This window comes from Pedobacter sp. HDW13, assembly GCF_011303555.1.
Classification (GTDB): Bacteria; Bacteroidota; Bacteroidia; order Sphingobacteriales; family Sphingobacteriaceae; genus Pedobacter.
The window spans coordinates 4,381,745-4,439,415 of record NZ_CP049868.1; the positions used below are offsets into that span (position 1 = coordinate 4,381,745).

At 40.3% G+C, this 57,671-nt stretch carries 34 protein-coding genes and 2 pseudogenes (2 of these 36 running past the window's edge); 27 read left to right on the forward strand and 9 right to left on the reverse strand.

All coding sequences use genetic code 11. The annotated features are described in order from the left end of the window. The 4 genes from G7074_RS18690 to G7074_RS18705 all read left to right on the forward strand — a co-directional run. Positions 1 to 2,288, forward strand: the 3' portion of a protein-coding gene (locus tag G7074_RS18690; RefSeq protein ID WP_166210510.1) for a glycoside hydrolase family 2 TIM barrel-domain containing protein. It extends 877 nt beyond the left edge of the window; the window shows 2,288 of its 3,165 coding nt (coding positions 878-3,165); the start codon falls outside the window, past its left edge; the stop codon is at positions 2,286 to 2,288. 125 nt (positions 2,289 to 2,413) lie between these two features. Then, positions 2,414 to 3,616 carry a glycoside hydrolase family 27 protein gene (locus G7074_RS18695; RefSeq protein WP_205944092.1) on the forward strand — a complete coding sequence of 401 codons (1,203 nt, stop codon included), beginning with the start codon at positions 2,414 to 2,416 and terminating at the stop codon, positions 3,614 to 3,616. Between the two features lie 38 nt (positions 3,617 to 3,654). After that, positions 3,655 to 5,178 carry a M60 family metallopeptidase gene (locus G7074_RS18700; RefSeq protein WP_124562618.1) on the forward strand — a complete coding sequence of 508 codons (1,524 nt, stop codon included), beginning with the start codon at positions 3,655 to 3,657 and terminating at the stop codon, positions 5,176 to 5,178. Between the two features lie 37 nt (positions 5,179 to 5,215). After that, complete coding sequence (locus tag G7074_RS18705; protein WP_124562617.1) at positions 5,216 to 5,518, forward strand: hypothetical protein; 303 nt, start codon at positions 5,216 to 5,218, stop codon at positions 5,516 to 5,518. 434 nt (positions 5,519 to 5,952) lie between these two features. Here G7074_RS18705 and G7074_RS18710 read toward each other — a convergent pair whose 3' ends face one another. The 5 genes from G7074_RS18710 to G7074_RS18730 all read right to left on the reverse strand — a co-directional run bounded on the left by G7074_RS18710 (position 5,953) and on the right by G7074_RS18730 (position 14,113). Next, positions 5,953 to 6,579 carry a M23 family metallopeptidase gene (locus tag G7074_RS18710; protein ID WP_166210513.1) on the reverse strand — a complete coding sequence of 209 codons (627 nt, stop codon included), beginning with the start codon at positions 6,577 to 6,579 and terminating at the stop codon, positions 5,953 to 5,955. Positions 6,580 to 6,917: 338 nt separating this feature from the next. After that, positions 6,918 to 8,729: an IucA/IucC family siderophore biosynthesis protein gene (locus G7074_RS18715; RefSeq protein WP_166210516.1), complete on the reverse strand. Its 1,812-nt coding sequence runs from the start codon at positions 8,727 to 8,729 to the stop codon at positions 6,918 to 6,920. Positions 8,730 to 8,818: 89 nt separating this feature from the next. Continuing rightward, positions 8,819 to 10,168, reverse strand: a complete 1,350-nt coding sequence (locus G7074_RS18720; protein ID WP_124562614.1) for a lysine N(6)-hydroxylase/L-ornithine N(5)-oxygenase family protein — start codon at positions 10,166 to 10,168, stop codon at positions 8,819 to 8,821. Next, a complete protein-coding gene (locus G7074_RS18725) occupies positions 10,168 to 12,627 on the reverse strand; it encodes a GNAT family N-acetyltransferase (RefSeq protein ID WP_166210518.1) in 2,460 nt (819 codons plus the stop codon). Before G7074_RS18725 ends, G7074_RS18720 begins: the two co-directional genes overlap by 1 nt. Continuing rightward, positions 12,572 to 14,113 carry an aspartate aminotransferase family protein gene (locus G7074_RS18730; protein WP_166210521.1) on the reverse strand — a complete coding sequence of 514 codons (1,542 nt, stop codon included), beginning with the start codon at positions 14,111 to 14,113 and terminating at the stop codon, positions 12,572 to 12,574. The genes G7074_RS18725 and G7074_RS18730 overlap by 56 nt, the downstream gene beginning before the upstream one ends. A 318-nt stretch (positions 14,114 to 14,431) precedes the next feature. Between G7074_RS18730 and G7074_RS18735 the strand changes: the two genes are divergently transcribed. Next, the gene (locus tag G7074_RS18735) at positions 14,432 to 16,858 is read left to right on the forward strand and encodes a TonB-dependent receptor (protein WP_166210524.1); all 2,427 of its coding nucleotides are present in this window, start codon (positions 14,432 to 14,434) and stop codon (positions 16,856 to 16,858) included. Between the two features lie 143 nt (positions 16,859 to 17,001). On the opposite strand, the gene G7074_RS18740 is transcribed toward G7074_RS18735, so the two are convergent. Next, positions 17,002 to 18,228: a metallophosphoesterase gene (locus tag G7074_RS18740; RefSeq protein WP_166210527.1), complete on the reverse strand. Its 1,227-nt coding sequence runs from the start codon at positions 18,226 to 18,228 to the stop codon at positions 17,002 to 17,004. A gap of 214 nt (positions 18,229 to 18,442) precedes the next feature. On the opposite strand from G7074_RS18740, the gene G7074_RS18745 reads away from it, so the two are divergent. The 13 genes and pseudogenes from G7074_RS18745 (at position 18,443) to G7074_RS18805 (ending at position 35,289) form a co-directional block, all read left to right on the forward strand. Beyond that, positions 18,443 to 18,889 carry an Rrf2 family transcriptional regulator gene (locus tag G7074_RS18745; protein ID WP_124562610.1) on the forward strand — a complete coding sequence of 149 codons (447 nt, stop codon included), beginning with the start codon at positions 18,443 to 18,445 and terminating at the stop codon, positions 18,887 to 18,889. Between the two features lie 489 nt (positions 18,890 to 19,378). Continuing rightward, positions 19,379 to 21,469 (forward strand): HEPN domain-containing protein, encoded by a 2,091-nt coding sequence (locus G7074_RS18750; RefSeq protein ID WP_124562609.1) that lies wholly within the window; start codon positions 19,379 to 19,381, stop codon positions 21,467 to 21,469. Positions 21,470 to 21,573: 104 nt separating this feature from the next. Then, positions 21,574 to 22,344, forward strand: a complete 771-nt coding sequence (gene cobA, locus G7074_RS18755) for a uroporphyrinogen-III C-methyltransferase (RefSeq protein WP_124562608.1) — start codon at positions 21,574 to 21,576, stop codon at positions 22,342 to 22,344. Then, a pseudogene (locus G7074_RS18760) lies at positions 22,328 to 23,838 on the forward strand (TSUP family transporter). Before cobA (G7074_RS18755) ends, G7074_RS18760 begins: the two are co-directional and overlap by 17 nt. A gap of 2 nt (positions 23,839 to 23,840) precedes the next feature. Beyond that, on the forward strand, positions 23,841 to 24,542 hold the full coding sequence (locus G7074_RS18765) for a phosphoadenylyl-sulfate reductase (protein ID WP_124562606.1): 702 nt from the start codon (positions 23,841 to 23,843) through the stop codon (positions 24,540 to 24,542). 244 nt (positions 24,543 to 24,786) lie between these two features. Continuing rightward, positions 24,787 to 25,691: pseudogene (cysD, locus tag G7074_RS18770) on the forward strand (sulfate adenylyltransferase subunit CysD). Positions 25,692 to 25,834: 143 nt separating this feature from the next. Then, positions 25,835 to 27,085 (forward strand): sulfate adenylyltransferase subunit 1, encoded by a 1,251-nt coding sequence (locus G7074_RS18775; RefSeq protein WP_124562604.1) that lies wholly within the window; start codon positions 25,835 to 25,837, stop codon positions 27,083 to 27,085. A gap of 239 nt (positions 27,086 to 27,324) precedes the next feature. Further along, a complete protein-coding gene (locus tag G7074_RS18780) occupies positions 27,325 to 28,335 on the forward strand; it encodes a bestrophin family protein (protein WP_124562603.1) in 1,011 nt (336 codons plus the stop codon). Between the two features lie 84 nt (positions 28,336 to 28,419). Then, positions 28,420 to 28,887: a hypothetical protein gene (locus G7074_RS18785; protein ID WP_124562602.1), complete on the forward strand. Its 468-nt coding sequence runs from the start codon at positions 28,420 to 28,422 to the stop codon at positions 28,885 to 28,887. Positions 28,888 to 29,256: 369 nt separating this feature from the next. Next, positions 29,257 to 30,051 (forward strand): uroporphyrinogen-III C-methyltransferase, encoded by a 795-nt coding sequence (gene cobA / locus G7074_RS18790; protein WP_124562601.1) that lies wholly within the window; start codon positions 29,257 to 29,259, stop codon positions 30,049 to 30,051. A 540-nt stretch (positions 30,052 to 30,591) separates the two neighbouring features. Then, positions 30,592 to 32,004 carry a glycogen synthase gene (locus G7074_RS18795; RefSeq protein ID WP_124562600.1) on the forward strand — a complete coding sequence of 471 codons (1,413 nt, stop codon included), beginning with the start codon at positions 30,592 to 30,594 and terminating at the stop codon, positions 32,002 to 32,004. 8 nt (positions 32,005 to 32,012) lie between these two features. Continuing rightward, a complete protein-coding gene (locus tag G7074_RS18800; RefSeq protein ID WP_124562599.1) occupies positions 32,013 to 33,281 on the forward strand; it encodes a glucose-1-phosphate adenylyltransferase in 1,269 nt (422 codons plus the stop codon). 223 nt (positions 33,282 to 33,504) lie between these two features. Further along, positions 33,505 to 35,289, forward strand: a complete 1,785-nt coding sequence (locus G7074_RS18805; RefSeq protein ID WP_124562598.1) for a glycoside hydrolase family 15 protein — start codon at positions 33,505 to 33,507, stop codon at positions 35,287 to 35,289. 744 nt (positions 35,290 to 36,033) lie between these two features. On the opposite strand, the gene G7074_RS18810 is transcribed toward G7074_RS18805, so the two are convergent. The 3 genes from G7074_RS18810 to G7074_RS18820 all read right to left on the reverse strand — a co-directional run bounded on the left by G7074_RS18810 (position 36,034) and on the right by G7074_RS18820 (position 41,191). Further along, a complete protein-coding gene (locus G7074_RS18810; RefSeq protein WP_166210530.1) occupies positions 36,034 to 38,223 on the reverse strand; it encodes a bifunctional alpha,alpha-trehalose-phosphate synthase (UDP-forming)/trehalose-phosphatase in 2,190 nt (729 codons plus the stop codon). A gap of 159 nt (positions 38,224 to 38,382) precedes the next feature. Beyond that, positions 38,383 to 39,543, reverse strand: a complete 1,161-nt coding sequence (locus G7074_RS18815) for a PAS domain-containing sensor histidine kinase (RefSeq protein ID WP_240916352.1) — start codon at positions 39,541 to 39,543, stop codon at positions 38,383 to 38,385. 277 nt (positions 39,544 to 39,820) lie between these two features. After that, positions 39,821 to 41,191 carry a sigma-54 dependent transcriptional regulator gene (locus G7074_RS18820; protein ID WP_166210533.1) on the reverse strand — a complete coding sequence of 457 codons (1,371 nt, stop codon included), beginning with the start codon at positions 41,189 to 41,191 and terminating at the stop codon, positions 39,821 to 39,823. 229 nt (positions 41,192 to 41,420) lie between these two features. Between G7074_RS18820 and G7074_RS18825 the strand changes: the two genes are divergently transcribed. The 9 genes from G7074_RS18825 to G7074_RS18865 form a co-directional block, all read left to right on the forward strand. Beyond that, positions 41,421 to 42,665 (forward strand): efflux RND transporter periplasmic adaptor subunit, encoded by a 1,245-nt coding sequence (locus G7074_RS18825; protein ID WP_124559585.1) that lies wholly within the window; start codon positions 41,421 to 41,423, stop codon positions 42,663 to 42,665. Positions 42,666 to 42,836: 171 nt separating this feature from the next. Next, positions 42,837 to 43,535, forward strand: a complete 699-nt coding sequence (locus G7074_RS18830) for an ABC transporter ATP-binding protein (RefSeq protein WP_124559586.1) — start codon at positions 42,837 to 42,839, stop codon at positions 43,533 to 43,535. Positions 43,536 to 43,812: 277 nt separating this feature from the next. Continuing rightward, positions 43,813 to 46,182, forward strand: a complete 2,370-nt coding sequence (locus G7074_RS18835) for an ABC transporter permease (RefSeq protein WP_124559587.1) — start codon at positions 43,813 to 43,815, stop codon at positions 46,180 to 46,182. Between the two features lie 87 nt (positions 46,183 to 46,269). Beyond that, complete coding sequence (locus tag G7074_RS18840) at positions 46,270 to 48,630, forward strand: ABC transporter permease (protein ID WP_166210536.1); 2,361 nt, start codon at positions 46,270 to 46,272, stop codon at positions 48,628 to 48,630. Between the two features lie 86 nt (positions 48,631 to 48,716). Next, positions 48,717 to 51,092 (forward strand): ABC transporter permease, encoded by a 2,376-nt coding sequence (locus G7074_RS18845; protein WP_124559589.1) that lies wholly within the window; start codon positions 48,717 to 48,719, stop codon positions 51,090 to 51,092. Positions 51,093 to 51,162: 70 nt separating this feature from the next. Continuing rightward, a complete protein-coding gene (locus G7074_RS18850) occupies positions 51,163 to 51,888 on the forward strand; it encodes an ABC transporter permease (RefSeq protein WP_166210539.1) in 726 nt (241 codons plus the stop codon). Continuing rightward, positions 51,804 to 53,534, forward strand: a complete 1,731-nt coding sequence (locus G7074_RS18855; protein WP_166210542.1) for an ABC transporter permease — start codon at positions 51,804 to 51,806, stop codon at positions 53,532 to 53,534. The genes G7074_RS18850 and G7074_RS18855 overlap by 85 nt, the downstream gene beginning before the upstream one ends. 69 nt (positions 53,535 to 53,603) lie before the next feature. Continuing rightward, complete coding sequence (locus tag G7074_RS18860; RefSeq protein WP_166210545.1) at positions 53,604 to 55,985, forward strand: ABC transporter permease; 2,382 nt, start codon at positions 53,604 to 53,606, stop codon at positions 55,983 to 55,985. A 190-nt stretch (positions 55,986 to 56,175) separates the two neighbouring features. Beyond that, positions 56,176 to 57,671: the 5' portion of an ABC transporter permease gene (locus G7074_RS18865; RefSeq protein WP_124559592.1), read on the forward strand. 895 nt of this gene lie beyond the right edge of the window; the window shows 1,496 of its 2,391 coding nt (coding positions 1-1,496); its start codon is at positions 56,176 to 56,178; the stop codon falls past the right edge of the window.

Below are 57,671 nucleotides of genomic sequence, written 5' to 3' on the forward strand. Positions count from 1 at the left end.
TGGTAGATGCCAAAGGAAATAACGTGTGGAAAGAAGCGGCCAAACTGCAAAAAGTATTGGGTAACTATAAAACCGATCTTAATTTCAAGGCACAGATTAACAATGTTAAAAACTGGTCGGCAGAAGTACCTTATCTATATACCTTATACATCACTTTAAAAGATAAAAACGATAAAGTAATCGAAGTAATTCCACAGCGTGTGGGCTTCCGTTCGGTAGAAATTAAGGGCAGCGATTTACTGGTTAATGGTAAGCGTGTATTTTTAAAAGGCGTAAACAGGCACGAGCACAATGCCACTCAGGGCCATACTTTAACCCATGCCGATATGGAAAAGGATATGGAAATGATGAAAAAGCTGAATGTAAATGCCGTGCGTCATTCACATTACCCGCCCGATCCCTATTGGATGGAACTTTGCGATGAATATGGTTTGTACGTAATTGATGAAGCCAATATCGAATCGCATGGCCGTTATTACAGTCTGGAAACAACTTTTGCCAACGATAAACAATGGCGCGTTCCACACCTGGAGCGCATTACCCGCATGTACGAGCGCGATAAAAACCATGCTTCGGTTATTACCTGGTCGTTAGGTAACGAAGCGGGTAATGGCGTTAACTTTTACGAAGCTTATGAGTGGTTAAAAGCCAAAGACTTCCGTCCGGTGCAGTACGAAAGGGCCGAAAATGATTTCAATACCGATATGATTGTACCGCAATATCCTTCGCCAAATTACCTGCCCCGTTATTCGAAACAGGAAAAAGAAACCCGTCCGTTTATCATGAGCGAATACGCACATATCATGGGCAACAGTTTGGGTAATTTTAAAGAGTATTGGGATGCCATCGAAAACAATCCAAAATTACAGGGTGGTTTTGTATGGGAATGGATCGATCAGGCCATCGATACCGTAAAAAACGGTAAGCGTATTATGGCTTACGGTGGCGATTTTCCTTTGAGTGGCCCGGTTGATGAAAACTTTAGCGATAACGATTTTTGTGTTAAAGGCGTGGTTACGGCTTATCGCGGAATGACTCCAATGGCTGTTGAACTTAAAAAAGTACATCAGTACATTAAGACAACTTTTAATGGTACCAATCAGATAAATGTAAATAACAGTTATTTCTTTAAAGATATTAGCAATGTGCAGCTAAACTGGGAGTTGGTAGAAGATGGCAAAGTAGTGCAAACCGGTGTGGTAAATAACCTGAATGTTGGTCCGCGCCAAAGCCAAACACTAACCATTCCATTTAATACGAAGTATGCAAGCGGTAAAGAATATTTCTTAAATGTGCGTTACCGCTTAAAAACAGCCGAGCCATTTTTAGAAAAGGGTTATGAAATTGCTTACGAGCAGATTGCTTTGGCAGGAACACCGAAGGCTAATACCTACGCTGCTGGTAAAAAAGCTTTAAAGGTTGAGCAAACTGCCGATCGCGCAATTGTTAAAGGCGGTGATTTTACCATTACTTTCGATCTTAAAAAAGGAACTTTAATCAGTTACCTCTCTAAAGGTCGTGAGTTGTTGGCCGCTGGCCCACAGCCGGGCTTTTACCGTGCGCCAACCGATAATGATATTGGTGCAGGTTTAAATACCAGGTTAAGGATGTGGCGCAATGTGTATCAGGATAATGATGCCGCCAATATCAAATCTACTGTAAATTCAACTGCCGATGGCTTTACACTAACCGTTAATTCATCGCTGTTAAAAGGCGATGCCGAAACCACTCAGCAATTTACTGTTCTGGCTGATGGTACCGTTAAAGTTGATAACCAATTTAAAGCAGTAACAGGCAATTACAAAAGTTTAATGCGTATCGGTAACGATTTGCAGTTGAAAAACGAATACAGCAATATTCAATGGTATGGCCGTGGTCCGAGCGAAAATTATGTTGATAGAAAAACGGCTTCCTTAATCGGAACCTATAAATCAACCGTTGCCGATCAGTATTTCCCCTATGCCCGTCCGCAGGAGAGTGGTAATAAAACTGAAGTGCGCTGGGTAAATTTCACCGATAAAGCCGGTAAAGGTTTACGCTTCGAATTTGCCGATCAGTTATTGAGCTTTAATGCACTGCCTTACGCAGTTGAAGATTTAGATCCTGAGGCAGAGAAAAAACAATACCACTCAGGCGAACTGGTAAAGCGTAATCAGATTTATGTACACATGGATTTACAGCAACTGGGTGTACAGGGAATTGATAGCTGGGGCTCTATGCCATTAATCCAGTATCAGATTCCTTTCAAAGATTACAATTACAGCTATTACATTAAACCTATTAAGTGACATAGATGGTCGTCATTCCCAATTTGATTGGGAATCTTAAAACATTAGTATTAAGATTCCTACCTGTGTGAGAATGACGACTGTTCTTTTTTAATGAAATGAAGAACGCGGTATCCAAAGAAAATATGAGATTTATCAAAATCTGTTTTACCTTATTGTTATTTGTCCAAATCAGCTTTGCACAAGAAACAAAATTAGCAGCAACGCCACCTATGGGCTGGATGAGCTGGAATATCATGTCAGAAAATCCGAACGAAAAAGATATTAAAGAAATGGCCGATGCGATGGTAACCAGCGGAATGGTTAAAGCAGGTTATCAATATATCTTTTTAGATGATTGCTGGCAGGGCGGTCGCGATAATAAAAACAACATCATAGCCGATGCTAAGAAATTCCCATCAGGCATTAAAGCGCTGGCCGATTATCTGCACGATAAAGGGATGAAACTCGGCATTTATTCAGATGCCGCTCCTTTAACCTGTGGTGGTTATACTGCCAGTTTAAATTTCGAAGACCAGGATGCCAAAACCTTTGCATCGTGGGGAATCGATTACCTGAAATACGACTATTGCAACGCACCAGAGGATGTAGAAACCGCGAAGAAGCGTTATGGTAAAATCGCCCAGGCCTTACGCAAATCGGGCAGGGATATCGTATTGGGCATTTGCGAATGGGGCCCACGCGAACCCTGGAACTGGGGCGCACAAGTTGGCGGCCAAAGCTGGCGTACCACTTTCGATATCAGGGATAAATGGCTGGATACCGAAGGTAAAGGCGGTGTGGGGATTTATAACGTGGTTGATAAAATGGCAGGATTGGCCAGCTTTTCAGGTCCGGGTAAGTGGAACGATGGCGATATGCTTGTAGCTGGTTTGCATGGCACCAAAGGGCCTTCTTCTGCTTTTAATGGCGTGGGTTGCACAAAGGCTGAGTACCAGAGCCAGATGAGTTTATACAGCATGCTTAACTCGCCACTGTATGCCAGTTGCGATATCCGCAAAATGGACGATGAAGCGAAAGCCATTTTTACCAATGCCGAAGTTATTGCCTTAAACCAGGATGCTTTGGGCAAACAGGCCGAACGTAAAATTAAAACCGATACCTGGGATATTTTTGTACGACCTCTGGCCAATGGCGATTTCGCCATCGCTATTTTAAACAAATCAGCCTCAACACAAAATGCCAAAGTAAACTTTGCAGAACTGGGCCTGGCTAATAAATATGAGATTAAGGATTTGTGGCAACACAAAATTATTGGCAAAAATAACAAGTGGACAGGTGAAGTAACTGCTCACGAAACCAAAGTTTTCCGCTTGAAAAAAGTATAACCTACTTCAAAATACTAAACCATCCCAACTAAAACACAATGAACCAAACACCAATCAAATCAGCATTAACACTCGCGCTTATGGCAGGTGGTTTAACTGCTTTTGCCCAGGATGTAGCTAAAGATCCGGCAACTATTGTTATCTCGCCCGAGCATACACTTGCTAAAACTGATACAGAATTTAGGAAAGCCATAGCCAAATGGAGCGATGAAACATTAAAAAGCACCGATTATAAAAGCGTTAAAGCACAGCCCTCTGCTAATATTTTTCCAGGTGCCGTTAAAGAAGGCTTCCAGTTTATCAATAAAACAGTAAGCATCGAGCATAAAAAAATGGCCGATAGTCTGGTCTCAATTGTATCAACCTTGGGTTATTCGGGTTACGATAATGCCACCATGTACAGCACGGGTTTATATGCCAAAGCCGGCGAATACATTGAAATTGACGTGCCTAAAAATGCCGATGTAAGCGAACTTGAAGTGCAGATTGGCGCGCATAGCGACCGCCTGAATTATTGGGTTGCAGGCAAGGAAGATTGGCGCCGGATGCCGATTATTACCAAGAAACAAAAACTGGTAGTGGGCAAAAACAGGTTGGCTTCGCCTTTTGGCGGTTTAATTTACATTGATGTTAAACCGCAGGCTGCCAGCAGAAAAATTGATTTCAAAATTAGTCATGCGGTAGCGGCACCACTTTTTGTTTTAGGCAAAAGCACGCAAAGCGATTGGGAAAACCAGTTGAAGAACAATAAAGCGCCATGGGGAGAAATGGCTACTGAAAATGTAATTTTAACCCTGCCGGATAGTGTTTTGCAAACCATTAAAAAACCTGAAGAGGTGCTTAAACTGTGGGATCTGGTAGTATTGGGTGAGCTCGATCTGGCCAATATGCCTGCTCCGTTTTACCGCGCACAACGCATGGTTCCCGATGAGCATATTGGGGGAGGTTATATGCACAGTGGTTATCCGATCATGATTCACCATTCGCCTTCGAGGCACATGGTTTCTAACGAAATTATGGCCAACCCGGAGTTGCTGATGAAACCTAGTAAAGGTGGCGCAAACTGGGGCTTTTTTCACGAAATAGGGCATAACATGCAAAACTTAAACTGGGTTTTTGGCGGTACAACCGAAGTGAGCAACAACTTCTTTTCGCTGTACATGTTCGATAGATTAATGGGCGGAAGAGACGATTCGCACACAGGTGTATCGAGTGCAAACACACAGAAAATGATGAAAAAATATTTCGCAGAAGGAGCCAGCTACGAAAAATGGAAAAAAGATCCTTTCTTAGGTTTAATCATGTTTCGCCAGATGCAGGAAGGATTTGGCTGGGAGAGCTTTAAATCTTTCTTTAAAGAATATCAAAAAATCGGACCAGCTATAGGCGAACTTAACGATCAGCAGAAACGTGATTTATGGGTTAAAACCTATTCGAACATCGTAAAACGCAACCTTGCGTCATTTTTTAATACCTGGGGAGTTGATATTAGTGAGCAAACCCAGAAAGAACTGGCAGCTTTGCCTGCCTGGAAACCTTTCAATTTTCCGCCGGTAAACTAAGTTTAAAAGCTATTCAATCAAAAATAAATTAACGGGTATGGCTTTAAGCGCAAAAATAACATCAAAAACAAAAGAGCTGAAAATTTATGAGGTTAATCCCATCATTTTTTATTCTGGCGAAGCCGATGAACTGAATATTGAGCTGCTGGAGTTTAATCATGGCGAGCTGATTATCAAATCTTTGTCTACAGCTATTTTAAAAGTGAAATCGCTGGCAATGGCCGACGAAGACTTTACCATAAAATGGAAGCAGGACGCTAAAGGGCTGAGAATTACGCTACCTGATGGACTCATCAATGATGAAAGCAGGGAAAAATGCGTTTTGAAGATTAAGTTTTAACCCGGTTTTCCGAAATTTCACACTTCAAATCTACGAGGTTTTAATGGACACATTGCTCTTAAAACCTCATAGGTTTTTTAGGATTTGGGCTTTTATTCGAAGACCTATGAGGTTTTAATAAGCATATTGCTTAGAAACCTCATAGGTCTTTTAACCTTTGGATTTTTGTTTCTAGAACTATCAGGTTTTATTGGGCACTTTGCTCAAAAACCTCGTAGGTTTTTAATTATAATCTCTAAAACTTTCTTATTTAGAATTATTCCAAGCCGCCCATGGAGGGAAGCTTTCATCCCTTCAATGATTTGGCGCTGCTTGTAGCACGAAGGTTTCTTCGTAATTTAGATATTTGTCGCCAAAAAATAAATCAGAATCCTAAAATTAATCCTTTCTGTTAAGTATAAATGTTGCCAGACTGCTGTAATGGGATACTTTTACTATTTAACATATTCCTTAATAAATAGCTGTGGATTGTAAAACCGCTCGTTCAATTGGCTGTTGGTAAAAGTTAACCAGCTTGCACAGCCGTAATCATCAAATTTCTTCCTGATTTCTAAATGCAGGTGATGATAATCGCCTCCATATTTTTTGCTTTCCTGCGGGGTAAACAGGCGCGCCAGTTTGGTAGTCTGATCTACGTTTTGGCCGTTGCTAACATATACTTCCTTTAAATGTTTATAGGTTGTAAACATCGTTGTGCCATTGGGCAATTTATGTTTCACCACTACAGTGCGCTGGTTTTCGCCTAAATGTATCGAACAAACAGTACCATTAGCCATGGCGTAAACACTAACCAGTTTGCTTTTGGGCTGGGCAGGGTTAATGTCAATCGCAGTGTGGATATGTCCTTTAACATAACTATCGCGGTGATCGCCGAAAATGCTGATAATTTTAATATTGTTTACCTTTTTACGGTTGGCTACATCAAATGGAAGGTACCACTGGTCGGCCGTTCTAGCGGGGCTAACCTCACTGTAATAAGGTTTCCAACGCTCGCGGTCCTTTTCAATAGTTGGTGTTTCAAATAATAGTGCCGATAAAAAGATAAACAAGATACTTTTCATAAATAAGAAATTATAAGGCCAATATAAATATTTTAACGGAATAACTATTAGATTAGTTCATGAAAAATATCCATCACTATTAGCCAAATAGCCTACAGTTCTTTTATACAGGGTTAACGTCTTTTATCAGGCATAGGTAGAGCATAGTTCAAGTATAGATAAAGCATAGATAGAGTATTGCAATAGTATAACAAGCCATATTTTTTCTAGAAGCTTGTCACGTTGAGCCTGTCGAAACGTCTCGCACAGTATTCAGGCAAGTCCTTCGACAAGCTCAGGATGATAATTCTAATATTATGATACAATATCTTCGTTCCGCGTAGTGAAGATTTACCCAATTATGCTAAAACATCTTCCCTCAAAGCCTCCGCTGCCGGATTCACCAACGTACCAATCAATTCCGGTACAGGTACATCAGTACTTTCACTGTAACCATGGGTAAGTAACCTTACTCGGTTAATGCATACGCGGATAAACTCAGGCACAAACAGATCGAATTTTTCGAATTTGGAAGATAATTCAGGATTTTCCTGCTGGAAAGCTAAAATTACATCTGCCACTTGGCGCCAAAACTGCTTCTCATCCAAACCCACATAGCTGTGAAAAATATTGCCCAGATACCTGAAAACCGCATCAAAAATGCCCGAGAGGATAAACAGGGGAGCAAGTTCATCGTTAATTTCTCTTAAAACATCCACCAGGTCTTCTGGTAATTTAGCTTTCGATTCGTCGGTGAGTACAATTTCTTCCACAAAATCTTTGATGATAATCCTTTCAGGTACACCGTTCTTCATAACCAGTATGGTATTTTCGCCATGCGGACTAAAGAAGAAGGCATGTTTGTAAAATATGCGGAGTATGGGTTTTAAGTAAGCCGATAAATAAGCATTTAACCAGATCGCAGCATCCAGTCCCGATTTTTCGATCAATGCCTGCACCATGCTCTTGCCCTGATCATCTACATAAAGCAAGCTGGCCATGGTCATGATGGTTTCGTCTTCTAGTAGGTAATTTTCGGCACTTTCGCGCCAAATAGCACCTAAAAACTCCTGGTATTGGTAAGGGGATCCGGGAATTTCGCTATACTGCGGGTGTGTATAGGCTACGGTAGCCACCTCGCCCAAAAGCACAACGCGGGTTTGTTTCAGGTATTCATCGCCTTGCAACATATCTTTAGCCCATTGGGTTACCCTTGGTGCAATAGCCAGTTTTTTAGGCGATAGGCCCCTGAAAATGGAAGTGTTTAAAATAGAAATGGCCGTTTTTACATAATGTTTTTTAGGTTCGCTTACATTAAAAAAGGTACGGATACTGTTTTGGCACATATACTCATCTGCGCCCAAACCAACCGGTACAATTAACTGGAGGGCAATATCATGCGCCAGTTGAAGCACAATTTTATTGTTCCACTGCCATTCGTGCACCGGGATAAAGAAATAATCGGTAGGTTGCAACTGTTGCTCCAAAAGCACCTGATTAAAATCGTGTACCTGTTTTAAGCTTAGCTCTTCATTGTAGAAAGAAAATGCCGAAATACTTTCAATGCTTTTAAACGATGCCCTGCTATGGTGTACCGCCAGCCAGGCCAGGCGCGTTTTTTGTGCCGCTTCGGGCGCATATTTACCCTGATCGCTATGGTTAAAACCTATACGGCCTTTGTTAATGGTTGCCCATGGGTGACCATCCATTTGGTGTTCTATCGTTTGGTAATCTGCATTGGCCAGTTCATCGGCGCTTAACCTGCCTTTTTCGTGAATGTAGGCATCGGCATAAAGGGTATTTAAGGTTTCTTCTATAAAATGTGCCAGCGTAAAAGGTTTAATACCGAAGGTTTGCTGCAGCTCAGTGTAAAATGCCGGTGCATTATTTACCGCCACGCTTTCACCGTTTACAAATTTTTTAATGCTCTTTTTGTCGATATGCAGGTAATCGAGTGCACGTTCCTGACCCGAAAAGGTGTAGTAAATCGCTGCACTGTCGGTGGCTAAATGGTAATCATTCCAGCCCGGTGTACTGCTGCCTACCAACGCAGGTTCGGCCAGTTTTTCATGCATCAGTTCGACTATCGATTTAGCGATATAGTTGAGATTTACCTTATCCCAGATTTCTTTTTTTAAAGGTTTTATTTGATCAAAGTTGTTGTAATTCATGGTGTTGTTTTTTAATGGTGTTGTTAGTCCGGATTTGCGCCTAGTTAATCCGGATTTGTAATCCGGACTTTACTTATCTCCGGTCGGGATTACAAATCCCGACCAACTATAAATTGCATTTGTTCCTCTGCAAATTCATTCTCCGGTTTTTCATCTGGGATGCTAAACTGCTGGAAGGCAATGCGTTTTTCTACCTTGTAAATTTCGAATCCCAATGCGGCATTGATAATGGAAGCATTGCGATAAGCACCCATGCCCAAATCGGGAGTTACAAAACCGTGGGTATGCAGTTCGGCATTCTGAACAAAAATTTCATCTCCGTTTACATCAATGGCATAATTGCGGTGCACCTGGAACAGTCCGTCGGCATTTCGGCCTATGCGTTCTTGAATAGGACTTAAAAACGCAGGCTCGTTATACTTATAGCCGGTAGCCAGTACCACAAAATTCGTATCTACACTAAAGTTTTTCTCGCTTTCAGTATGGTAAAAATCGAGCTTGTAAGTACCGTTATCTTTGGCGTTTAAATTGTTCAGCTGGCAGTTGGGCATCAGTGCTGCATTTATTTGTTCGCCATCTACACTCAACTCATACAGTTTATCGAATATCTGGTTAATCAGATCGAAGTTAATGCCTTTAAATAGCGAATTTTGTTTACTTAGCAACTGCTTTCGTTTGGCATCGCTCAGGTTGTAAAAATGGTCTACATACTCTGGCGAAGTTAATTCCAGCGTTAGTTTCGAATATTCCATTGGGAAAAACCGGTCGGGACGCGTAAACCATTTTAGTTGCAGTCCGTTCTCTGTTTCCGGTAAAAGATCGTAGAAAATCTCTGCAGCACTTTGCCCCGAACCCACTACGGTTACGGTTTTTTGCTGTAAAATGCTTTGCTTAAACTGGAGGTACTCTGAAGAGTGTATCGCATTTTGGTGCAGGGCAGGCTTAACAAAGTCGGGTACTTTTGGCCCTGTTCCGGTTCCGAGTACAATTTTTTTGGTAAAAACGGTTTCAGTTGTTCCGGTGTTTAGGTTAATCCGCTCTACCTTGTAAATGCCATCTTGGTAATGTATTGCCGTAACTTTTTGCTCAAACTGGCAGTTAGGAAGGTGGCTGATGGCCCATTTGCAATAGGCATTATACTCTTTGCGCAACACAAAAAAATCTTCCCTGATGTAAAATTTATACAAACGATCGGTTTGTTTCAGGTAGTTTAAAAAACTGTACGCACTGGTTGGGTCGGCCAAAGTTACCAGATCAGCCATAAAAGGAACCTGCAGGGTAGCATCGCTCAGCATCATGCCCGGGTGCCAGTTAAATTCACTGGCCTGATCTAAAAACAAGGTAGATAAACCACTAATAGGCGCGCACAAGGCGGCAAGTCCCAAATTAAAGGGGCCAATGCCAATGCCTACGATATCATATATTTTCTGGTTCTGCATTAGGCTTCCTCCGTTTCAAATGGTGATAATTTGGCCTGAGCATAAGCTTTGGCTTCGGGGAATTTTTCCCAGTACCAGTCGCGGTAGCAAAAGGTAAGGTTGGCCATTTTGTATGGCATCTGGATTACTTTTTCAAGCTTAAAGCCGAGTCGGGTTACAAAAATGTGCATGGCGCGACTTTCAACAGCAGCTTCGCCGATGCATTTGCCTACCTCTTTCTGCTCAAAAATGAAATCCATTAAAGCCTGGCCGGTTTCAAAACTGTACTTTTTGTCTTTTTCGGTTGGGGCAATGAGCAGGTGCGCACCATAATCAGTAGTTAATGCCTCGTAACAAGCGCCTACGCCATCGCGCATAGGCCAGTAAGGTTCTATGGTGAAGGTGGGTTCGCCGTTTATCTCGCCAATAAAACTGTGCGAGGCATCGTTAGGCAGTAATGTGCGGTAAAAAAGCTCTAACCCTTTAATCGGGCCATCCATTTTCCAGATGGGTTTGGCATGTTCCTGGTTAAACCAGTCGTGCACCATTTCCAGATCACGGTCTATATCAAAAGGACGGATGTTAATCGTCACATCTTCTTTCGGGAAATATCGGCTGTATAGCACCTCTTTGCTTTGTGGTTTAATCAGGTTTTCAGCAAACAGATATTTTGAGAGGGGATTCGGGAATTCGCGGTAAATGGCCGGATTATCAATCGGTGCGCTGGCTTCGTCGATATTGCAGAGGTTGGTAAGCAGGTTGCCTTTAACTTCCCAGCTGCGGCGGTTAATAATATAATCTACCAAACCCGTAGTATCGCTGTTTTCAAATTGTTTAAACTCTAAATAAACCAGGTCGATTAAAGTCTTTTCGTCAGCCAGGTTATTGCTGGCCAGCGCATTTACTACGCCTAAAATATTGTTAATGAGTAAATAATAAGTCAGTTTCGGAATGATATACGCATTCGGTATAATAGAACCGCTTTCTGCTGCAATTTCGGGATATGCCTGTTGCAGGGCTTCAGCTTTGCTATCGCTAAAGAAATAGCCCTGGTTGTCTCTGAAGTACAATTTGGCCGGATAAAAATCCTTATCCAGCTCTACCATTACGTTTTGCTGGTGAAATTCGAAAGCCATTCCGTAATTGTTGTACAGGCCAACAATAGGCGTTACGCACAGGTGCAGGTATTGTTTAAACCAGTTTACTGCGGTATGAGCAAGGCTCTTGTTTTTACTGATCGATGCCTCTTCAATCACATGTACCAATCTTGGTTTTTGGCCCAGCAAGCCATCCTGACATAAGGCAGCAAGCAGGGTTACGTTTTTCTCTGCTTCTTCGCCCTTAAACGGATTGTGCCTGATACTGATATTAAAGCCATCGATGTTTTGCCCCTGATAATTTACCGTAATAAAAGCCGGATCGGTAATGAATTCAATTTCAGGGAATTCGGCTTTTGCCGCTTTGCCCAAAGTGGTTTTTAAAAGTTTACTTACATCGTAACCACGGTGCAGTTCTCTAACCAGGTTAACGCGTTGCGAATTGGTGATTTTAACATGGAGCGAAAATTTAAGCATCCAATCGCTCGCTGCATTGTACACGGTTCTAACCGATGAGGTTGGGGTATAGGCATCGCCAAATTGCCCGAGGTAAACCAGCAATTTTTCCGCTCGCATGGCTTGTACAGCAGGTTGGTCAAGCAGGTAATCCGCTTCCCAGGGATGCATGGGCACCACTTTGTGGTTAGGGTACCGATCAAGTATTGTTATTGTTTCTGTATTTGTCGTCTCTAAAAGTTCAATCCTGAACAAATCAGTAATATCGAAACCTTCGGCATTTTTTTCATTGATATTGGCTGCCGCAATTAAGAAATAACTAAGCTGGAAACTGCCTTTTGTTTCGGGCGAATATTTAAAAAGCTCGTCAGTACTGTTAAAACCCGACCGGCCCTTGGGTAGAGGATGGGCATTATGACCTAAAAACAGCGATTGTTCTGCCGATATAAAGTTCATTTTAGCAAAGTTTACCGGTTTGCCATTTTGCTGAAAGAACGAAAGAAATTGCTGAAGGTTTTCTACACTATTGGCTAAACGTTGTTTTACCAGGTCGGCAGCTGTATCCGGAAACTCAGCTGTGCTGAACTGCACCGCTAATTCCATAAAGCGATAAATATCAATGGCAGTAATTGTATTTGTTTCAATACCGCGTGCTACAACCGGGAAATTAAAAACATGCCGGCCGCTATCTGCATAAAACTTTAATGGGGCATATACCTCGTAACCAATGCTGCTAAAATCAAGCCTGATATGCAAACGGTCTGATGTAGTAGACAGGTAGTTAGCCAGTGGTGCGTCGTATTTCGGGATACCTGCATAACGGGTCCAGTTGGTAAATTCGCGGCAATAACTGTTAAGGAGCGCATTAAAGTTAGTTTCTTCTGAAATCTGCTGAAGCTTGATTAAGTCTAACGTATTCGTTTCCATGTTTTTTAATGATTTTAATGATGTTTTCAATATCGCTGATGGTAGTAAGCGGGTTTAGTAGGGTAAATTTGAGGTAGAATTGCTGGTTAATCTTAGTGCCGGCCACCAGGGCTTTACCTTGATTAAACATCGTTTTTTTTATGTATTGGTTCATGGCGCATACATCGAGTTGCACGTTTTTAGGGCGGTATCTGAATACCAATGCACTGATATCCGATTCGTTCATAAGTTCAATATCATGATCGGCCTGCAATAAGCTGGCTATTTCAGCTGCGGTTTCAATAATGGTATCAAAATAGCCGCCCAATTTATCGCGACCCATCATGCGGAGTGTGAACCACAGTTTTAAAGCGTCGAAGCGTCGGGTAGTTTGTATCGATTTATTTACCTGGTTGGGCAGGCCATCGTCATCATGATCTTTAGGGTTTAAGTAATCGGCATGGTGCGTAATCAGGTTGAAAAAGTGCTTGTCACGCACCAGAAAACCGCTGCTGCTCACAGGCTGAAAGAAAGATTTATGGTAATCAACCGTAACCGAATGCGCCAGTTCGATACCGTTTAGCAGGTTACGGTATTTATCGGTAAGCAATAAGCCACAGCCATAAGCCGCATCAATGTGGAACCAGGTATTGTATTTTTGGCTAATGGCGCCCAGTTGCTGCAGCGGATCTACATTACCAAAATCGGTGGTGCCCGCCGTACCTACAATGGCAATTGGTATATTTCCCTGTGCAAGTTCTCTTTTTATAGCGTCTTCAAGCAAAACCGTATTCATCCTGAAACTGCGATCGGTTTTAATCTTGATGACTGCTTTTTCACCCAGACCTAACAGCGAGGCATTTTTCTGAATACTGAAATGTGCTTTTTCAGAAACAAAAATCCTGAAGCGCGAAGCCTCGGCAGGCAGGCCATTTACTTTAATGTTGTGGTTCAGGGCGGTAATGGCGTAATGATCTCTGGCCAGTAAAAGCCCCATTAAATTACTCTGCGTACCGCCGCTGGTAAAAATGCCGTCGGCTTTTTTGCCATAACCAATCTGATCGCAGGTCCACTCAATTAATTTTTGCTCAATTAAAGTGCCCCCAGAGCTTTGATCCCAGGTATCGATAGAGGAGTTGATGGCCGAAATCATCACTTCTGCGGCAACAGCCGGGATAACAATGGGACAGTTTAAGTGCGCAATGTAGGTAGGGTGATGAAAAGCAATAGCGTGGTTGGTGTAAAGCTGTTCAACTTCTTTCAGTAAAGCGTCGTAATTGTCGTGCGTTTTTTCAAATTCGATGGCATCGAATAAGGGTTTCAGTTTGACTGGCGATACACCGCTAAAGGGCTGCTGGTTGTGGTTCAGGAATTTTTTTACCGCCTGGGTAACTTTGCCAACCGCATGCAGGTACTCTGCTTCGTTTTCGTGGTGAAAGATTTCCTTAGCCGGGCTCTCCGTAAGGAAATCGATGAGGTCCTGTTTTTCTAGGTCTGATGTAAACATTAGTTTTTCAATTTTTCAAAATTTAAGGTCAAAAGGCAATACAATACCAGGCAAAATGCCGATAGTTTTTTACTGATTAATTGGTTAGTTGAGTACTTAAAATAAGCGTAATGTGTAGACTATAATCTCGACTGCTAAGGTATATTTTTATTTAGATTGATTAAAAATAATATTTAAAATAGTTTTAAACTATTGTTAATGAATTGTTTATATCTATGTTTTGTTACTTTTTTTAAGGTGTTCTCGGAAATATTTGCTTCTTATTATTTGGATTTAATCCAAATAAATGATTGCTTTGCGAAAAAAATAAATCATTTAATGAAAAATCTATACTTAATTGCAATCCTTATCTGTGGGTTTATAATTACAGGTAAAGCTCAAACCATTACCGGCAAGGTAATAGGCGAAACTGCACCACTAAGTGGTGCTAATATTAAAGTGCAGGGCAAAAAATCTGCGGTTACTACTGGTGCAGATGGTAGTTTCGAACTTGCACTAAGCGAAGGTTCACATCAGCTACAGGTAAGTTATGTAGGCTATGTTACCGTATTTCAAAAAGTAAATTTAGCTAAAGGGCAAAATGTCAATTTAATCATCAACTTAAGCCCTACGGCCAACATGCAGGAGGTAGTAGTGGTATCGGCACGTAAACCAACCAAAATAAGTGAGATACCAGGTACCGTTTGGGTGGTTGATGGCGCAAAAGTGCAAGAGCAGGTTAAAGCAGGCGTGCCCTTTAAACAGGCTTTAGCCCAATTGATTCCGAGTTTAGATGCCGGACCCGAAGGCCGTACCAATTACGGTCAAAACCAGCGTGGCAGAGATGCATTGGTTATGATCGATGGTGTATCGCTCAACAGCACGCGTGGGGTAAGCCGTCAGTTCGAATCTATCGATCCGTTTAATATCGAAAGAATTGAGGTACTATCAGGCGCGAGTGCCGTTTACGGTGGCGGTGCAACCGGAGGTATTATCAACATCATTACCAAAAAAGGACAGGATAGTCAGCCAGGTTTTACTACGCAGGTTGGTGTACGCAGTGGTTTGAAAGAAAAAAGCGATCACGATGTTCGTGTTGCACAAGCTATTTCGGGTGGCAGTAAAGATTGGAATGGCCGGATTGGTATTGCTTTCCAGAAAAACAATGCAGCTTATGGAGCCAATGGGAAGCAGATTTTCACCGATATTACCCAAACTGATTTGCAGTACAACGAGTCTTTCGATTTTTTTGGAAGCACAGAATTTAAATTGACAGATTATCAAAAGTTAACGGTAAATGCGCAGTATTACAATTCGGGCTATCGTGGTGATAAAGACTTGTTTTTAGGTACTAACTACGCCGGCTTATTGTCAAATGCATCGCTTTTGGAGATGAGAAATGGTTATTCATCAGATGTTGATCCTAAAACAAGCCGCGCCAATATCAATGCTAACTATCAGGCCAGCGATATTTTGGGCGGACAAACCCTTTACGTGCAGGCTGCAGCCAGAAATGAGCAGTTTAGCTTTCACCCATTTCCGGGAACAGCGGCCTTACCAGGTGTGCTTTACAGTGGCTCATCAATCCAGAATACCAATTACAGTGCTTTAAAACTGGTGTTGAATAAAGACTGGAATAAATTAAACCTAACCTATGGTATTGATGCCGATAACGAAAATTTTAATGCACAGCAAGCGCTTTTCGATAGGGTAAAAGCGGCAACATCCGGCGGTTTAACCAATACCACGGTTGCTACTATTGCGCGTTATCCTAATTTTAGGGTAAATGGCTTATCGGGCTTTTTGCAGGCACAATTTAAGCTGGCCGATTTCTTAACCCTATCTGGTGGTGTTCGTCAGCAACGCATGTTTGTTAAGGTTGGTGATTTTGTAGGCACAGCAGCTGCTGTACCTTTGGCTTATGGTGTAGGCCGTAACGCTACTGCTATTGCGGGTGGAAGCAATCACTATGATGTTAATTTGCTTAATGGTGGTTTGGTATTTAAAATCAATGCACCTCAACAGGCCTGGTTTAACTATTCGCAAGGATTTAACCTGGCCGATCCGGCAAAATATTATGGTCAGGGAACTTATACGCTGGCAGGCACCAACTGGAATTTAGGTAACTCTATCAATGTAGGTAGTTCTCCGTTAACGGGTATTAAAACCGATCAGTACGAGGCTGGTTACCGTTACCGCACTGGTGTATTTAATGCGCAAGTGGCTGCTTTTTATGCTTTATCAGATAAAAATGTAAAAACCAACAGCACTTTCAATATCGAAGTGTATGATGAGCATGTAAGAAACCTTGGACTTGAAGGCTCGCTATCGCTTAACCTGAAAAATGGCTTCGAGGCTGGTGTAAATGGTTTGTATATCAAAACCCAAAAACAAAATGCCGATGGTACCTGGGCATTGCAGGATGTAACGGTGGCAAGTCCGTCTAAACTGGCTGGTTATATAGGTTATAACGGAAAAGTATTTGGCTTAAAAGCACAGGTTTTCCACTCATTCGATTCGAAAGGAATTTCTACTAATCTAAAAGAATACGAATTAAAAGGATATACCACGGTTGATTTATTGGGCTCAGTAAAAATATTTACCGGAAGCTTATCAATCGGTGTTCAAAACCTGTTGAACAAGAATTACCAAACAGTTTGGAGTCAGCGTTCATCAATTTTGTATGCTGCCTTGGCTAAACCCGAAACTTTTTATTATGCCGGCCGTGGCCGTACGTACAATGTAACATATACGCTTAATTATTAGGTTCAATAGATTGCTTTGTGATCCGTCATTCCCAACTTGATTGGGAATCGTAATGCCTTAGCAAGGTTTTTTTAGTTGCATTAAGATTCCCGCCTGCGCGGGAATGACGACCCTCTAAACACTAAATGCACCATGTTGGGCATTTAGTGTTTATTTCGCTTCAATTCAATCACCGTTACCTCGGGCCAGATTCCAATCCGACCAGAAAAGCCAAGGAAACCAAAGCCACGGTTTACGTTTAAATACCTACCGTTCTCGGTTTTAATGCCTGCCCAATGTTTGTAGCGGTATTTCACCGGACTCCATTTAATACCAAAAGCCTCGATGCCAAACTGCATGCCATGCGTATGACCAGCCAGCGACAATTGTATTTTTGAAGGATAATTTTTTACCTGCGCATCCCAATGCGAAGGATCGTGAGAGAGCAGAATTTTGAAATCATTGGCAGTGGTATTGGCCAAAGCTTTATTTAAATCGCCCCGTTCGCCAAAACCAATTCCCCAGTTTTCTATCCCGGCCAGGATAATTTTTTCGCCATTCTTATGCAGTTCTACGTGCTCATCCAGCAATAACTTAAAGCCGAGCTCTTTATGGTAAGCTTTTAACTGATCGAGGTTTTTGATCTTCTCCGCTTCGCTTGGCCATTTTACATAATCGCCATAATCATGATTACCCAAAACCGAAAACTGTCCGAAAGGTGCCTTTATTTGCGAGAAATGACCAATGTAAGGCACAATCTCTGAGGAAATATTGTTGACCAAATCGCCCGTAAACACAAACAAATCGCTTTTTTGTGCATTAATTAAATCAATGCCCTTTTGTACTGCTTTGGGGTTAGTAAAACTGCCGGCGTGCACATCCGAAATTTGGGTTAAGGTAAAACCATCGAAAGCTGCTGGCAGATCGTCGAAATACAAAGTATGTTTAATTACCCTGTAGGCATATTTCCCCTGGGTAATGCCGTAGGCAAATAATCCAATGGTTAAGCAAAACATTACAAAAGCAAAATCGACCCAATAATTGCTACGGGCTAAAAGGTGGAAACCGCCACCATTAAAGCTACCCGTAATTCCGAACAGGAAACGGTAAATATCGCCTAGCAGCAAGAAGATCGCAAAAACTACTTCCGCAGTAAAAATGATCAGGAAAGTATGGCTTACGATTTGAAAAAAGCGGTTTATGCCCTGAATACGCATTTGCTGGATGGCATAAAACAAAGCAAAGGTTAAGCCGACAATAAAAACCCAGAAGATAGGACTAAGCCAGGTAGATTGATTTAAAGTGCCCAAACCTGATAAAACGTATGCATTTAAGGCAAAAAACATAAATGCTACAATAAGGAGCGGGATGAGGTTGAGTTTTCTTTTCATTACAAATTGATAAGAGGCATAAAGATAAATGTAGGGCTTAAACGCAGATAAATTGCCTGCAGTTTGCAAGTTGGATTATTTTTACGCTTCTTTGATTAAAATGTATCTAAAAGGAGTGAGGCTCTGATTTAAATAATATGCTACAGCTAGAAAACATAATAGCCTGAATAGCGTATTTTAATAATTTACTTTCTTTTATTAGCTTTGTGCGAATATGCTGTCGAAAAAAACAAAATACGCCATAAAGGCACTTGTTGCTCTTGGTAAAAATTTAGATAAACCACCAATGCAGATCTCAAAAATTGCAGAGGAAGAGCATATCCCAAAAAAATTCCTGGAGCAAATTTTACTTGATTTACGTAATGCAGGCTTTTTATACAGTAAAAAGGGAGCCGGAGGCGGTTACAGCCTGAATAAAAAGCCCGAAGAAATTCTTTTGGTGCATATTATGCGGGTTACTGATGGTCCCATTGCCATGGTACCTTGTGCCAGCTTAAACTTCTATCACAAATGCGATGAATGCGAGGATGAAAAGACTTGCGGAATCAGAAGTGCATTTATTGATGTGAGAGACGCCACATTGAAGGTTTTAAGTGAAACCAGTATCGCCGATGTAATTAATCGTGAGGACACGCTAAAGCTGGCTATCGAAAAATTGTAAGAGATTATTTTAATCATAATGATCTAAAGGTTGGTGTCTTCACCAACCTTTTTTTATTGCCTGTTTCGGTCGGTGTGGACACCAACCGATAGGATAAAGGAGCCAGGTTATTTCTTAGTATCTAATGGTTGGTGTCCTCACCAACCAGCTTAGCCTCCGGCTATCTTCAAAAATAAATTACGGACAGCAACATTTTTTAGCAAACGATTGCACAGCCTATTAAAGGCGAAAAACCAACAGAAAACTGTCGTTAAGGGTTTACAGATTAACACCGTATCGTAATTTTTTTCATAAAAAATTACGACTATTCCTATATACTTTATATATTTGACGGATGAACCTAAATTTTATACCTAATAGAGCCGCTATCCGGATGATGTGCTGTTGTTGTAAAACACGGTAACAGGAGCCTATAGATAATTTAAGTATAAAATATTGGATGCTTCTCGGTAAAAGGGAAGCATTTTTTGAATAAAGCTAACAACACATATGCAAACTTTCAGAACAGAACTCGAAAACAATATTGTCGAGCAGGACATTATCGATTTAGAGAATAAGATTAAAGCCTTTCGGGATGGTACAATCCACGACGAAAAGTTTAGGAGCCTGCGTTTAGCACGCGGTGTTTACGGACAAAGACAGCCGGGAGTGCAAATGATCCGGATTAAGCTGCCTTTTGGAAAGGTTACTTTTAAGCAGTTATTGCGCATTGCCGATATTGCCGATGAGTATGGAAGTGGCAATTTACACTTAACCACCCGTCAGGATATCCAGTTGCACTATGTAAGTTTAGACCGGACACCAGAACTTTGGGCTAAATTAGAGCAAGATGATATTACCCTGCGTGAGGCTTGTGGTAACACGGTGCGTAATGTAACGGCATCGCCAAATTCGGGCATCGATAAAGATGAGCCGTTTGATGTTTCACCATACGCGCACGCTGTTTTTAAATACTTTTTGCGTAACCCAATCTGTCAGGAAATGGGTCGTAAAATTAAAATTTCATTCTCTTCGAGTGATAAGGATACTGCATTTAGCTACATTCATGATTTAGGTTTTATTCCGAAAATTAACGAAAAGGGCGAACGTGGATTTAAAGTTTTATTTGCTGGTGGTTTAGGTGCACAACCTTTCTTAGCCAGTGCCGTTCACGAATTTTTGCACGAAGATCAGATCATTCCTTTTACAGAGTCTGTGCTTCGCGTTTTCGACCGTTATGGCGAACGTACCAATAGAAATAAAGCGCGTTTAAAATACCTGGTTCAAAAATTAGGTTTAGACGAAGTTTTACGCCTGGTTGCCGAAGAGCGCATTGCCAATAAAGTAAAAAGCTTTAAAATAGATTTAAATACAATCGCCGAACCCATTTTGCCAGCAGAGCAAGATTACCCGGCGGTAGAAATTTTAAACGAAACCCACTACAAACACTGGTCGGCTACCAACGTGGTAGAGCAGAAACAGGCTGGTTTTTATTCGGTGTATGTAAAAGTACAGGTAGGTGATATTAAAACAGATAAAGCAAGGGTCTTTGTTGATGCCATCAGGCCGTATGTTGCCGATGAAATCAGGCTTACACAAAACCAGGGTTTGTTATTAAAATATGTACGCAAAGAAGCTTTACCTGCTTTATATGCGGAGTTAAATAAAATTGGTTTTACCACTGCCGGTTTCGATAGTGTTGCCGATATTACCACTTGCCCGGGAACAGATACCTGTAATTTAGGTATTGCCAACTCTATGACATTGGCCGAGGTGTTGGAAGATGTGATTTATACCGATTTCCCTGAATTGATTTATGAAAAAAACATCAAAATCAAAATCAGTGGCTGTATGAACTCTTGTGGTCAGCATGGTTTAGCCGAGATTGGTTTTCACGGCAGTTCGGTAAAAGCCGAAGGAAAAGTGGTTCCGGCGGTTCAGGTAATGCTTGGTGGTGGTACTGTAGGCGATGGCGTTGGTCGTGTGGCAGAACGTGTAATCAAAGTTCCATCAAAAAGAGCAACCAGTGTTTTGCATTTCATTTTAAATGATTTTAAAGCGAATAACCTGGCTGATGAGAATTTTCACCAGTATTACGATAGAAAAGGTAAAGACCATTTTTATCAGTTATTAAAACCACTGGCCGATTTAACTAATCTGCAAACTGAAGAATTTGTAGATTGGGGACACGTAGAGCCTTTTGTTACCGCAATCGGTGTGGGTGAATGTGCTGGTGTAGTGATTGATTTGGTTGCTACTTTATTGTTGGAAGCCGACGAAAAATTTGACTGGGCAAAGCAAAACTTAGAGAAAGGTGCTTATGCTGATGCGATTTACCATACCTACAGTACGTTTGTAAGTGCAGCAAAATCTTTGTTGCTGGATAAAGGTGTAAACAGCAGTACCCAGGTTGGCGTGATTCGCGAGTTCGATAACCATTATGTGGAAACTGGCGAATTTAATCTGGCCACTAACTTTTCTGATTTGGTTCTTCAGATTAATAAAAATGAACCAAGTGCTGAATTTGCCCAAAAATATTTTGAACAAGCCAATCAGTTTTTAAATCAGATTAAAGAAAAAAGAGGAGTATTGGTGAAATGAGATTGAAGACAATTGATATGAGATTTGAGAACTGCATACGCTAAACGCCATGCGCCAAACAACTCTTCATTCAGTTATTCAAAATTCAATAATTAAAAAGAAACATGGTTAATCAAAATAAAGAATCAAAAATAACCCTTCTAGGCGCAGGTCCGGGCGACCCTGACTTGTTAACTTTAAAAGGGGTAAAGGCTTTACAGGCTGCAGATGTAGTATTGTATGATGCATTAACCAACGAAGCTTTATTGGAACATGCACCGGCAGAAGCCATTAAAGTATATGTGGGTAAACGTTCAGGAGAGCATTCTTATCCTCAGGATACCATCAATAAATTAATGATCGATTACGCTTTAAACTATGGGCATGTAGTGCGGTTAAAAGGTGGCGATCCATTTGTGTTCGGCAGGGGTTACGAAGAGTTAGATTACGCCGCATCATACAGCATTCCGGTGAGTGTTATTCCAGGTATTTCGAGTTCAATCGGCGTACCGGGTTTGCAGCAAATTCCGGTTACACACCGTGGCCTGAGCGAAAGTTTTTGGGTAATTACAGGAACAACCACATCTGGTGAAGTATCGGCCGATATTTATCAGGCGGCAACATCAAATGCTACTGTAGTAGTTTTAATGGGACTTAAAAAACTTTCTAAAATTGTAGAGATTTTTAAAGCTGCAGGAAAACATAATTTACCAACAGCAGTAGTGCAGAATGGTTCGGCAGAAGACGAAAAATTAGTGGTTGGTGTGGTAGAAACTATAGAAAGTTTAGTGCAACACGAAAATATTAAGGCTCCGGCATTGTTAATATTTGGAGAAGTTGTATCATTACATCCGTCATTTAAAAACATCATTAAACAATATGCAAGTATTGCCTAACCAACCAAATAATGCAGAATCTTTTTCTGAACAGGAAAAAGGTAACCAGCTGTTTCCGGTTTTTGTGAAGCTGAATAAGCTGCGTACATTATTAATTGGTGCAGGTAATATTGGCCTCGAAAAATTAACGGCGATTGTTAACAACAGTCACCAAGCTAACATTACCATTGTAGCCGAAGTAATTTCTCCAGAGGTTTATACCTTAATTGCGAACTATCCTTTGGTTAAGGTTAAACAAAAGAGTTTTGATGTTTCTGATTTACAGGGTATTGATATTGTTTTTGCCGCAACAAACAATAACATTTTAAACGAAGAGATCAGAAAAGTAACCAACGAAAAAGGCTTACTGATCAATGTGGCCGATAAACCCGAGCTTTGCGATTTCTATTTAGGATCTATCGTTCAAAGGGGTGATCTAAAAATAGCGATTTCTACCAACGGAAAATCGCCAACCATAGCCAAACGCTTAAAACAAATTTTGAACGAAGGTTTACCGGCCGAGCTGGATGAAACTTTGCAGAATATGAGCGCTTTGCGCCAGACCTTAAACGGCGATTTCTCGGCAAAGGTTAAAAAGCTGAATAAGGTTACCCAAAGTTTAATTGACCCTAAAAAGAGTTTTGCCGAGCGCAATATCAAGTGGTTAATCTGGGTGGCTTCGGTATTATTAATCGGTGCCATAGGTTTTTCACTGTGGAATACCGAGCCAGAGTTTCAAACTTTCCTGATTAATATCGACCCCTTGTTTTACTGGTTTTTAGGTGCCGGATTTTTATTCGCCCTGATTGACGGTGCAATTGGCATGTCGTACGGGGTTACTACAGCCTCTTTCTCACTGGCAATGGGTTTACCTCCGGCCTCAGCTAGTATGGCGATCCACATTTCGGAAGTAATGAGTAACGGAATTGCTGGCTGGATGCATTACCGTATGGGCAATGTAAACTGGAAACTGTTTAAAATATTAATTCTCCCAGCTATAGTTGGGCAGTGCTGGGCGCCTATATCTTATCGTCGCTGGAGCACTACAGTGCTTATGTTAAGCCAATTGTGGCGGTGTACACCTTGTTTTTGGGTGGCATTATTTTAATGAAAGCTTTCAACATCAAAAGAAAGAAAGCCGATCAGAAGATTAAAAAAATTGGTCTTTTAGGTTTTGTTGGTGGTTTTATCGATGCTGCTTTCGGTGGTGGTTGGGGCTCAATTGTATTGTCGAGTTTAATTGCCGGTGGCAGACATCCATTATTTTCTTTAGGAACAGTAAAAATTAGTCGTTTTTTTATTGCCACTCTTAGTTCGCTAACCTTTTTTACCATGTTAGGTGGCAAACACTGGGAAGCCGTTTTAGGCTTGATTATCGGTAGTGCAATAGCATCGCCAATTGCTGCAAAAGTATCCAACAAAATTTCGGCGAAAACCATTATGGTTGCCGTTGGTATTATTGTGATGCTGGTAAGCTTGCGCAGTGTAATTATGTTTATTTTAAAATTAATTTAGTGATGGAACGTGTAGAAGAGATAAAAGAAGCACTAAAAGGCTTAGATACCATTGAAAAATTAAGGTTTTTAGCCGATCGCTATGCCGGTCGCATTATATTTTCAACCAGTTTTGGATGGGAAGACCAGGCAATTACACACCTTATTTTTAGCAATAATATTCCAATTAAGGTTTTTACTTTAGAAACCGGGCGGTTATTTCCTGAAACCTATTACGTTTGGAACCGTACCCTTGAAATTTACAATAAACCGATTTACGCCTACTATCCGCAAAATGAGCTCTTGCAGGATATGGTGAACAGTAAAGGCCCAAGCAGTTTTTACGAATCGGTCGAAAACAGAAAAGAGTGCTGCTATATCCGTAAAATAGAACCTTTAAAAAGAGCATTAAAAGGTAACGAAATCTGGATCACAGGTATCAGGGCCGATCAAAGTACAAACCGTGAGGATATGCACGATGTAGAATGGGATGAAGGTAACCAGCTGGTTAAATTTCATCCGATTTTCGATTGGACATTAGACGATGTGAAGGCATATATTAAAGAAAACAACATTGTTTACAACACCCTGCACGATAAAGGATTCCCGAGCATAGGTTGCGCCCCATGTACAAGAGCAGTACAACCCGGCGAAGATTTTAGGGCCGGAAGATGGTGGTGGGAAGACCAGAGTAAAAAAGAATGTGGCTTGCATGCAGCATCCTGACCCAAAAAAACATTCCTATCGGGGCGTCATTGCGAGGCAGGGAAAGAGCGAGCCGTGACAATCTTATAGAAGGATAAAATAAATTACTATTGCAGAAAGCCGAAACAGATTGCTTCGGCGGTTGAAAAACCTTCTCGCAATGACGTAAATAGAACAACAACAGCAAATATATTAGTTGAAAAAGGAGCGGCGCTGAAAAGCAACCTTCCAATATTTCAACAATCAATCATTTCAACATTTTATAATGAGTACATATAATTTTGATTACTTAGATGAACTAGAGGCAGAGGCCATTCACATTTTACGTGAGGTTGCGGGCAGTTTGAAAAGCCGGCTTTGCTGTTTTCGGGTGGAAAAGATTCGATTACCTTAGTGCGTTTAGCAGAAAAAGCTTTCCGTCCCGGTAAATTTCCTTTTCCACTGGTACACATCGATACCGGGCATAATTTTGAAGAAACCATTACCTACCGTGATGAAATGGTAGAAAGAATTGGCGAAAGGCTGATTATTGGTTCAGTTCAGGAGTCTATTGATCAAGGTAAAGTAGTAGAACAAACCGGTAAAAACGCGAGCAGAAATGCTTTGCAAACCGTAACCTTGTTAGATACCATTGCAAAACACCAGTTCGATGCCTGTATTGGCGGTGCGCGCAGAGACGAAGAAAAAGCACGCGCAAAAGAGCGTATTTTCTCTGTACGTGATGAATTTGGCCAGTGGGATCCTAAACGCCAGCGCCCCGAGCTTTGGAACATTTATAACGGTAAAATCCACAAAGGTGAAAACATCCGTGTATTCCCAATCAGCAACTGGACCGAGCTGGATGTTTGGAACTACATCCGCCGCGAAAAAATTGAATTGCCAAGCATCTACTTCTCACACGAACGCGATGTGATTACCCGCAACGGACAGTTAATGGCCGCATCTCCGTTTTTAAATATGGATGATGAAGATATCGTATTCCGCAAGCAAGTGCGTTTCCGTACAGTTGGCGATATGTCGTGTACAGCTGCAGTTGAGTCGGAAGCAACTTTGATTGATGATATTATTGAAGAAATCAGCGCTTCTAAAATTTCAGAGCGTGGTGCCCGTTTAGACGATAAAGTTTCGGAAGCAGCAATGGAAGACAGGAAAAAAGGAGGATATTTTTAAAGAGTATCAAGATTAAACAGTATCAAGTGTTCAAGATTAAAGTATCAAGACATTATAATCTATATTGATATTTGATCTTACTACTCATTACTTGATACATTGTTAACAAACTTGACAACTCTATCTTAAATACGACAATAAACATGAACATATTAAAATTCTTTACAGCAGGCAGTGTAGATGATGGTAAAAGTACCTTAATCGGCCGTTTGTTATACGATACAGATTCTATTTTAGCCGATCAATTGGAAGCCTTACAAAGCTCGAACCGTAAAAATGACGACGGAACAATTGACCTGGCTATTTTAACTGATGGATTAAGGGCAGAACGCGAACAGGGCATTACCATTGATGTGGCCTACAAATACTTTCAAACCGAAAAGCGTAAATTTATTATAGCCGATACGCCGGGTCACATCCAGTACACCCGCAATATGGTTACCGGAGCATCAACCGCAAATCTGGCCATTATTTTAATCGATGCCCGCAACAGTGTAGTTGAACAAACTATCCGTCACTCGTATATTGTTTCACTACTGGGTATTAAGCACGTTGTGGTTTGTATCAATAAAATGGATATGGTTGATTACAGCGAAACGGTTTATGCTTCCATCATCGAAAAGTATAAAGTACTTGCGCAGCAACTTAAATTAGACGATGTAACGTACATCCCGGTTAGTGCCCTAAAAGGCGATAACGTGGTGCAACGTTCAGAAAATATGCAGTGGTACGAAGGCGAAAGCTTGCTTCATTTCTTAGAGCAGGTAGATACCGATCATCTAGACCGTTCGCAACTGGCGCGTATGCCGGTACAGTGGGTTGTACGCCCGCAAACCGACGAGTTGCACGATTACCGCGGTTACGCAGGCCGTGTATTGAGCGGAACTTTTAGCCTGAACGATAAAGTAAATGTATTGCCTTCAGGTGCTGGCTCTACCATCGAGAAAATTGAATTTTTTGATGAAGCACTGGATGAAGCCCATGCAGGTCAGTCGGTGATTATCCATTTAAAAGATGATGTGGATATTAGCCGTGGCGATACCATTGTAAATGCTTCTGCCTTACCGCAAGAATCGAAACTGATTGAAGCCGATTTGTGCTGGATGGATGCACGTGCATTGGATACGTCTATCATGTATAACATTCAGCATAACAGTAAGGTTACGAAATGTAAAATCAGCGAAATTCTGCATAAGGTAGATATCAACACACTCGAAAAACATGCAGCTGATGAATTTAAACTGAACGATATAGGTCGGGTGATTATTAAAACAGCAGATGCGTTGGCTTTTGATCTTTACGATGATAACCGCGCTAATGGCTCAGCTATTTTGGTTGATAGCCGTACCAATTTAACAGTTGGAGCCTTAATGTTCAGGGCAGCAGTTGAATAAAATAAACGTAAGGGGAGATGTGAGGTGGAAGAATTTTGTAAATATCCAGCAAAACCACAACCAAATATAAGATGAAGACGCTAGGCCGAAAGGTATAGTGTGAAAGCAATTTCAGCGGGGCATCGGTTACGATAGCCCCGTTTTTCGTAGTGTGCCGGCTATTTTATCATAATTTAGTGCCTGCGTAGATAATTTTTATATCTTAGTTTAACTCACTATCTCTTATAACCGCTTAACTTATGCATGCAGGAAAAAAATATACTTTTCTGGAATTTATTATCTGGACCAGGCGCGATATTTATCGCTTAACCATTCTGGCCATTATTCCTACCGTACTTTATCATTATTGCGCTTTTACGTTTCTTTCCATTTCCTGGGTACCTGTAGCGCTTTTGGGCACCGCAGTTTCATTTATCATTAGTTTTAAAAATAATGCCAGTTATGCCCGCCTTTGGGAAGCCCGGCAAATTTATGGTGCAATAATCAATTCGAGCAGGGCATTTGGCGTAATGGTTCGTGATTATCTGGCAGTTCATGATAAAAAAACAGATGTGGAAATCATTTTTTACCGCCACTTTGCCTGGCTAACCGCATTACGTTTTCAGTTAAGGGAGCCCAGGGCATGGGAAAACTCAAACGATCCGCGCAATATCGAATATGCCCGGCTTTACCGTGTTTCAGAAAAAGCAGATCGCCTGGAAGATAGCCTTGCGCAATACCTTTCTGCTGATGAGTTAAAATATATTTTGACCAAGAAGAACAAGGCTACCCAATTAATGGCACTGCAATCGGCCCATATTAATAAACTTGTGGTCAGCGGAGTTTTAACCGAACTGCAACTGCAATCTTTACAAAATACCATTACCAGCTTTTACGATAACCAGGGTAAGGCCGAAAGGATTAAAAATTTTCCTTATCCACGCCATTTTTCATCTATAGCCACCATTATGCTAAATTTATTTGTGTTTTTAGTTCCATATGGATTGCTAAACGAGTTTAATAAGTTAGGCAACGGTACTTTAATTGAAGGATATTCCATCTGGTTAAATATTCCCTTCGCTATTTTGTTAACCTGGGTTTTTAATTCGCTTGATATTGTTGGCGAAAGCTCAACCAACCCTTTCGAAGGAAGTGCGAACGATGTGCCCATTACCAATATTTCCAGGACGATAGAAATTGACATGCGGGATATGCTCGATGAAACCGATCTGCCGCCGTCACTTACGCCAGAGCATTTTATACTGATGTAATGGTTTTTCTGTTATGGAAATGCCAGAATGTTTTCATCATATTGGTATATTAGTATAATCAATTAAAATGCTAAAACTCTTGATATGAAAAGAATCATCATTTACCTCGTTATAGCGGCTCTTCCGTTTGCCTATGCCTGTAACCAAAATAAAACCAGTACAAATTCGAAAACAACAACCGACTCTGTAATTAAACAAGATTGTTATAAAGCAGGCTTTGAAAAAGATACTGCTTATATGAATGTAGAAATACATGCATCGGGCAAAGCTACAGGGAAGTTGTTAATTAGATATAATGATAAACCCAGCAATATGGGCGCTATATCGGGTAAATTTAATGGCGACACTTTGCTCGTAGATTATCGGTTTAAAACCGGAAAGGATACGGTTAGTGTATATACAAACCCACTGGCTTTTTTAAAAAAGGATGGTAAACTGATAATGGGGGTAGGGCAGATTGAAACCACACTAGGCAGGTCTTATTTTGTAAAAGGAAAACCGATTAATTACGAAGCCGGAAAATTTATCTTTGAAGAAGCAAGTTGTAAATAAGTAATAACCTATTGCATGCCATAATTATTTTTGCCACGGATGCGCAGAAAACATGGAAACATTTTTCTTTTTTATCACCCTGTTTCTAACGTAAGGTCAGATGGTAAAATCTGACCTTATACCAATCATAGCTTCGATGGCTGTTCGATAATAATATCTGACAGCACTATTCAGGTAGCCACTTCATAGATTGTCCTCCTGAGCGGAGTCCAAGGATTTTTAATAGTATTGTTTTTCATTGCATTAGCGATGCTTTATTAAGTTTGGCATGATAAATTAAAAATATTTTAAAATAAATTACTACAATTCCTATAGACTTTATATATTTGTAATAATTAATAACTGTTAACCCGCATAAAATTTGGTGTTATGATTTTAAATAAAGTAGAAAAAGCGAACATTGAACCACGAATTACTTTAATAGGTGCAGGTCCTGGCGACCCGGATTTATTTAGTTTAAAAGGTGTAAAAGCATTAAAAACAGCCGATGTTGTTTTGTACGATGCAAATGTGAATGAAGCTTTACTATGTTATGCGCCAGATGGTATTCCGAAAGTTTATGTGGGTAAACGCAGCGATGATGAAGATTTCTCGCAAGAGGCTGTTAATAAACTGATTGTTGATTACGCTTTAAACTATGGTCATGTGGTGCGTTTAAAAAGCGGCGATCCGTTTTTCTTTGCCAAAGGTTACGAAGAAATCGATGCGGCAGAATCTTATAGCATCCCAACCGAAATTATTCCTGGTATTTCGAGTGCTACAGGTGCACCAAGTTTACAAAAGATCCCGATGATTTATAAAGATCTGAGCGAGAGCTTTTGGGCGGTAACCGGAACCAATTCGAGAGGCGAAATTTCTGAAGATTTATACATTGCTGCTAAAACCAAAGCTACCATCGTAGTTTTAAACGGAATTGAGAAGGTAAAAGAAATCGCAGCTATATTTCAGGCCGAAAATAAAAACCTTTTACCGGTGGCTGTAATCCAGAACGGATCTACCCCACAAGAGAAAATTGCAGTAGGTATAGTTGATACCATTGCCGAAATTGTTGAAGATAAAAAAATAACTGCGCCTGCCTTATTGGTTTTTGGTGATGTGGTTTCCTTGCACCCACAGTTTCAACCCATCCGCGATTTCTACGAAATTATGGCGGAAGAGTACTAAGATATTTTTGAACCAAAAATATATTTGTTTTGTTGTTAAAAACCGCGTGGGCGAGCCAGGCGGTTTTTTTGTTTATGTATGCCTTAGCGTACATCTGCACAATCAGCGGGAAACTATTTGAAAATTGTCCGGCAGATTTAAGGAGATCATCGCAGATTAAATTCATGTATCGACTCTGCTTGTTGATTTGACTAGACTCGATCTCAGCGTACATCTGCGTAATCAGTTGAAACTATTTAGAAATTGCCCCACAGATTTAAAAAGATCACCTCAGATTAAACACCTGTTTCCCAATTTTTTCAATAGCTAAATTTGCTTGCTAAGCCTGGTTTGAAAGCTTCATTTTTTCGTTAGAAAGTCTCCGTGTATAATTGCGTAATCAGCAGAAAAATACCTAAAGCATTGCCGTTCAGCGTCAAAATCAATCCCCTGATCAGAAAATACCTGACCGCTAAATATTCAACTAAAAATATAATTTCCATTATTTGCAATGCTCAAAACAATTAGTAACTTACTTAGGTTATCTACACCAAATATTTGATGGAAATTATACATATAAGCGCCGAGTGTTACCCTATTGCAAAAGTTGGTGGTTTAGCCGATGTAGTAGGGGCCTTACCCAAGTATCAAAATAAATTAGGCCACATTGCCAAGGTGGTTGTTCCTGCGTACGACACTAAATTCATCCGCGAAAGCGAATTTGAGGTAACATACGATGCCTGGTCTAACTACGGCAATCATCATTTTCAGTACCGCATCTTAAAAGAAAAAACGAATAAACTGGGTTTCGATGTTTATGTAATCCACATCAAAGGCCTTACCGACAGACCGAATGTATACGGTTATGGCGATGATACCGAGCGTTTTGTTGCTTTTCAGATTGCTACCTTAGATTGGATAGCACAATGGGAACATCGGCCAGATGTAATCCATTGCCACGATCACCATACCGGTTTAATTCCTTTTATGGCATCGAACTGCTTAAAATACGAAAGTATTAAACATGTACCTACAGTTTTAACCATTCATAACGCACAATACCAGGGACAGTTTGGTTGGGATAAATTATATTACCTGCCAGCATTCGATTTGTGGAAAGGTGGCTTGTTGGGCTGGGAAGATGCCATTAACCCTTTGGCTTCGGCCATAAAATGTGCCTGGCGGGTAACTACGGTTTCGCCAAGTTACCTCGAAGAAATGATGAACAATGCCCGTGGCCTCGAAAGTTTGTTGAGGCAGGAGCGCTGGAAATCGGTAGGGATTTTAAACGGTATTGATAGTGAGGTTTGGAACCCGGAAACAGACCCCATGCTGGGCAAAGGTTACAACATAAAAACAGTAGAAGCCGGTAAACTGGCAAACAAAACCGCCCTGTGCAATGTTTTTCAGTTAGATGCCGCTAAACCCCTCTTTACTTTTATTGGCCGACTGGTTGATGAAAAAGGAGCCGATTTACTGCCTGATATATTTTACACTGCTTTGCAGCAGCATGGCGATAACATTAATATATTGGTTTTAGGATCGGGCGACAGTTGGGTAGAAGGCCGGCTAAATCAGTTAAAAGATATTTTTCCTGGTAAGTATAATGCTTATATTGGCTATAACGAGCAGGTTTCGCACGAAATATACGCCAGTGCCGATTTTCTGATCATGCCTTCGCGCGTTGAGCCTTGTGGTTTAAACCAGTTGTATGCATTAAGATATGGCACAGTGCCCATGGTGCGCCGCATAGGCGGGTTAAAAGATACCGTAATTGATATTGGCGATGGAGGTTTCGGTATTTGTCACGACCAGACCAGCATATGGGATGTTACCCATGCCATTAACAGGGCCGTAGAGCTGTATAACGATAAAAAAGCTTTTAAAGCAGTGCGTAAAACAATGATGAAGTTAGACCATTCGTGGGATAATGCCGCATTAAATTATATAGAATTGTACCAAATATTAAATTAAGCTTAAACATGACTGACAAAGTTTTAGGCGTTATCCTTGGCGGTGGCCAGGGCTCTAGATTATCGCCACTTACACAAACACGTTCTAAACCGGCAGTTCCAATTGCAGGGAAGTATCGGTTGGTAGACATTCCGATTTCTAACTGCCTTAACTCAGGCATCCACCGTATGTTTGTGCTTACACAGTTTAATTCGGCATCGTTAAATAAGCACATTAAAAACACTTATCACTTTAGTCATTTCAGTAAGGCTTTTGTCGATATTCTGGCAGCAGAGCAAACGGTACAAAATGCAGGTTGGTTTCAGGGTACTGCCGATGCTGTACGTCAGTGTATGCACCACATTGTTTCACACGAGTTCGATTATATTTTAATCCTTTCTGGCGATCAGTTATACCAGATGGATTTTAAAGATATGATTGAGAAGCACATTGAAGCCAATGCCGAAATTACCATTGCCACCATCCCGGTTACGGCCAAAGATGCTACCGATTTTGGTATTTTGAAAACCGATGAAGAAAATATGATCACTTCTTTTATCGAAAAACCAAAAACCGGACTGGATGAATGGATTTCTGACACAGGTGAAGAGATGCAAGGCGAAGGCCGTAATTTTCTGGCCTCGATGGGGATTTATGTTTTCAACCGCGAATACCTGATCAATATCTTAAACGAAAACGAAGAAGAAAAAGATTTTGGTAAAGAAATTTTGCCGCGTGCCATTACCCAAAGCAGGGTTTTGAGTTATCAGTACGAAGGTTATTGGACTGATATTGGTAACATTTCGTCGTTTTTTGAAGCCAATTTAGGATTGACCGACGAAATTCCTAAATTTAATATGTTCGATAGTAACCATGCTATTTTTACCAGGGCACGGATGTTGCCACCTTCTAAAATTTCGGGTACCACTTTAGATAAAACCATTATTGCCGAAGGCTGTATTGTACAGGCCAGTAAAGTAGAACATGCTGTTTTGGGTATCAGATCGAGAATTGGAAAAGATACCATAATTACCAACTCCTACATTATGGGTAGCGACAGGTATCAAACTTTCGAAGAAATACAGGAGGAAACGAGCAAAGGAAATTCGTTAATTGGTATTGGCGACAGGTGTTACATTAACAATGCCATTATCGATAAAAACTGCCGCATTGGTAACGATGTAAAAATTAATGGCGGTGAACATTTAGAAGATGGCGATTTTGAACTCTATGCCGTTAAAGATGGTATAGTGGTAATTAAAAAAGGAGTGGTTTTGCCTAGCGGAACCGTAATTTAGTAATCATTAATCATTAACTATAGGCCAGCCCGGATTTATCCAGGCTGGCTTTTTTATTTTAAGAATTTATTCCTCTTTGTTTTTTAGAAGTAGATGAGTAGTATTTCTGCTTGCTGTTTCATTCCTTACTGCACGCTTGATAGCTGCTGAAACAGCTTTTTTATATTCCTGCCAACATTTTTGGTATAGGCTTGTTAATTTATAAACACATAAAAAACAGCTTATGCCCGAACAGCATTTATATCAAACCGGAATAATAGGAAATTGCGCTTTTTTAGCCCACGTAAATAAAAACACCGATATATCATGGCTTTGCTGGCCACGTTTTGATAGTTCTTTCGTTTTCGGAAGTTTATTGGATAATGAAAAAGGAGGGGAGTTCTCCATTCGGCCGCAAGGCGAATTTTCATCTAACCAGTACTATGTCGAAAATACCAATGTATTGCGTACCGAAATTACAGCCGAAGATGGTGCATACCGGGTTACCGATTTTGCCCCGCGCTTTCACCTATACGAAAGGTATTTTAAGCCTTTAATGTTGATCCGCAAAATAGAACCCTTAAGCGGAAATCCAAGGATAACAATCAAATGTAAACCAGTTTGCAATTATGGTAAAAATGCGATGACGGTGAGTCGCGGGAGCAACCACATAGATTATTCAGGTTGCGATGAAAATATCCGTTTAAGTACGAATGTTTCATTAACTTATATTCTTGATGAGAAAGCATTTGTGCTTAACGAGGCCAAATATCTGGTAATGACTTACGGACAGGACCTGGAAGCACCAATTGTAAGTACCGCAGAAAATTTCCTGCGCGAAACGGTTGCTTACTGGCGATTGTGGATTAAACACTCTTCCATAGCTGGCTTTTACCAGCCTTTCGTTATCCGTTCAGCCCTGGTGCTTAAAATCCATCAGTACGAAGATACCGGAGCAATAATTGCCGCCAGTACAACCAGTTTGCCCGAATCGCCGGGGAGCACCCGTAACTGGGATTACCGCTATTGCTGGCTGCGCGATTCGCACTATGTCCTTACCTCACTCAACCACATCGGTCACTTCGAAGAAATGGAGAAGTACTTTAATTACCTTTCCGATATTTCGCATGCAGAAGATACACGTTACCAACCACTGTATGGCATTGCCGGCGAAAGGAAAATTACCGAAAGGACATTAGATCATCTGGAAGGTTATAAAGGCGAGCAACCCATCAGAATTGGAAATCAGGCTTACGAACACATTCAGAACGATATTTATGGTCAGGTTTTAATTTCAATGCTGCCGTTGTATACCGATCACCGCTTTGTATTTTCCGAACGGAGCGACTCGGTAAAATGGATAGAAAGTGTTTTATCTAAAATTGAAAGTACCATTGATGAAAAGGACGCAGGGATTTGGGAATTCAGGAACATTGCCAATGTGCATTGCTACAGTAACCTGTTTCAATGGGCAGGGGCGCAGGCAGCCCTAAAAATGGCCAAAACCATTGGCAACAAGAATTTCGAATACCGGGCACAAATTTTAATTGATAAAGCTGCAGCACATATCGAAGCTTGCTACGATCCGGAAAGGAAGGTGTACACCAATGCCGTGGGCAGCACACATTTGGATGCCAGTACACTGCAACTGATTATGATGAATTACCTCGACCCTGCATCTGATAAAGCCAAAGATCATTTAAAAGCATTGGAAGCAGAGCTTAAAACCGAAGATGGTTTATTTTATCGTTATCTGCATGCCGATGATTTTGGAAAACCTAAAACTACTTTCTTAATCTGCGCATTTTGGTATGTAGAGGCGCTGGCCTGCGTTGGCCGAACGGACGAAGCCATTAAAGAATTTGAAAATATCATTAAATACTGTAATCATTTATTGCTTTTTAGCGAAGATGTAGATGCCAAAACTGGTAGCCAATGGGGTAATTTTCCTCAGGCTTATAGTCATGTGGGGTTAATGAACGCCGCCTACCGCATTGCAATTAAGCTGGATAGGCCGATATTTTTATAATAATGTGGATTATAAATCCACAGTTACGAGGTCGGGATTACAAATCCCGACCAACCTATGGTTTTTGGGAAACAAGATTAGCTTGTCATCCTGAGCCTGTCGAAGGACGGATTAAATCTTTTTAAAGGGGAAAACCCAGAATGGGATTATTAATCGGCCAACTTCTTGATCGTCATTCCCAGCTTGACTGGGAATCTTAATGCTGTAGCTATTCATTTATTTCGCTTTAAGATTCCCGTTTTCACGGGAATGACGGGTTTGTGTAGCCGGATCAAATCATTTTAAATCTTTTCAAAGGGGAAATCCAGGATGGGATTATTAATCGACCCACCACTTGATCGTCATTCCCAACTTGACTGGGAATCCTAATGCCTTAGCTACACATTTATTTTGCTTTAAGATTCCCGTTTTCACGGGAATGACCGGATTGCATACCGAACCAACGTTTAATTATTGTGGCAACTTTTGCGCACATAAGAAAAACCGCCACAAAGTTGTGACAATTTTTTTTGTGACAATTTTTTCGGTCACAAAAAAAAATGTCACAAAAGTTTTAAATGGTTAAAATAAAATATTAATAAGGCATTTATCCTCGGTTAGTATCTCCATCTATAGAAATAAGGGAGTATCGTTTTGCAGATAGGGCTACTGTAGGTATGTTAATCCGTGGTTGTCGGTGATGACACCGATAGCTAGTGTAAAATGATGTTCCGAACAATATGGTGTACACCGATCGGTAAAAGATTAACCCCGCTCCACAAATTCTTCCTTAACTAAACTCCACAATAATTTCCTCACCTCTTTATAATCGTTAAGGTAATATTTGGCTTCTGATATGTTATTGCCAACCTTAATCGTAAAAGCATCATCAGGTAAGGCCTTAAAAATATCTTCATCTGTATGGTCATCACCCAGCGCCAGTATAAAATCCGGATGTTTATTGTAAAGCCAGTTTAAAGCGGCTTTCCCTTTATTTACCTCCATATTTTTAAACTCAATAACCTTGTTGCCCGGCATCAGCTGCAAACCTTTATCGGCTGCTAAAATTTTTAAATGGCTCACAATTTCATTCGCCCGCAATTCGCCCAACCCTTCATCCGCTTTGCGATAATGCCAAACCAGCGAATAACTTTTTTCTTCAATAAAAGAACCGGGCGTTCTATCGATATAGGTTTCTAAAATGGCTTTCATCTCCTGCTTCCATTGGTCGGTTAAAAGGGGCAGGCAATTCCATTTATCGCCTTGTGTTTTTTGCCAGGCACCATGTTCGGCAATCATATCTACCTTTAAATGTCCGAACCATTTTTCCAGTGTTTCATTTCTTCTTCCACTTATAATTACCACTTTATTGGCTTCATCGCCGGTTAGTTTTTTAATCAGTTCATACAGTTCCTCATCTGGCGATGCATCATCTATATTTCCGGTAAAATCAACCAGGGTTCCGTCGTAATCGAGAAATAAAACACGATTGGCTGTTTGCTGGTAATGCCTGGTAATATTTTCGTTGATCAGGTTTACTGCGTGTTTGGTTAATAATGATTGTTGCGAATTTTTCACTTCGTTTAGTCTTAAAATAAAATTATTGACCCAATGTTTAACATTAAATTTTTGTACAATACCCCGCATGGCTTTCATGCGGGTTTGTTGTTCTGCTAAAGGCATTTTTAAGGCCAGAACAATGGCCTCCATAATATCGCCTATGTTATTGGGGTTTACAATTACTGCATCGGTTAATTCTTTCGAAGCACCTGCCATTTCGCTCAGAATAAGCACACCATCATTGTTTTGCCTGCTGGCCACGTATTCTTTGCTCACCAGGTTCATGCCATCGCGCATGGGGGTAACCAGGCAGATATCGGCAGATGCATATAGTGCCGAAAGTACTTCGATAGGGAAAGAGCGGTAAAAATAATTAACCGGAATCCAGTTAATAGAACGGTAACGGGCGTTCAGGTTACCTACAAACTGATCGATTTGCTCCTTTAAATCGCGATATTGCGGAACAGTATCGCGCGAGGGCACTACCACCATATACAGCTCTATTTTTCCAATGTATTCGGGATGCAATTGCAGCAAGAGATCGAGTGCTTTTAACCGTTCTAAAATCCCTTTGCTATAGTCGAGCCGGTCGATAGAAAGAATCAGTTTAACATCTTCTTTACCCTTGCGGAAATATTCGATTTCTTTTTGAACTTCATCGCGCGAGGTTAGTTCAGAAAATTTATTGAAATCAATGCCCATCGGAAAGGCCTCAACTACAATTTGCCTTTCGTTGCTGTTTAAGATGTTGGCCGATGAGTTTACCGGAAGTAACCGGGTGGCTGTGCTTAAAAAATGGCGTACATCGTCGTAGGTGTGGAAACCGATTAGATCGGAACCGAGCATACCATTTAAAAGTTCGTCCCGCCAGGGAATCAACCTGAATATTTCGTAAGAGGGGAAGGGGATATGCTGAAAAAAACCAATGGTTGATTGCGGTAAATGCTTACGCAATATGCCTGGTAAAAGTAATAATTGGTAATCCTGTATCCATATTTTATCTTTTTTAGCAAGTACTTTTAAAGCTGCAGTAGCAAATTTATGATTAACAGACTGGTAACAATCCCAATAACTTTGTTCGTAATGGGCGTAAGTAACCAGGTAATGAAAAACCGGCCATAAAACTTCGTTCGAAAAGCCTTCGTAATAAAGGTTAATTTCATCTTGTGTAAGAAATACGGGGTAGAGGTTAAGTTTGGCAAGTTTAGCTGTTACTACTTGTTGCCGTTCTTCTGGCACTTCAATTCCGGGCCAACCAATCCATATGGAATTGCCCGATTTATAAACGTCGCCAAGCCCGGTGGCCAGGCCACCCTCGCTTGGGATAAACGTGTACTCATCATTTTCTTCAATAATCTTAACGGGTAGTCTGTTCGATATTATAACTGTCTTCATGCTTATATTTAATGTATCTACATTAATAAAGCCCGTTAAACTGTTTTTGTTTGAATTTTTAGGTTAAAAAACATTCAGATGATTGAGCGAAATATGATTATTGGCGTTGCTTTTGAAAATTAACTGCTGTTGTTGCACTATAGCTACAGTTTCGGTTGTTTACACATAATTAAATACAAGCGAAAAAGTAGTCAGTTCTTTTGGTGCAGATATAACTTCTATACTACCGCGATGCATTTTCATAATGTTGCGGCTAATGGTAAGGCCAATGCCCGAACCATTTTTTCTGGTGGTATAAAAAGGCACAAATATTTTCTCGAGGTCGGCTGCTTCAATTCCTTTTCCGTTATCGCTCACATCGATATATAATTTGGTATGCTCTAAACGGTAAGCTACCGAAATGTGCGGGTTTGCTGTTTCCTCAACCGAATAAATGCTGTTGGTAATCAGATTGATCAGTACCTGTTCAATTAACTTTAAATCGAGCTGAACAGTAATTTTGGATGAAGTTTGTTCTACATCCAGCACTACATTTTTTACCCTGGCAAAAGGCTGCATTAATACTTTGATGTGCTTCAGGATTTCGCCAATGGTATGCGATTCGAGATTTGGTGTGGGCAGCTCGGCAATTAGGCGGTAATCTTTTACAAAATCAAGCAAACCGGCAGAACGTCTTTTGATCGTTTGCAAGGCTGTTTTCAGATCCTCCATTTCAGACATGTCGAGGTTTTCCTTGTCGCTCACCATGCTGTTAATGGTATCGGATAAAGAACTGATTGGGGTAATGGAATTGAGGATTTCGTGCGAAATAACACCAATTAACCGGTTCCAGGCTTCGGTTTCTTTCTGCTCAATTTCATCTTTTATATTTTGAAAACTGATTATGGTATAGTTTTTCCCATATAGGTTCAGTGGAATAACCTCAGTAGAAAGCTGAATGAGTTTATCCTGTATTTTTAATTCCAAAAACCTTTTTCCGCCCTGAACAATGTGCTCTATTTCGTTGGCAAAGGCAGGCAGGTGCTGTTTTAACCTGTGCCAGTATTTATAAGCCGGAATGCTTAATAAGTTGGAGGCTGCCTGGTTAAAAAAGGCAATTTCCTCGTTTTCTTCGGCTGTTTTGGTATTATTGATCACAATTACGCCAACAGGAACCTGCTCAAGTATGGTTTTAATCAATTGAAACATGGCTTCCTGCTCCAGCCTGATTTGTTTATGTACCAGCAGGATTTCGCCAAAAGATTCATATAGCTCCGGAAAACTACCTTTTGTTGCTTTATTCTTGAAATTTAAGGTATGATCGCGCGTTTTTACAGCCAATATAAAGCGTTTAATATCTGATCGGATTTCGTTAATGTAGTAATAAAGGGAAATAATGGCCCCAGCAATACAAATGAAACACCAATAATAGTAAACCAGAGTTGGGTATTACTAATGAGGTAAAACAAAAGATAACCCAGCAGGTTGATAACCAACAGGCGAAATATTAAACGAAAAGTAAAGCGTTTGTAGAACATATTTTAAGGTTAAAGGAAGAAGGTTTAAAGGTAGGGGCATAGCGAAAACTACCTTCTGCCATTTTACCCTCCACCTCCAATTAAATTCCAAATTTCTCAATTCTCCGGTACAATGCGGCACGGGTTAGGCCCAGCTCGGCTGCTGCCTTTGATATATTGCCCTTGTGCTTGTCAATTGCTTTTTGCACCATCATTTTCTCCATATCTTCTAAAGCCATTTCATCAGGCAAGGCAGTATTCTGCGCAAATCGCTGCGGACTTAACTGTAAATCCGCTTCAGAAATGTCGGTTCCATCACTCATAATTACCGCCCGTTCTAAAACATGCTGCAGCTCACGCACATTGCCTGGCCATTTGTAATTTAGGAGTACTTCTTGTGCCTTAGCACTTAAATTACGGATTTCTTTGTGGTATTTAGAACTAAAAACCTGCATAAAATGATTGGCCAGGAGCAAAATATCTCCGCCGCGTTTGCGTAAAGGCGGCAGCAATAACTCAACAGTATTAATCCTGAATAATAAATCCTGCCTGAAGGTATTTTTGGCCACCATCTCATCAAGGGGCATATTGGTTGCTGTAATTAACCGCACATTTACCTTACGCTCTTTACTCTCGCCTAAGCGGGTAACGGTTCTGTTTTGCAAAACACTCAATAACTTGGCCTGAAGCGGTAGGGTTAAATTGCCAATCTCATCTAAAAAAATGGTACCTCCATCTGCCAGTTCAAAGCGGCCGGGTTTATCTTCCCGTGCATCGGTAAAGGCTCCTTTGGCGTAACCAAAAAGCTCACTTTCAAATAAATTTTCATTTAACGAGCCCAGGTCAACATGCATAAATACCTGATTTTTCCGTTGCGAGTTTCCATGTATTTCGTAAGCAAAAACCTGTTTTCCGGTACCATTTTCGCCTAAAATAAGCACATTGGCATCCGTAGGAGCAACTTTTATTAAGGTGTTTTGTAAATGTTTTATTCCTTCGGCCTGACCTACAATGTTATCAAAACCACGGGTCATATCTTTTTGCAGAGAAGAATGTATTTTTTCGAGTTTCTTAACCTTCCGGGTCGATTCGCGGAGTTTAGATGCGGCTGAGATCGTGGCAAAAAGCTTTTCATTTTCCCAGGGCTTCAAGATAAAATCGGTAGCCCCGTTTTTAATTGCTTTTACGGCAAGTTCAACGTTGCCAAAAGCCGTCATTAAAATGACCACATAGTCCTTATCGATCGATAAAATATGTTCGAGCCAGTACAGCCCCTCGCGACCATCGCTTGCACCTTTTTGATAGTTCATATCTAAAAGGATAATGTCGACTTCGTTTTTGCTTAGTAAAACATTGATCTCTTTCGGCGATTTGCAGGTAATCACCTGTTTAACCTGTTGCTTTAAAAATAAACGCGCACTCAATAGAATGTCGTCATCATCATCGATAATTAAAACTGTAGCGTCTAACATAACCTCTCCCTATTAAAGTTACTATACATATATTCTTTTTTACTATCCCTCTCCTGGGGGAGTGAGACAAAATTAACTAAACTGTCCGCTCCCGCACATAAACTGTTCGATAATGAACAGGTTAAAATAGTGAAAACTTTTAAATATTTGATTATTAGTATTTTAATTGTGTTTTTGGGTTTTGGCACAAGCTTGGTTATTAGAGAAACCGAACAGTACAAGCGAACACATGGACAAGAAAATAGAGAAGAAAAGATTTAGCAGAAAAACCTTATTGATGATAGGCGGCGCCGTTGCTTTTGTGGCAATTGTAATTTATGGCTACACCTTATCGCTAAAGAAAGTATACAGTGCCGATGCCGATAAATTAACCATCAGCAAAGTAGAGTTTGGCGATTTTGAAGATGTTGTTTTGTTAAATGCCAGTGTGGTTCCACTAACCTCGGTAATTGTAAGTTCATCAGAAGGCGGAACAGTAGCCGAAATCTTTACCGAAAATGGTGCTTCGGTAGTAAAAGGTACGCCACTGTTACGGATCTCTAATTCGAATGCGATGTTAAGTTACACTTCGAGCCAAACAGCAGCTACCGAACAGATTAACCAATTGCGTAAATCACGTTTGGATTTGGAGCAAAACCAAAGGGTGCTAAACCAGGATTTACTGGATGTTGAAAATAACCTGCGTACAGCGACAAGACAGTTTCGTTTGGATAGTAACCTGTTCAGTAAAAAAGTAATTACGCTGCAGGAATTTAACAAATCGAGTCAGGATTACGAGTATTACCAGGGCAAACGTAAAATTGTAAGACAGGCTATTGCCCAGGAAAACCAAAGCAGAAAAATGCAACTCGCACAAATCGACCAATCGATGGGACAAATGAACGAGAGTTTGGAAATGATCAGGAAAAACATCGAAAATATGACGATCAAGGCACCCGTTTCAGGTAAATTGTCTTCTTACGATCCGGTAATTGGTAAATCTTACAATTCGAACGAAATGATCGGAAAGATTGATGTATTGCAAGGGTATAAATTGCAGGCAGGCGTTGATGAATATTACATTAACAGGGTAAAAGAAGGGCAAACCGCTACCTGCGAATTTAATGGTAAAACCTATAATTTAACCGTGAGTAAAGTAATACCAGAGGTTACAGCAGGGCAGTTTCAGGTAGAAATGGTGTTTAAAACTGCCGCACCTGATGGTTTACGTCGTGGCTTATCACTGCAAACCAAGTTAACCTTGTCTGATAACAGTAAATCGTTGCTTTTGTCGCAAGGGCAGTTTTTTCAAAGTACAGGCGGCTCGTGGGTGTTTGTGGTAAACAACGGCAAAGCGACCAAGAAAAATGTGAAAATTGGAAGGAAAAACTACCTCTACTACGAAATATTGGATGGTTTGCAGAAAGGCGATGAGGTAATAACTTCTTCTTACGATCAATTTAACCAGTACGATCAGGTAGAGATTAATAAATAAGATAAGCGATTGCGATAAGCCTTTGGCAGAAATTTTAAAATTAAATAAACAATATAATCAAGTCTTGCTACTAAATACCAGGTAATCGCTACTAAATACTTATTACTAGTTACTTGCTACTAAAATACTTGCTACTAGCCCTGCAACACTTGATACTCAATACTAAAAGCTATGATTAAAATAGAAAAACTGGAAAAAGTTTACAAAACAGAAGAAGTAGAAACAACAGCCCTTAACGGGATCGATCTTCATGTAAAAGAAGGCGAGTTTGTATCCATTATGGGGCCATCAGGCTGCGGAAAATCTACCCTCTTAAACGTAATGGGCTTGTTAGATAAACCAGAAAGCGGAAGCTACAAGTTTATTGATACCGAGCTTTTAACGCTTAACGATAGAGAACGTTCCAATTTCCGCAAAAGAAATATGGGCTTCGTTTTCCAGAATTTTAATCTGATTGATGAACTTACTGTTTTTGAAAATATAGAACTGCCTTTAATTTATAATAAAGTTCCGGCAACCGAGCGCAAGAAACTGGTTAACGAAATTATTGAGCGGATGAACATTGTAAACCGTAGCGGGCACTTTCCGCAACAGTTATCCGGTGGTCAGCAGCAGCGTGTGGCAGTAGCCCGGGCTTTAGTAACCAAGCCTAAATTGGTTTTGGCCGATGAGCCTACCGGGAACCTGGATAGCTCGCACGGTAACGAAGTGATGGAGTTGCTTTGTGAGTTAAACGAAACAGGAACCACTATTGTAATGGTAACACACTCGAGCCATGATGCCAGTTTTTCTAACCGGATTATTAACCTGAAAGATGGCCATGTAATTTCGGAAAAGATAAACAAGAGTAGAAACGAAGAGCTGATATAGGAAGGAAGGCAGAAGGTCAAGTTATACCAACCTTTAAGCTTCTGCCTTCAGCCATTAAAAAAGATTTTAGTTTAGTTTAATGATAGCCACCCAACAATCTTCCCGGATGGGGAGATTTGGGACAGGCAAGAGAAAGTCTATCGCTGCTCAACCCTTGATATTAACTACTTGATACTAACTACTTGATACTTTATACTAACTACCTGCTACTAACCACTTGATACTCGCTACTAAACACCTGCTACCTAAAGTACCCTAACTACCTGATACAAATAATATGTTCAAATTAAACCTGAAAATAGCCTTACGCAACCTTTGGAAAAACAAGGGATTCTCACTGATCAACATCGGTGGATTAGCCATTGGCCTGGCCAGTTGCCTGATTTTGCTTCTATATGTGGCTTACGAGTGGAGTTACGATAAGCAGTTTACAAATAACGAAAAAACGTATGTAGTTTATCAAAGTGTGGTAGCTAATGGTAAAACCTTCAGCTGGTCGTGGACACCCAATGTAATGGCCGGCGAGCTGCAGGAAAAATTACCCGGAGTAAAATATGCCTCTCATTCAACTTATCCGCAAACGAATTTAATCACTGCCGGCGAAAAAAAGATAAGCAGCAGAGTTGTATATGCTGATCCGAATTTTCTTAAAATATTAGATTATAAATTTATTAAAGGTAACTCAGCCAGGGCTTTAAAAGATATAAATACCATTATCCTTACTAAATCTTACGCCGAAAAATTATTTGGCAATGAAGATCCTGTCAATAAAACTGTAAAGTTAGAAAATGAGGATGTTTTAAAAGTAGAAGCAGTAATAGATGATGTGCCGGCCAATAGCAGTATAAATTTTGAGTGCATTATGCCCTGGGAATTATTCGAAAAAAGAGAAACCTGGGCAAAAGAGGCTAACTGGGGGAACAACATGTGCCTTACCCTGGTACAACTAAAAGATAATAATGCATTTACTGAGGCGAATGCAGATATAAAAGACATTTACAAAAGACATAATAAGGAAATTGTTTCTGTAGCACTACTTCATCCCTTAACTAAATGGCATTTGTATGCCGATTTTGAAAACGGAAAATCAGTAGGCGGTAAAATAGACCAGCTGAAGATATTTTTGTTGCTGGCCTTTTGCATATTATTAATTGCCTGTATAAATTTTATGAATTTATCAACTGCCCGATCAGAGCGCAGGGCTAAAGAAGTTGGTGTTCGGAAAGCAATCGGATCCACACGTAGATCTTTAATAAGTCAGTTTTTTTTAGAATCGCTGCTAATCACATTTATTGCTACAGTGTTTGCATTTATTTTGGTTGAAGTTAGTTTGCCCTATTTCAATAATATACTAAATATCAAACTCACAATTGATTACCACAATAGTTTATTTTGGCTAATCTTAGTGGCATTAATGATTTTTACCGGATTCGTAGCAGGTAGTTATCCGGCATTATATTTATCATCTTTCGAGCCGGTTAAAGTATTAAAGGGCTTTAGCTTGAAAACAGATTCATCCGTATCGATCAGGAAAATTTTGGTGGTAGGGCAATTTGTTTTTGCCGCCTGTTTAATTGTTTGTACGATGGTGATTTACCAGCAGTTAAATTATATTAAAAATAAGCCCATCGGATATAATCAATCCAACTTAATTCAGATAGCCGTTGATGGAAAATTGCGTGATCAGCAAAAACTCGAATTGCTTAAAACGCAATTAATAAAATCGGGTGCAGCCAGTAATGTAACTTTTTTCAGCTCAGACTTTACGGAAGGAGGGAACAATACTACAAATATTGAATGGGAAGGAAAGAATCCGAAAGAATTGATTTCATTTAACCATAGGGGCATTGGATACGATTTTGTTGAAACAATCGGCACAGAAATAATTAGTGGAAGAGAGTTTTCTGCAAAATTTCCGAACGATACAAGTAGCGTTATGCTTAACGAAGCTGCCGTTAAAATGATGAATCTAAAAAATCCCATTGGTGCCACAATTAAATTTTGGGGTACCAGGTTAACCAATGTTGGTGTGGTAAAAGATTTTGTTGTAGAAAGCGCTTATCAAAAAGTAGCACCCATGATTTTCTATTTAAATACGAAAGATAATGCATCAATGATTATTGCCCGTTTAAACCCCAATCAGAATATCAGTTCTTCATTGGAGAAAATAGATGAGTTGGTTAAAGAAATGGAACCCAATTATCCTGTTAACCGAAAATTCGTGAACGAGTCTTTTGAGGTGAAATTTCAGGACGAAAAACTTTTGGGCACGCTTTCTAACTGGTTCGGAGGTTTTGCAATATTCATTTCGTGCTTAGGATTACTTGGTCTTGCACTCTTTATGGCCGAGCAACGCAAAAAAGAAATCAGTATCCGCAAGGTATTGGGGGCCAGTACAACCAATATCCTCACTTTACTGAATAAAGATTTTATTAAACTGGTGGCTATTGCCAATATCATTGCATTTCCGCTGGCTTACATCATTATCAATAAATGGTTATCCGCTTTCGAATATCGGGTTTCGATTTCACCATTGCCCTTTATTGTTGCGATTACACTATCGGTGCTGATTGCCATTTTAACCGTAAGTATCCAGTCGGTAAAAGTAGCCAAGGCTAACCCGGTTGATGCTTTAAAATATGAATAAAGCTGAAAGCAAAAAGACCAAAGACTAAAGTGAGCCACCACGGTCTTGATACTAAATACTTTTATCCTGATACTAAGAGACTGAAAAATGTTCAAATTAAACCTAAAAATAGCCTTACGTAACCTTTGGAGAAACAAGGGCTTCACGCTGATTAATTTGGGCGGATTAGCCATTGGTTTGGCAAGTTGTATGATTTTGCTATTGTATGTAGCCTACGAATATGGCTACGATAAACAGTTTACCGATTACGACAAAACTTATGTATTGTATAATAATCAGAAAACAGCTACAGAAACCTTCAGTTTTATGGCTTTTCCCGGGAAGTTGAAAGATGAAATCAGCGAGAAAGTACCTGGTGTTGCGCAGGTTAGTCGCCTGTCTTACCCAGAAGAAACGCTCCTGTCATACAACCAGAACAACTTTAAAAAGAGTGCAGTTTTTGGCGATCCCGGTTTTCTCAGGATGTTCGATTATAAGGTTTTAAAAGGGAATAAAAATACCTTTTTACAAAGCACTGATGGTGTGATTTTATCAGAAACCCTGGCTAAAAATCTTTTTGGTAATGAAGATCCTCTAAACAAAACAGTAAAGCTTGATAATAAAGAGAATTTAAGGGTAGAAGGAGTTATAGCAGACCGCCCTAAAAATTCGACTCTAGGGATTGATTATATCATGTCGTGGAAACTGTACGATAAGCTAAATCCGTGGACCCAAACCAGTGGCTGGGGTAATAACTACTGTATGATGTTTGTTCAACTGCAGGACAATGCGACTTTTGACCGGGTTAACAATCAGCTAAAAGGCATGATTAAGGCACATGATAAGGAGGCTACAGGCGAGCCCTTTATGCACCCGCTTTCCAAATGGCATCTGTACGATAAATTTGAGAACGGCAAAAATGTTGGTGGAAGAATAGACCAGTTGCGGATATTTTTTCTTTTAGCCTTTTGCATCCTCCTTATTGCATGTGTTAATTTCATGAACCTTTCTACAGCCAAATCCGAAAAAAGAGCACGCGAAGTTGGAGTACGAAAAGCCATCGGTTCATCACGTAATAACCTAGTAGGTCAGTTCATGTTCGAATCCGTTTTGCTTACCACGCTGAGTATGATGGTCGCTTTTGTATTGATCGAAGTTAGTTTGCCTTATTTTAACAACCTGTTAGGCATCACGCTAGGGATCGATTACAGCGATTATAAATTCTGGTCAGTATTTTTAGGTTTAACATTGCTAACCGCCATCATAGCAGGAAGCTACCCTGCATTTTACCTTTCTTCTTTCGATCCGGTTAAAGTGCTCAAAGGATTTAAACTCTCGGGCGGTTCATCTTTATCCATCCGTAAATTTCTGGTGGTTTTCCAGTTTGTGTTTGCGGCCTGTATAATCGTTTGTACCGCGGTAATTTATCAGCAGTTAAACTACATTAAAAATAAGCCAATAGGATATAACCGGACAAATTTAGTGCAAATTCCTACCGAAGGTGAGTTTGCAAAGCCCGAAAAACGTAAAATACTGCGAGATGAATTAATGAAAGCAGGCGCCATAACTGCTTTTACAGAGTATAGCCAATCTCTAACTGCCGGTGGCAACAATACCTATGGCATAAGCTGGCCTGGTAAAAACGCTAAAGACAAAGTACTAGTAAATTTTAGGTTTACCAATCTCGATCTGACCAAAACCACTGGAATGGAAATTTTGCAGGGAAGGGATTTTTCAAAAGAGTTTGTCGATACTGCCAATGTCCTGGTTAATGAGGCACTGGTTAAGGTAATGGGCATGAAAGATCCGGTTGGTAAAATGATTAGCTGGGACCAGCCAATCAGGATTATCGGAGTATTGAAAGATTATGTAATGGAATCGCCTTATCAGAAAGCTGCGCCATTGCTTATTGCGCAGAATCCTGATCGCGCTACCACCATCATTATGCGTTTAAACGATAAAAATAACATTACAACATCGGTTAATCAGATTAGCGAAGCCATTAAAAAATTAAATCCATCTTATCCGGCTGAGGTTAAGTTTGTGGACGAAAATTTTAAGGCAAAATTTAGAAACGAACAGCTATTGGGCACACTTTCTAACTGGTTTGGTGGTTTTGCAATATTTATTTCTTGCTTAGGATTACTTGGTCTTGCACTATTTATGGCCGAGCAGCGCAAAAAAGAAATTAGTATACGCAAGGTATTGGGAGCCAGTACAGCCAATATCCTCACTTTACTGAATAAAGATTTTATTAAACTGGTGGCCATTGCCAATATCATTGCATTTCCGCTGGCTTATATCATTATCAATAAATGGCTTTCCGCTTATGAGTACAGAATTAATGTTTCTGCTTTGCCTTTTATTGCTGCCATTACCTTGTCGGTGCTGATTGCCATTTTAACAGTAAGTATCCAGTCGGTAAAAGTAGCCAAGGCTAACCCGGTTGATGCTTTAAAATACGAGTAAAGCTGAAAACAAAAAGACCAAAGACTAAAGTGAGCCACTGCGGTCTTGATACTAAATACTTTTATCCTGATACTAAAAACTAAAAAATGTTCAAATTAAACCTAAAAATAGCCCTGCGTAACCTTTGGAGAAACAAGGGGATTACTGCCATTAATGTTGGTGGTTTGGCCATTGCTTTAGCTGCGTTTATTTTAGTAATGCTGTATTTTACTTACGAAACCAGTTTCGATAAGTCTAATCCGAACTATAAAAATATTTATGTTGTTGGGCGGATATACCCCGATTTTAAGACCAATTATACCCCGCCACCATTAGCAAAGGCAATTAAACAACACTTCCCCGAAGTTGAAAAGGCAGGTATCACCAAAGGTAGCTTTTTTGAACTTGTGCTTAAAAACGGCAAAAACACCATTTTTACCAATAATTTCATGCAGGCCGATTATGCTGCTGCCGAAATACTAGATTTAAAACCAACTGGTGGACTGGAAAGACCTGCGGGTAATGAAGAACGTGTTTCCTATTTAAGCAAGGAAAGTATGAAAACACTTTTCCCAAATAAAACAGATAATAAGCCTGAAATGGTGATCGTGGGAAGCAGTGTTATGGGGATAACCAGTAAGATTAATGGCTCAATTGTAAATAACACCCATTCAAATGTAACTTTCGATGGTATTTCAATTGGGAACGAGATAGGGCAGGGCGAAAATTATGGCCATAACAATTACACCACCTACATACAGGTTAAACCTGGAACTGATGTTGCCAATTTAACAGAAAAGATAACCAGCTTATATCGGGCAGAGTTACTGAAAGAAGAAACGGATCGGGAAACGATTGATAAAATAAAAGGAATCTCTACGTTTTTAGATCCCTTATCAAACCAGCATTTAAAACCTAAAGCAGGTAACGATGCACCTTATAAAATACTGATTGCACTTTCGGTTTTAGGAGTTCTGATTTTGGTAATTGCCAGTGTTAATTTTACTAACCTAAGTATTGCGCAGGCCACCAAACGGGCAAAAGAAGTTGGTGTTAAAAAAGTAATGGGGGCATATCGTTTCCAGTTAACTACACAATTTCTGGTCGAGATTTTAATGCAATGCTTTGCTGCTACCATATTGGCCTTAATTTTGGCTGAGCTTGCTTTGCCGGGCTTTAACAACCTGTTTCTTTTAAAGCTTTCTATCTGGCATGTAGATAATGGTTTGCTTTGGCAACTGCCTTTAATTTTACTTTTAATCACATTGATTGCAGGCATTTACCCGGCAATGGTTTTATCGGGTTTTAAGCCTGCACTGGTTTTAAAAGGCAATTTTTCTACCAGCAAGCAAAGCTATTGGTTACGCAATGGTTTACTGGTTTTTCAATTTAGCATTGCTGTTATTTTTATTATTGGCTTGTTCATTATCAATGCCCAGCTAAAATACATGCGTAGTCAGGATTTGGGTTTTAAAGCCGAACAGGTGGTTTACATTAAAAATATTAATTTGTTTAACAACCCGGCCAAATTTGAGCCAGTAAGAGAACGCATGTTAAAAATACCTGGTATAAAATCGGCAACAGTAGCAACCGGAATTCCGAATGGCGCAGCCAACGGAACCAATACCTATACCTCAAATGGGGTACAAGCCAGTATTGATTACCTGGATGTAGATTTCGATTACTTCGAAACCTTGGATATCAAGTTAAAAGAAGGTCGGTTTTTCTCCAAATCCTTTAAAACCGATACAGCAAATTCGGCCGTAATTAACGAGAGTGCTGCCGCCAAATACGGATTAACCAATCCGATTGGCCAAACCATAAGCGGTTGCCATACCGATTATAAAATAGTTGGGGTAATTAAAGATTTTAAGGCCCAGGGTTTCGAAAATGCCACCCAGCCAACCATTTACGCCATTAAAGATCCTTGCGGAAATGCGAAGATGGAAATCATGCTTAAAATTGAAGAGAATAAAATGGCGAGCGCATTGGCAGCATTAAAAGCACAATGGCCGGAAATTAACAAACTGGATGGAGAAGATTTTCGCTATGCGTTTTTAGATGAGCTTTACGGTAAACTCTTTAAAAAACAAGAACAGCTGCAGTCTGTCTTCTTCGCCGCTGCGGTGCTTACCATTTTTATCGCTTTGCTGGGTTTATATGCTTTTGCCAAATACATTACCAATGGCCGTTTAAAAGAAATTGCCGTGCGTAAAATATTGGGTGCAACCGATGTGCAGTTGCTCAAACTAATCAATAGTTCATTTTTTATCCTGGTGGTTATTGCCAACGTTATTTCATGGCCAATTGCCTACGTTATTACCAATATGTGGCTCAAAACCTTTGCATACCGGATCGATTTTCCTGTTTTGCCCTTTGTAACCACCACATTGATTACCATTTTATTAACCATTATAACCGTAAGCATACAGGCTAAAAAGGCAGTTAATGCCAACCCGGTTGATGCTTTGAAATACGAATAAACCAATTGGCAGTTTTCAGTTGGCAATTTAACAATTAACCAGTTTAACAATTAATACAGTTAACCCTACGATGTTCAAATTAAACTTAAAAATCGCATTACGGAACCTGTGGAAGAACAAAACCTCTTCTTTCATTAATGTAATTGGTTTGGCCATTGGCCTGGCTGCCTGTTTAATGTTGTTGCTTTATGTAACCTACGAATGGAATTTTGATAAGCAAGCTAAAAAATCGGCCCAGGTTTATACCACCATGACCAACATTGAGAGCGACAATAAGAAAATTTCGGGCACTTTTGAAGGTTCAGTTACCGCATTTGGACCGGCAATAAAAGCAGCTTTGCCTGAGGTAATGTATACTGCCCGTATGGATTATGGCAAAGAAAATCTGATTGCAAATGGTACGAACGCATTTAAACGGAAATCAAAATTTGCCGAGCCCGATATCCTGAAAATGTACGATTATAAATTTACCAGCGGGGATGCTAAAACAGCTTTGAGTAGTCCAAATTCAATTGTGTTAACCGAATCTACAGCTAAACTTTTATTCGGTAATACCGATGTTTTGAATAAAGTGGTACGGTTTAAAGATAAGTACGACCTGAATATTACTGCTGTGATTAACGATCTGGCAGAAAACAGTTCGAATAAGTTCGATTATTTAATGCCTTGGTCGTTTTACGAATCGATAGATGAAAGCGCAAAATCGGTTAATTGGGGGAATTACAGTTACATCACGTTGGTAATGTTAAAGGAAAATGCCGACTTAACTGCTGTAAACAAAAAAATCATGGGGTAATTAAAACAAATACCCAGGATGATTTCCAAATACAGGCATTATTCCCTTTAAGTAAACTACACCTCTACGGAAAATTCGAAGATGGAAAAAGCACTGGCGGAGCTATTGAACAGATATATCTTTTTATTGGCCTGGCCTTTGGCATCCTTTTAATTGCCTGTATCAACTTCATGAACATGGCCACGGCCAAATCAGAAAAAAGGGCCAAAGAAGTAGGAATAAAGAAAACCATTGGCGCAAACCGCAGTTCGTTAATTCTCCAGTTTTTAACAGAATCGATGGTGCTAACATTTATTGCGGTAGTTATTGCCATCGCCCTGCTCGAAATCTGCCTGCCGGCCTTTAATCATTTACTCAATATTAACCTGGGCATATCTTATTTCAATGTAAGCAGTTGGATAGGAATTTTGGCCATTGTATTTGCTACAGGCTTAATTGCAGGAAGTTATCCGGCATTTTATCTTTCTTCCTTTAATCCGGTTCAAACCCTTAAAAGAAAAATAGGTGCAAAAGGATTGTGGTCGGTTAGTTTGAGGCAGGTACTCGTTGTAGGGCAGTTTTGTTTTGCCATTATTCTGATCATTTCAACCCTTGTTATTTACCGTCAGATTCAGTTCATTAAAAACAGGCCGGTTGGTTTCGATATCAATGCTTTAGTCGAAATTCCGCAGGATGGCGAGTTGAAAGGGAAGTACGAACTGTTAAAAAGCGAATTACTTAAATCAGGCGCTGTTTCTGCCATGTTCCAGTCGTCGGTAAGTTTATCGCACCATGGCTCCAACTTCATGGATATGGCCTGGGAAGGAATGACTAAACCAACCAACACTGTATTATTTAATCAGGTAGCTACCACATACGATTTCATCAAAACCAATGGAATTAAGCTAACCGATGGACGTGATTTTTCAAAGCAATTCGCTTCCGATTCAGTAGGCGTATTAGTAAGTGCTTCGGCAGTAAAGGTTTTTGGTTATAAAAATCCGGTAGGTAGAACTGTAAGTGCTTTTGGCGATAAATACCACATCATTGGTGTGTTTGACGATTACGTTTGGGACTCACCTTATAAATCGAACAATCCGATGCTTGTATTTTTCGACCCACGCAGAACCGGATACATTACCATGCGTTTAAACGAAGAAAACGGCTTGCAGCGCAACATCGAAACAATAAGCAAAGTTACCCAGGCATTAAATCCGGCTTTTCCGGTCGAAATAAATTTCCTAAACACTTTGTACCTGGATAAATATAAAACCGAAAAAACACTGGGAGTACTATCTAACCTCTTTGGTGGCCTGGCTATTTTCGTTTCCTGCTTGGGTTTATTTGGGTTAGTTGCCTACAGCGCTGAACAACGTACCAAGGAATTTGGTGTACGGAAGGTTTTGGGTGCATCGGTTGCCAATTTAATGCAGTTGCTATCGCTTTCTTTCCTTAAAATGATTGCCGTAGCCATTGTAATTGCTATACCAGTAAGTTATTATGCCATGGGCAGGTGGCTTATAAAGTTCGAATTTCATACCGATATCAGCTGGTGGATTATGCTTGTGGCAGCTATGGGTACCTTATTGATAGCCTTAATTACGGTGAGCTTTCAGGCCTATAAAACTGCGAAGGCTAACCCGGTAGATGCTTTGAAATACGAATAAACCAATTGACAGTTTTCAACTGGCAATTCACAATTAACCAGTTTAACAATTTATACAGTTAACCCTACGATGTTCAAATTAAATCTAAAAATCGCATTGCGCAACCTGTGGAAACACAAAGGCTTTACGTTAATTAATGTAGGTGGCCTGGCCATCGGCATGGCTTGCTGTTTAATGTTGTTGCTGTATGTAAATTACGAGTGGAGTTTCGACAAGCAATATAAAAATGCAGATAAAGTGTATTTTGCCGCATTAAACCTGAAATTTAACGGTAAACTGGCTACTACAATGGCCGTACCGAATAAGTTGGCTAATGCAGCCGCAACAGAATTGCCAGGTATTAAAAACGCAGCACGTATTTCTATGCCCGGTGGCTCCAGGCTTTACAGTCACGATCAGAACCATTTTAAGCTGGAAGCACTGAGTGTAGATCCAGCTTTTCTGAAAATCCTCGATCAGAAATTTATTTACGGCGATCCCGAAACAGCATTGGCCGAACCCCATAATGTGCTAATCAATGCCTCTACTGCTAAAAAGTTATTTGGCGATCAAAATCCACTTGGCCAAAGCATTACTTACGACAATAAGATAAGTTTGAAGGTGAGTGCAGTGATTGAAGATCTGCCTAAGAACCAAAGTATTCAATTTGATATTTTACAGCCATGGGCATTTCTAGAACAGGAAAACCCAGCAGAGAAAGAATATGGTTGGGGCGCTATTACCTGCTTAACTATATTCCAGCTGAAAGATAATGCCAATTTAGAAGCTACGAATACAGCCATTAAAAATTTTGTGGTAAACAAAGAACCTAACCTGAAGGAAATGACCTACCAGATTTTTCTTTTTCCACTGGCTAAACTCCATCTGTACGATAAATTTGATAATGGAGAATCGACTGGCGGTAAAATAGATCAGCTAAAATTATTCGTTTTTCTAGCCATTTGCGTGTTGCTTATTGCCTGTATCAATTACATGAACCTTTCTACCGCTAAATCTGAAAAACGGGCGAGGGAAGTAGGGGTACGTAAGGCTTTAGGCTCTACCCGCAATACCATCATGGGACAGTTTATGATCGAGTCGCTTTTGTTATCGGTTCTGGCCATGGCCATTGCTTTTATTACGCTCGAGGTTTCTTTGCCTTATTTCAATAACCTGCTTGATATTTCGATTAAGATCGACTACAGTTCATATCAGTTTTGTGGATTGTTACTTTCGATGGTATTGATTACCGGCTTACTTGCCGGAAGTTACCCTGCTTTCTATCTTTCCTCTTTTATTCCTGTCAAAGTACTTAAAGGTTTTAAAGGCTCCACCGGTTCACTTTCTATCCGCAAAACATTGGTGGTGGTGCAGTTTAGCCTTTCTATTTGTATGATTATTTCGGCCATTGTAATTTACAGCCAAATTCAGCACCTTAAAAATAAACCACTGGGCTTCGATCAAACTGCGCTTGCTCAGATTGATCTGGAAGGCGAGTGGGCCAAGCCGGAGAAGCTCGCACTGTTTAAAAATGAATTGCAAAAAGCAGGAGCTATTACCTCGGCTACAGAATATGCTGGCTCATTTACCAGCGGCGGCTCTATTACGGGCGATATTTCATGGCCCGGAAAGCCTAAAAATGATGTTTCGATTATTAATTATAGAAGCACTGGTTTCGAATTCGCCAAAACTACCGGTGTAAAAATCGTAGCGGGAAGAGATTTTGATCCTAAATTTTCTGCCGATACTGCCACCTCACTTTTACTTAATCAAACCGCTGTTAAAACCATGGGATTAAAGAATCCGGTTGGCACTGTGATTCATTGGGGCGATAATCCACCGCTTAAAGTAGTAGGCGTAGTGCAGGATTATTCAAATGAATCTCTTGCTTCCAAAATACAGCCAACAGTTTATTATTATAACATCAAGACCAGCAAGGTTTTATTGCTTAAACTAAACCCTACGCAATCGTTAGGTACTTCTGTTGAAGCGATAAAATCGGTTAGCAGCCGTTTAAATCCTGCTTATCCGGTTGAAGTAAAAATGGTTAGTCAGGGGATGGCCGAAAAACTCCGTAGCGAAAGGTTGCTCAGCGTACTTTCTAACCTGTTTGGCGGCTTTGCCATTTTTATTTCATGCCTTGGCTTGCTTGGCCTGGCCTTGTACACTGCCGAACAGCGGAGCAAAGAAATCAGTATCCGTAAAGTTTTAGGAGCTAATCTTTCTGACATTCTGATCCTGTTAAACAAAGATTTTATGAAACTGGTGGTAATAGCCAATCTGATTGCCATTCCGGTGGCTTATATCCTTGTGGCTAAATGGCTGGAGAAATACGATTATAAAATTTCGATCAATCCATGGCCCTTTTTGCTGGCGCTTTTAACCTCGGTACTCATTGCCCTGATAACAGTAAGCATGCAGACTTTTAAAGTTGCCAAAGCCAATGCCGTTGATGCACTAAAATACGAATAAGGATAAAGGTAGAGGAAAGGAAGGTAGGCGGCTCTAATGTCCAATCCTGTCTCCCAATCTTTAATCTTAAAATATGTTGAATTAAACTTTAAATTATAAATAATGGTGGGTAAGTTGATAATAGGTAAGCATAAGGGTTAAACGCCCAGTCCTTCAACCTTCTGGCCTTCCAACCTTCAACCTTAAAACAATGTTCAAACTTAACCTAAAAATAGCCTGGCGCAACCTCTGGAAAAACAAAGGTTATACGCTCATTAATATTCTTGGTCTTTCTATCGGGATGGCAAGCTGTATTTTGATCTTTATTTTTATTCGTTATCAGATGAGTTTTGATGAGGGTTTTAAAAATGAGGACAGAATTTATCGGGTAGTTTCGACCTGGGATTATGCCGATGGAAACCAGTTTTCTTCGCAAGGTGTTCCTTTGCCGCTTACTCCTGCCATGCGCAATGATTTTTCACCTTACATGGAGAAAATTTCGGCGATAGAAAATGGCTCAGGATTAATTAAAATTACAGATAACAACGGGAAGGAAAAGCTAAAAGCAATAGAAAATGTATTCTATGTGGAACCCGATTTTTTTGAAATTTTCAGCTACAGCTGGCTTTCAGGTAATTTTAATTCATTGGCTAATCCCGGCAATGCAGTGTTATCTAAAGAGATGGCTACAAAGTTTTTTGGCGATTGGCAAAATGCTTTAGGTAAAAGTTTAAGTTTTGATGGAAGTATAAATTATACGGTTAGTGGGGTAATTGATGATGTTGCAGAGAATAACTCAGTTCCGCTAAAGATTATGCTCTCTTATAAATCATTCAAAAATAGAAATTTAACCAACTGGGGTTCGGTTGGATCTAATTCTGAGAGTTACTTTAAACTGAAACCAAATATTAAGATCGATGCGCTTTCAGAACCTTTAAAAGCTTTTATTAAAAAGTATTATGTAGAAAAGGCACCAGGCAAAGAAGGACATTTGTTTCAGCCCTTAAACGATATCCATTACAATCCTAAGTATGGGAATTTTTCGGGCAGAATTATGCCGAAGAAACAACTTTATGGCCTGGCTGTAATCGGGTTTTTCCTCATCATCACGGCATCAATAAACTTTATCAATCTGGCAACAGCACAGGCAGTAAGCCGTTCAAAAGAAGTAGGCGTACGCAAGGTAATGGGCAGTCAGAGAAGCCAGCTTGTTGTACAGTTTTTAACCGAAACGTTAACCATAGTAGTTATTTCATTGCTAATTGGTTGTGTGCTAACCGAAATTGCTTTGCCCGGAATGCAGCGCCTTTTTAACTCAAAAATCTCTTTCAGCATTTTTCAGCATCCCATTATTCTGGTTTTCATGTTAGGGCTGGTTGTTTTTGTGAGTTTCCTTGCCGGATTTTATCCTGCCGTTGTCATGTCTCGTTTTAACCCGGCGCTGGCCATCAAAAATAAAATCGCAGCCAATACAGGTGGACTGGGTTTAAGGAAAATTTTGGTTGTTGTGCAGTTTGCACTAACGGTTACCTTAATTATAGGTACGTTGGTTATCCTTAGCCAAATGAAGTACATCAGGGAGCAGCCGCTTGGTTTTAATCCAACGGCCATTGCCATGGTCGATTTGCCTAACGACAGCCTGACTACACCACGCTTTTCCAGTTTCAAAGCACGGTTAAAGCAGGTTCCGGGTGTCCAGGAAGTAAG

Excerpts from the sequence above, each read along its gene's own strand:
- G7074_RS18840 (WP_166210536.1), top strand. The coding sequence starts at position 46,270 with ATGTTCAAATTAAACCTAAAAATAGCCTTACGTAACCTTTGGAGAAAC.
- G7074_RS18785 (WP_124562602.1), top strand. The coding sequence starts at position 28,420 with ATGAAAAGAATCATCATTTACCTCGTTATAGCGGCTCTTCCGTTTGCC.
- cobA (WP_124562608.1), top strand. The coding sequence starts at position 21,574 with ATGGTTAATCAAAATAAAGAATCAAAAATAACCCTTCTAGGCGCAGGT.
- G7074_RS18800 (WP_124562599.1), top strand. The coding sequence starts at position 32,013 with ATGACTGACAAAGTTTTAGGCGTTATCCTTGGCGGTGGCCAGGGCTCT.
- G7074_RS18695 (WP_205944092.1), top strand. The coding sequence starts at position 2,414 with ATGAGATTTATCAAAATCTGTTTTACCTTATTGTTATTTGTCCAAATC.
- G7074_RS18745 (WP_124562610.1), top strand. The coding sequence starts at position 18,443 with ATGCTGTCGAAAAAAACAAAATACGCCATAAAGGCACTTGTTGCTCTT.
- G7074_RS18830 (WP_124559586.1), top strand. The coding sequence starts at position 42,837 with ATGATTAAAATAGAAAAACTGGAAAAAGTTTACAAAACAGAAGAAGTA.
- G7074_RS18810 (WP_166210530.1), bottom strand. The coding sequence starts at position 38,223 with ATGAAGACAGTTATAATATCGAACAGACTACCCGTTAAGATTATTGAA.
- G7074_RS18715 (WP_166210516.1), bottom strand. The coding sequence starts at position 8,729 with ATGAATTACAACAACTTTGATCAAATAAAACCTTTAAAAAAAGAAATC.
- G7074_RS18730 (WP_166210521.1), bottom strand. The coding sequence starts at position 14,113 with ATGTTTACATCAGACCTAGAAAAACAGGACCTCATCGATTTCCTTACG.
- G7074_RS18750 (WP_124562609.1), top strand. The coding sequence starts at position 19,379 with ATGCAAACTTTCAGAACAGAACTCGAAAACAATATTGTCGAGCAGGAC.
- G7074_RS18700 (WP_124562618.1), top strand. The coding sequence starts at position 3,655 with ATGAACCAAACACCAATCAAATCAGCATTAACACTCGCGCTTATGGCA.
- cobA (WP_124562601.1), top strand. The coding sequence starts at position 29,257 with ATGATTTTAAATAAAGTAGAAAAAGCGAACATTGAACCACGAATTACT.
- G7074_RS18725 (WP_166210518.1), bottom strand. The coding sequence starts at position 12,627 with ATGGAAACGAATACGTTAGACTTAATCAAGCTTCAGCAGATTTCAGAA.
- G7074_RS18765 (WP_124562606.1), top strand. The coding sequence starts at position 23,841 with ATGGAACGTGTAGAAGAGATAAAAGAAGCACTAAAAGGCTTAGATACC.
- G7074_RS18845 (WP_124559589.1), top strand. The coding sequence starts at position 48,717 with ATGTTCAAATTAAACCTAAAAATAGCCCTGCGTAACCTTTGGAGAAAC.
- G7074_RS18740 (WP_166210527.1), bottom strand. The coding sequence starts at position 18,228 with ATGAAAAGAAAACTCAACCTCATCCCGCTCCTTATTGTAGCATTTATG.
- G7074_RS18860 (WP_166210545.1), top strand. The coding sequence starts at position 53,604 with ATGTTCAAATTAAATCTAAAAATCGCATTGCGCAACCTGTGGAAACAC.
- G7074_RS18825 (WP_124559585.1), top strand. The coding sequence starts at position 41,421 with ATGGACAAGAAAATAGAGAAGAAAAGATTTAGCAGAAAAACCTTATTG.
- G7074_RS18720 (WP_124562614.1), bottom strand. The coding sequence starts at position 10,168 with ATGCAGAACCAGAAAATATATGATATCGTAGGCATTGGCATTGGCCCC.
- G7074_RS18835 (WP_124559587.1), top strand. The coding sequence starts at position 43,813 with ATGTTCAAATTAAACCTGAAAATAGCCTTACGCAACCTTTGGAAAAAC.
- G7074_RS18710 (WP_166210513.1), bottom strand. The coding sequence starts at position 6,579 with ATGAAAAGTATCTTGTTTATCTTTTTATCGGCACTATTATTTGAAACA.
- G7074_RS18795 (WP_124562600.1), top strand. The coding sequence starts at position 30,592 with ATGGAAATTATACATATAAGCGCCGAGTGTTACCCTATTGCAAAAGTT.
- G7074_RS18705 (WP_124562617.1), top strand. The coding sequence starts at position 5,216 with ATGGCTTTAAGCGCAAAAATAACATCAAAAACAAAAGAGCTGAAAATT.
- G7074_RS18775 (WP_124562604.1), top strand. The coding sequence starts at position 25,835 with ATGAACATATTAAAATTCTTTACAGCAGGCAGTGTAGATGATGGTAAA.
- G7074_RS18820 (WP_166210533.1), bottom strand. The coding sequence starts at position 41,191 with ATGTTAGACGCTACAGTTTTAATTATCGATGATGATGACGACATTCTA.
- G7074_RS18735 (WP_166210524.1), top strand. The coding sequence starts at position 14,432 with ATGAAAAATCTATACTTAATTGCAATCCTTATCTGTGGGTTTATAATT.
- G7074_RS18850 (WP_166210539.1), top strand. The coding sequence starts at position 51,163 with ATGTTCAAATTAAACTTAAAAATCGCATTACGGAACCTGTGGAAGAAC.
- G7074_RS18805 (WP_124562598.1), top strand. The coding sequence starts at position 33,505 with ATGCCCGAACAGCATTTATATCAAACCGGAATAATAGGAAATTGCGCT.
- G7074_RS18780 (WP_124562603.1), top strand. The coding sequence starts at position 27,325 with ATGCATGCAGGAAAAAAATATACTTTTCTGGAATTTATTATCTGGACC.